At 66.9% G+C, this 57,522-nt stretch carries 52 protein-coding genes (1 of these 52 only partly in view); 30 read left to right on the top strand and 22 right to left on the bottom strand.

From position 1 onward, the window contains the following. Together EPN29_04550 and EPN29_04545 are read left to right on the top strand one after the other, a co-directional pair. Positions 1 to 1,504 carry the 3' portion of a DUF4236 domain-containing protein gene (locus EPN29_04550; protein ID TAN33907.1) on the top strand. 20 nt of this gene lie to the left of the window's left edge, so only the last 1,504 of its 1,524 coding nucleotides appear in the window; its start codon lies off the left edge, out of view; its stop codon occupies positions 1,502 to 1,504. 36 nt (positions 1,505 to 1,540) lie between these two features. After that, complete coding sequence (locus EPN29_04545; GenBank protein ID TAN33906.1) at positions 1,541 to 3,007, top strand: hypothetical protein; 1,467 nt, start codon at positions 1,541 to 1,543, stop codon at positions 3,005 to 3,007. Here EPN29_04545 and EPN29_04540 read toward each other — a convergent pair whose 3' ends face one another. Then, positions 3,008 to 3,994 carry a hypothetical protein gene (locus EPN29_04540; GenBank protein ID TAN33905.1) on the bottom strand — a complete coding sequence of 329 codons (987 nt, stop codon included), beginning with the start codon at positions 3,992 to 3,994 and terminating at the stop codon, positions 3,008 to 3,010. On the opposite strand from EPN29_04540, the gene EPN29_04535 reads away from it, so the two are divergent. Continuing rightward, positions 3,995 to 4,594 (top strand): SRPBCC family protein, encoded by a 600-nt coding sequence (locus EPN29_04535; protein ID TAN33904.1) that lies wholly within the window; start codon positions 3,995 to 3,997, stop codon positions 4,592 to 4,594. Positions 4,595 to 4,761: 167 nt separating this feature from the next. Further along, positions 4,762 to 5,739, top strand: a complete 978-nt coding sequence (locus EPN29_04530; GenBank protein ID TAN33903.1) for an NAD-dependent epimerase/dehydratase family protein — start codon at positions 4,762 to 4,764, stop codon at positions 5,737 to 5,739. Between the two features lie 288 nt (positions 5,740 to 6,027). Here the strand turns inward: EPN29_04530 and EPN29_04525 are convergent, their stop codons facing one another. The 5 genes from EPN29_04525 to EPN29_04505 form a co-directional block, all read right to left on the bottom strand. After that, complete coding sequence (locus EPN29_04525) at positions 6,028 to 7,026, bottom strand: hypothetical protein (GenBank protein ID TAN33902.1); 999 nt, start codon at positions 7,024 to 7,026, stop codon at positions 6,028 to 6,030. Positions 7,027 to 7,192: 166 nt separating this feature from the next. Then, positions 7,193 to 7,822 (bottom strand): hypothetical protein, encoded by a 630-nt coding sequence (locus EPN29_04520; GenBank protein ID TAN33901.1) that lies wholly within the window; start codon positions 7,820 to 7,822, stop codon positions 7,193 to 7,195. Further along, a complete protein-coding gene (locus tag EPN29_04515; protein ID TAN33900.1) occupies positions 7,822 to 8,910 on the bottom strand; it encodes a hypothetical protein in 1,089 nt (362 codons plus the stop codon). Before EPN29_04515 ends, EPN29_04520 begins: the two co-directional genes overlap by 1 nt. Next, positions 8,907 to 11,105, bottom strand: coding sequence for a hypothetical protein (locus tag EPN29_04510; GenBank protein TAN33899.1), 2,199 nt, complete (start codon positions 11,103 to 11,105; stop codon positions 8,907 to 8,909). The genes EPN29_04515 and EPN29_04510 overlap by 4 nt, the downstream gene beginning before the upstream one ends. After that, positions 11,098 to 12,438, bottom strand: coding sequence for a glycosyltransferase (locus EPN29_04505; protein TAN33898.1), 1,341 nt, complete (start codon positions 12,436 to 12,438; stop codon positions 11,098 to 11,100). The genes EPN29_04510 and EPN29_04505 overlap by 8 nt, the downstream gene beginning before the upstream one ends. 157 nt (positions 12,439 to 12,595) lie before the next feature. Between EPN29_04505 and EPN29_04500 the strand changes: the two genes are divergently transcribed. Further along, a complete protein-coding gene (locus EPN29_04500) occupies positions 12,596 to 13,648 on the top strand; it encodes a PilT/PilU family type 4a pilus ATPase (GenBank protein TAN33897.1) in 1,053 nt (350 codons plus the stop codon). Positions 13,649 to 13,660: 12 nt separating this feature from the next. Here EPN29_04500 and EPN29_04495 read toward each other — a convergent pair whose 3' ends face one another. The 8 genes from EPN29_04495 to EPN29_04460 all read right to left on the bottom strand — a co-directional run bounded on the left by EPN29_04495 (position 13,661) and on the right by EPN29_04460 (position 21,276). Next, complete coding sequence (locus EPN29_04495; protein ID TAN33896.1) at positions 13,661 to 14,110, bottom strand: prepilin peptidase; 450 nt, start codon at positions 14,108 to 14,110, stop codon at positions 13,661 to 13,663. A gap of 12 nt (positions 14,111 to 14,122) precedes the next feature. Beyond that, positions 14,123 to 14,536: a prepilin-type N-terminal cleavage/methylation domain-containing protein gene (locus EPN29_04490; GenBank protein ID TAN33895.1), complete on the bottom strand. Its 414-nt coding sequence runs from the start codon at positions 14,534 to 14,536 to the stop codon at positions 14,123 to 14,125. Between the two features lie 167 nt (positions 14,537 to 14,703). After that, positions 14,704 to 15,747, bottom strand: a complete 1,044-nt coding sequence (locus EPN29_04485) for a hypothetical protein (protein ID TAN33894.1) — start codon at positions 15,745 to 15,747, stop codon at positions 14,704 to 14,706. A 3-nt stretch (positions 15,748 to 15,750) separates the two neighbouring features. Continuing rightward, a complete protein-coding gene (locus tag EPN29_04480) occupies positions 15,751 to 17,391 on the bottom strand; it encodes a hypothetical protein (GenBank protein TAN33893.1) in 1,641 nt (546 codons plus the stop codon). Continuing rightward, positions 17,388 to 18,134: a type II secretion system protein gene (locus tag EPN29_04475; GenBank protein ID TAN33892.1), complete on the bottom strand. Its 747-nt coding sequence runs from the start codon at positions 18,132 to 18,134 to the stop codon at positions 17,388 to 17,390. The genes EPN29_04480 and EPN29_04475 overlap by 4 nt, the downstream gene beginning before the upstream one ends. After that, positions 17,927 to 18,370 (bottom strand): type II secretion system protein, encoded by a 444-nt coding sequence (locus EPN29_04470; protein TAN33891.1) that lies wholly within the window; start codon positions 18,368 to 18,370, stop codon positions 17,927 to 17,929. Before EPN29_04470 ends, EPN29_04475 begins: the two co-directional genes overlap by 208 nt. Then, positions 18,370 to 19,470, bottom strand: coding sequence for a type II secretion system F family protein (locus EPN29_04465; protein ID TAN33890.1), 1,101 nt, complete (start codon positions 19,468 to 19,470; stop codon positions 18,370 to 18,372). The genes EPN29_04470 and EPN29_04465 overlap by 1 nt, the downstream gene beginning before the upstream one ends. A 129-nt stretch (positions 19,471 to 19,599) precedes the next feature. After that, positions 19,600 to 21,276 (bottom strand): type II/IV secretion system protein, encoded by a 1,677-nt coding sequence (locus tag EPN29_04460; protein ID TAN33998.1) that lies wholly within the window; start codon positions 21,274 to 21,276, stop codon positions 19,600 to 19,602. 240 nt (positions 21,277 to 21,516) lie between these two features. Between EPN29_04460 and EPN29_04455 the strand changes: the two genes are divergently transcribed. The 7 genes from EPN29_04455 (at position 21,517) to EPN29_04425 (ending at position 27,942) form a co-directional block, all read left to right on the top strand. Next, a complete protein-coding gene (locus EPN29_04455; protein TAN33889.1) occupies positions 21,517 to 21,906 on the top strand; it encodes a hypothetical protein in 390 nt (129 codons plus the stop codon). 102 nt (positions 21,907 to 22,008) lie between these two features. Continuing rightward, complete coding sequence (locus EPN29_04450; GenBank protein TAN33888.1) at positions 22,009 to 22,719, top strand: response regulator transcription factor; 711 nt, start codon at positions 22,009 to 22,011, stop codon at positions 22,717 to 22,719. 190 nt (positions 22,720 to 22,909) lie between these two features. After that, positions 22,910 to 23,635 carry a sensor histidine kinase gene (locus EPN29_04445; protein ID TAN33887.1) on the top strand — a complete coding sequence of 242 codons (726 nt, stop codon included), beginning with the start codon at positions 22,910 to 22,912 and terminating at the stop codon, positions 23,633 to 23,635. Next, entirely contained in the window at positions 23,632 to 24,288 is a 657-nt protein-coding gene (locus EPN29_04440) for a response regulator transcription factor (protein TAN33886.1), read from the top strand. The genes EPN29_04445 and EPN29_04440 overlap by 4 nt, the downstream gene beginning before the upstream one ends. 95 nt (positions 24,289 to 24,383) lie before the next feature. After that, entirely contained in the window at positions 24,384 to 25,322 is a 939-nt protein-coding gene (locus tag EPN29_04435; protein ID TAN33885.1) for a LysR family transcriptional regulator, read from the top strand. A gap of 158 nt (positions 25,323 to 25,480) precedes the next feature. After that, on the top strand, positions 25,481 to 27,508 hold the full coding sequence (locus tag EPN29_04430) for a hybrid sensor histidine kinase/response regulator (GenBank protein TAN33884.1): 2,028 nt from the start codon (positions 25,481 to 25,483) through the stop codon (positions 27,506 to 27,508). Next, a complete protein-coding gene (locus EPN29_04425; GenBank protein ID TAN33883.1) occupies positions 27,505 to 27,942 on the top strand; it encodes a response regulator in 438 nt (145 codons plus the stop codon). Before EPN29_04430 ends, EPN29_04425 begins: the two co-directional genes overlap by 4 nt. On the opposite strand, the gene EPN29_04420 is transcribed toward EPN29_04425, so the two are convergent. The 4 genes from EPN29_04420 to EPN29_04405 form a co-directional block, all read right to left on the bottom strand. Beyond that, positions 27,939 to 30,095 (bottom strand): HAMP domain-containing histidine kinase, encoded by a 2,157-nt coding sequence (locus tag EPN29_04420; protein TAN33882.1) that lies wholly within the window; start codon positions 30,093 to 30,095, stop codon positions 27,939 to 27,941. The two genes, EPN29_04425 and EPN29_04420, sit on opposite strands and share 4 nt — an antisense overlap. 10 nt (positions 30,096 to 30,105) lie before the next feature. Beyond that, positions 30,106 to 32,256: a PAS domain S-box protein gene (locus EPN29_04415; protein TAN33881.1), complete on the bottom strand. Its 2,151-nt coding sequence runs from the start codon at positions 32,254 to 32,256 to the stop codon at positions 30,106 to 30,108. A gap of 71 nt (positions 32,257 to 32,327) precedes the next feature. After that, complete coding sequence (locus EPN29_04410; GenBank protein TAN33880.1) at positions 32,328 to 33,425, bottom strand: response regulator; 1,098 nt, start codon at positions 33,423 to 33,425, stop codon at positions 32,328 to 32,330. Positions 33,426 to 33,637: 212 nt separating this feature from the next. Continuing rightward, complete coding sequence (locus EPN29_04405; protein TAN33879.1) at positions 33,638 to 34,033, bottom strand: response regulator transcription factor; 396 nt, start codon at positions 34,031 to 34,033, stop codon at positions 33,638 to 33,640. Positions 34,034 to 34,140: 107 nt separating this feature from the next. On the opposite strand from EPN29_04405, the gene EPN29_04400 reads away from it, so the two are divergent. From EPN29_04400 to EPN29_04355, 10 genes are all read left to right on the top strand, one after another. Further along, positions 34,141 to 34,389 carry a hypothetical protein gene (locus EPN29_04400; GenBank protein TAN33878.1) on the top strand — a complete coding sequence of 83 codons (249 nt, stop codon included), beginning with the start codon at positions 34,141 to 34,143 and terminating at the stop codon, positions 34,387 to 34,389. 59 nt (positions 34,390 to 34,448) lie between these two features. Further along, positions 34,449 to 35,321 (top strand): DUF2236 domain-containing protein, encoded by an 873-nt coding sequence (locus EPN29_04395; protein TAN33877.1) that lies wholly within the window; start codon positions 34,449 to 34,451, stop codon positions 35,319 to 35,321. Further along, positions 35,318 to 36,727, top strand: a complete 1,410-nt coding sequence (locus tag EPN29_04390; protein TAN33876.1) for an AarF/ABC1/UbiB kinase family protein — start codon at positions 35,318 to 35,320, stop codon at positions 36,725 to 36,727. The genes EPN29_04395 and EPN29_04390 overlap by 4 nt, the downstream gene beginning before the upstream one ends. 140 nt (positions 36,728 to 36,867) lie before the next feature. Further along, entirely contained in the window at positions 36,868 to 37,962 is a 1,095-nt protein-coding gene (locus EPN29_04385; protein ID TAN33875.1) for an ABC transporter ATP-binding protein, read from the top strand. Between the two features lie 18 nt (positions 37,963 to 37,980). Then, positions 37,981 to 39,381, top strand: coding sequence for an extracellular solute-binding protein (locus tag EPN29_04380; GenBank protein ID TAN33874.1), 1,401 nt, complete (start codon positions 37,981 to 37,983; stop codon positions 39,379 to 39,381). Further along, the gene (locus EPN29_04375; GenBank protein TAN33873.1) at positions 39,335 to 40,333 is read left to right on the top strand and encodes a sugar ABC transporter permease; all 999 of its coding nucleotides are present in this window, start codon (positions 39,335 to 39,337) and stop codon (positions 40,331 to 40,333) included. The genes EPN29_04380 and EPN29_04375 overlap by 47 nt, the downstream gene beginning before the upstream one ends. After that, positions 40,333 to 41,175: a carbohydrate ABC transporter permease gene (locus EPN29_04370; protein ID TAN33872.1), complete on the top strand. Its 843-nt coding sequence runs from the start codon at positions 40,333 to 40,335 to the stop codon at positions 41,173 to 41,175. Before EPN29_04375 ends, EPN29_04370 begins: the two co-directional genes overlap by 1 nt. Before the next feature lie 13 nt (positions 41,176 to 41,188). Continuing rightward, positions 41,189 to 41,989, top strand: coding sequence for an SDR family oxidoreductase (locus EPN29_04365; protein TAN33871.1), 801 nt, complete (start codon positions 41,189 to 41,191; stop codon positions 41,987 to 41,989). Continuing rightward, positions 41,989 to 42,774 carry an N-acyl homoserine lactonase family protein gene (locus tag EPN29_04360; protein ID TAN33870.1) on the top strand — a complete coding sequence of 262 codons (786 nt, stop codon included), beginning with the start codon at positions 41,989 to 41,991 and terminating at the stop codon, positions 42,772 to 42,774. The genes EPN29_04365 and EPN29_04360 overlap by 1 nt, the downstream gene beginning before the upstream one ends. 44 nt (positions 42,775 to 42,818) lie before the next feature. Beyond that, positions 42,819 to 43,886, top strand: coding sequence for a LacI family transcriptional regulator (locus EPN29_04355; protein ID TAN33869.1), 1,068 nt, complete (start codon positions 42,819 to 42,821; stop codon positions 43,884 to 43,886). A 41-nt stretch (positions 43,887 to 43,927) separates the two neighbouring features. Here the strand turns inward: EPN29_04355 and EPN29_04350 are convergent, their stop codons facing one another. The 3 genes from EPN29_04350 to fabG are packed head-to-tail and all read right to left on the bottom strand — an operon-like array spanning position 43,928 to position 47,372. Next, positions 43,928 to 45,115: a thiolase family protein gene (locus tag EPN29_04350; GenBank protein ID TAN33868.1), complete on the bottom strand. Its 1,188-nt coding sequence runs from the start codon at positions 45,113 to 45,115 to the stop codon at positions 43,928 to 43,930. Next, complete coding sequence (locus EPN29_04345) at positions 45,112 to 46,644, bottom strand: acyl CoA:acetate/3-ketoacid CoA transferase (protein TAN33867.1); 1,533 nt, start codon at positions 46,642 to 46,644, stop codon at positions 45,112 to 45,114. Before EPN29_04345 ends, EPN29_04350 begins: the two co-directional genes overlap by 4 nt. Beyond that, positions 46,644 to 47,372 (bottom strand): 3-oxoacyl-ACP reductase FabG, encoded by a 729-nt coding sequence (gene fabG / locus EPN29_04340; GenBank protein ID TAN33866.1) that lies wholly within the window; start codon positions 47,370 to 47,372, stop codon positions 46,644 to 46,646. Before fabG ends, EPN29_04345 begins: the two co-directional genes overlap by 1 nt. Positions 47,373 to 47,638: 266 nt before the next feature. Between fabG and rbsK the strand changes: the two genes are divergently transcribed. The 3 genes from rbsK to EPN29_04325 all read left to right on the top strand — a co-directional run bounded on the left by rbsK (position 47,639) and on the right by EPN29_04325 (position 50,003). Beyond that, a complete protein-coding gene (gene rbsK / locus EPN29_04335) occupies positions 47,639 to 48,562 on the top strand; it encodes a ribokinase (protein ID TAN33865.1) in 924 nt (307 codons plus the stop codon). Between the two features lie 61 nt (positions 48,563 to 48,623). Next, the gene (locus tag EPN29_04330; GenBank protein ID TAN33864.1) at positions 48,624 to 49,436 is read left to right on the top strand and encodes an MBL fold metallo-hydrolase; all 813 of its coding nucleotides are present in this window, start codon (positions 48,624 to 48,626) and stop codon (positions 49,434 to 49,436) included. A 135-nt stretch (positions 49,437 to 49,571) separates the two neighbouring features. Next, positions 49,572 to 50,003: an OsmC family peroxiredoxin gene (locus EPN29_04325; protein ID TAN33863.1), complete on the top strand. Its 432-nt coding sequence runs from the start codon at positions 49,572 to 49,574 to the stop codon at positions 50,001 to 50,003. Positions 50,004 to 50,008: 5 nt separating this feature from the next. Here the strand turns inward: EPN29_04325 and EPN29_04320 are convergent, their stop codons facing one another. Then, positions 50,009 to 50,536 (bottom strand): hypothetical protein, encoded by a 528-nt coding sequence (locus EPN29_04320; protein TAN33862.1) that lies wholly within the window; start codon positions 50,534 to 50,536, stop codon positions 50,009 to 50,011. 148 nt (positions 50,537 to 50,684) lie between these two features. Here EPN29_04320 and msrA point away from each other — a divergent pair, with 148 nt between their 5' ends. From msrA to EPN29_04295, 5 genes are all read left to right on the top strand, one after another. After that, complete coding sequence (msrA, locus tag EPN29_04315; GenBank protein ID TAN33861.1) at positions 50,685 to 51,200, top strand: peptide-methionine (S)-S-oxide reductase; 516 nt, start codon at positions 50,685 to 50,687, stop codon at positions 51,198 to 51,200. A 75-nt stretch (positions 51,201 to 51,275) separates the two neighbouring features. Next, positions 51,276 to 52,427 carry a PrsW family intramembrane metalloprotease gene (locus EPN29_04310; GenBank protein TAN33860.1) on the top strand — a complete coding sequence of 384 codons (1,152 nt, stop codon included), beginning with the start codon at positions 51,276 to 51,278 and terminating at the stop codon, positions 52,425 to 52,427. Beyond that, entirely contained in the window at positions 52,428 to 53,315 is an 888-nt protein-coding gene (locus EPN29_04305; protein ID TAN33859.1) for a zinc-ribbon domain-containing protein, read from the top strand. A 44-nt stretch (positions 53,316 to 53,359) separates the two neighbouring features. Then, positions 53,360 to 55,630, top strand: coding sequence for an MMPL family transporter (locus tag EPN29_04300; protein TAN33858.1), 2,271 nt, complete (start codon positions 53,360 to 53,362; stop codon positions 55,628 to 55,630). Positions 55,631 to 55,764: 134 nt separating this feature from the next. Beyond that, on the top strand, positions 55,765 to 57,108 hold the full coding sequence (locus tag EPN29_04295) for a hypothetical protein (protein ID TAN33857.1): 1,344 nt from the start codon (positions 55,765 to 55,767) through the stop codon (positions 57,106 to 57,108). Positions 57,109 to 57,522 lie beyond the last annotated feature (414 nt).

Below are 57,522 nucleotides of genomic sequence, written 5' to 3'. Positions count from 1 at the left end.
CCGCCGTAAGAAGTTGGTCCCAGGGGTGACCATGAACCTATCCCTGTCCGGTCCCAGCCTCCGCTTCGGCACACGGGGGGCGGGCATAACGATCGGCGGCCGCCGCCGTCTGCGAGCCACGGTTGGAATACCCGGTACCGGCATTTACTACACGAAAACAGCCGGCGGCGGTCGCCGGATTCGGCGCCCGCCAGCCCCGCTCCACTCGACCTATTCGGCGCCCGCGACATCGGCAAGTTACAAGGGCTGCCTGTACGCGATCGGCGTCATGGTGCTGTTGATGCTGACCGTTGTCACCTACGGCCTGGTCATGATCCCCGTCGCGATGGCGGCGGGCGCATGGATTTGGCATCGGAGGCGGCAGCCTGCGTTCATAGCTTCACGGATCATCAAGCGGGCCGAGACCGCTGAACCGATCAAGACTGTCGATCTGCTCAACCAGGCGTTGGAAGTGGATCCCCATGGGCTCAAGACGTTGCGCTCGTGCGCCAGCTGGTTCTATGACCATCAGTGCTGGCAGGATTCAGCGGAAGCCTACTCCGGCATCCTCCAGGTTCAACCCGATTGGGATGCCGAGCGGAGATACGCGACCAGCCTCCTGGCCGCGGGCCGCGCGGATGATGCCATTCCGCACCTCGAACACATGCGTGCCGTCAGCTCTTCTGGGGATGGCGACGAGGCAGCCGTGCTCGGCCAGATGGCGATGGCATACTTCATGAAAGGCCAGCCCAGCCAGGCCATGGCGTTCATCGACCTCGCGCCGCTCGAGATGCGCAATCTCGATGGAGCTCTTCAACAGTGCCTTTATCTGCGAGCCGTTGGACGCTACCTGGCGGGCGATCGGAGGCATGCGATCGGCGACCTCGAGCGCCTGTACGCCATCAATCCCGCGTTCACCGATTTGATGGCAACCAAGGCTGCGATGGAGTCCGGGACTTACGGTCTCCCGCCGGCCAAGCCGTATCCGGATTGGTATCCGATGGACCACCGGGAGACCAATCTGGCTCCGGCCGAACCCGGTCGGGTTACACCCGCCACGTCTCCGGCTCCCATTGCAGCCGCAGAACCCGATTCACTGCTCGCCGCGGCGAACGTGTCGCCTGATTGGATCAAGCAGAAACTCTGGCGCGGGTGGGACTCCCCCGCCAACCTCGTCCGAGGCGAGAGCCGGCATCAAGACATCTTTCTGGCTCGGTGGTCCATCGACCCTAAGCGACAACACTGGGAGCCCGTTGCGGTCGACCTGGTCCGGGAACCGGAGAATCCGGTGGACCAAAATGCGGTCAAAGCTGAGATCTATGGCCGGCAAATTGGTTACCTCGCTCGTGAAGTGGCGGCAACCTTCTCGCCACAGCTCGACCGAGCGGCGCGAAGTCAATGCACGGTGGCGGGAGTGGTCTGCGGCGGATCCGCTGACGCTCCGAACTTCGGATTGCACCTTTGGTTGGATAAGCGGTTAACCGAAGCTCCCGCCTGGGATGGTTCCGTCGGCCGACCGACGTGACAGGGAGATCAAGAGGCGGGTAGATTTCCAACTGGCATGGCACAGCGTGTGACCGTCCGCGAGCGGATCGACCCTGCTATCACCGCCTCGCTCTTCGCCAACTACCGCTCTTCCGCCGACGCGGTCATGGAACTGGTCGACAACGCCATCGACTCGCGCCTGAAGGGCAGCCCGCTCGAAGTCGTACTTCAGGTCCATCCCTCGTACTTCGTCATCGAAACTCGGGGTGGGGAGGGGATGGGGCCGGCCGAGCTCGAGCGCAACTACCTGCGCTGGGGCGGATCGCCCAAGCGCGGCCGCAAGCTGCTCGGCCAGTACGGTCAGGGCGGCAAAGCGGCGATCGGCCACCTCGGCAGCGGCTTCACCGTCGAAGCCAGCCGGCCTGGCGATGCGAACGCGTGGCGCTTCGCCGATCCCGATTACCGCGACCGCTCCAAGCTCAAGACCTACGAGCTGAAGTTGGTGGCCAAGCGCGTGCCGGCGGAGGTGGGTTATGTCCGCATTCGCATCGACGGCGTCGACAGGCGTCTGGATCCTCGCCGTCTCGGCGCTCGACTCGGGGACACCTACCGGCCGCTGATCCTTCGCGCCGAGCTGAAGATGTCCATCAACGGCGCCCGCGTTGAACCGCCTTCGATCACCTTCCAGGAAGAGCACCGCTTTGCCGTTCACGCCGCAGGCACCACGCTCAGAGGTTGGTACGGGATCGCCGAGCCTGAAGGCCGCGGTGTCGACTATGTACCCGGATTGCGCTGCTACAAGCTTGGCCGGCTCATTTCGAGCGGCGAGTTCTTCGGCCATCCCAATGCGGTCCAGGTCTCGGGCATGGCCCGCCTCGTGGGTGAGATCGACTTGGCATGCGTCCCGCTGACCATGAACAAGAGCGACTTCGCCCGGGACGGGCCGGAGTGGGTCGCCGTGGAGCGAAGAATGCACCTCCTGCTCGCGCCGATCGCCAAGCGACTCGCCCAGGATGAGCTGGCACCGCCTCCCGCCTCTGCTCTCAAGACCGCTGAGCAGGTCCGCCGCCTCCTCAGCCAGGTGCTGAGGCTCGCCGAGCGCGAGGAGGTGTTCCCGGGCCTGGCGGCCGCCCGCGCCCAGGTTGCGGCGGGGACGCGAGCGAACGGACACGAACCCGTCAATTCCGAGAGCATTCGAGCGCCGGCCCGGTTGCCGGCGGAGAACGAGCCGAAGCGTCGTGGCTTCGGGCAAGTCGTCGTGCGCCCGCTCGACCCTTCCATCCGCAGCCAGACGGTCATCGAGCACGAGGTCACGACGGTCGTGATCAACTCGCGCCATCCGCTTTTCCTGAAGCGCGGGGGCGACATCTGGTACCAGCTCGAGACCGCAGCGCGCGAAGTCTTCAAGTCCCTTGAGGGTGCGAGCGTCGGCGACTACGAGCGGCGCGTCAATGAGGTGGTCTTGCTGGCGTTCCAACTTCGCGCCCGGCGCCGAGAGGCCCGGTCACGCAAGCCAGCAGCCCAGTTGCCGCTGATCAGCTGATCAGGCCGGGCGATCATATCCGGCTGCGGCGCAAGTTTGGACGATCAGGTTCGCCATCGCGGCCACTCGGTGTCGGTACGCATCCAAGCGCGTTCGTTCGGGGCTGGATGGATGGAAGTTGATCACCAGATCATTGCCGTCATCAACCGCGATCCGCGGTAGATCCGCGGCAGGGATGAGCAGGAGCTCATCGTCGAACCGGCCCGGTTCCTGCAGCCACGCGAGCCCTATCAGCCACGTCGACCCGGCCTGGCTCAGCGTGGCCTTTCGAATGTGGATGTGTGCCTCGCCGTAAATGGCCGCTTGTGTGGCTGTCTTCACCTGCAGCCCGGTGAAGTTGCCGGTCACATTGTCCCGCGCCAGGACTTCGACCATCTCGAGGTCGGGAAACGGACGAAACAGGTCCAGGCGCGGGCTCTCGGCCAGGCGCCGGATGACCTCGGCTTCCCCGAGAAAGCCGAGCCATGCGTTGTGACGATCGGCCGGCGGCAGCTCCAGGCGATGGCCCAATGCGCCCAGGGCTTCCGTGACCGGCACTCCGAGGATCCGTTCGGCCAGCTGCTCGCGCGGCAGGAGGTAAGGTCGCCAGTGGGTCCTGTCCGTCGGGTGCATGCTGAACGCCGCCGAGAAGACCTCGTGCCCATTCGACATGTCCCGCGCGGCCAAACCCCGGAACACGCCCTCCTCCACCACGAGATCCATCTGGCCGGGGATTGGGTCCAGCAGGGTGGCGATCAGCAGCGCGCGGTCATCGACGAGGCTGTCGCCCCGAACCACGATCTCGACCATCCCTTCTTCCATCTCCCCCCGACCTTTGACCTGGACGGGGATGTATTGCCCATCCGTCAGCCGGTGAATCACTGCATCAAGCCCGCGATCGAGAAGAGGTAGGAAGACATGCAAAGCCCCCCGCGACTGCTTGATGAGATCTGACCAGATGCTGAATTCCAGCGCCTGCCCTGGAGCGCTGGTGTCCAGGCGTTCCATATGCCTGAGCAGGTTGAGGCCGGAGCCGGCTGCGGTCAATCCTTCGGCATTGACCGGGCCTGGGGGGCCGTTGGACAGCCGCCCCATGCTTTGCTACGCTGGGCGGGCGCACACGGGATCGGTTTCGGCTGGGAGGGATTGACCATGGCCGAGATACACAACCGCGCAACCGTCGACGCGCCGATCGAGAAGGTCTTCGACTTCGTCGACGACCCGGAGAGATTCCCCACCTACGTTCCCAACGTCGACCGCGTGGCGGACCTGGTGAGGACCGAGAAGCGGCTGGGCGACTCCTTCCGCGTCATCTACAAGGTGCTCGGCATGACCTTCGACGAAAAGTTCACGGTCACCGAGTATCAGCGGCCCAACCGCCTGCGCAGCGCCTTCGCGGGCGGGATGAACGGCACCTTCGCCTGGAGCTTTGAGCGGGAGGGCGAGCAGACCCGAGTGAACGTCGACGTCGACTACCAGATGGCGGGAGGCCCGATCGGCAAGGCCGTCGACGCGCTGCTGCTGGAGCGCACGAACGAGAAGACGATCGAGCACCTGCTTCAGAACATGCAGAAGGCGCTGACGCGGGGAGCGATCTCGACCGGATAGCGCCGCGTCCTCGAGAAGGCTCTCGGCCGGTGGAGTTTTCTGCGCCCGGTGTCCCTGCGGTGGGCGGCATCTTGACCCAGGCGGTGGGTCAAATGCCATGTAGACGCCGCCTGCCGGCCCACCTAGGATCGCGTCACGATGCACCGCCAAGCTCGTGCCTCAATCCGATGCGCGCGGTAGTCACCGGAGCGGCGGGTTTCATCGGGTCGCATCTCGCCGACCGCCTGCTGGCGGACGGTCACGAGGTCGTCGGCATCGATTGCTTCAGCGACTACTACTCCCGCATGCTGAAGGAGCAGAACCTGGAGGCCGCACGCGACTTTGGCAACTTCAAGTTCCATGAGCTGGATCTCGTCGACGACGATCTCCGTGACGCGCTCGACGGCGCCGATGTCGTGTTTCACCTGGCGAGTCGCTCGGGAATTCGAGCCAGCCGCCGGAATCACTTCGACCACTACATGCGGGACAACGTGCTCGCCACCCAGCGGCTGCTTGAAGCACTGGTCGGAAGCTCGATCAGGCGCCTTGTCTACGCGGGCAGCTCGTCGGTCTACGGCGATGCGGAGAGGCTCCCCACCAAGGAATCAAGCGTTCCGCTTCCACTCTCCTCATATGGGGTGACGAAACTCGCCGGTGAGAATCTCGTCCACCTGTACGCGCGCAATTTCGGCCTGCCCGCAATGTCTCTTCGGTACTTCACCGTCTACGGCCCCCGTCAGCGACCCGACATGGCGATTGCGCGTTTCATGCGAGCGCTGACGCTGGGCGAGGAGATCGAGGTATACGGCGATGGCGAGCAGACTCGTGAATTCACATTCGTGACGGACGCGGTGGAGGCGACCACCCGGGTGATCACGGCTGACGTGGTCGGCAAGGTGCTCAACATCGGCGGTGGAAGCCGCGCGACCGTCAACGCCGTGCTGTCGGTGCTCGAGGAGATCACCGGGGCCAAGGTCCGGCTGCGCCATCTGCCGGCGGCACCGGAAGACCACCGGCATACCGGTGCCTCGATCAATCTCGCCCGGCAGCACCTGCTCTGGGAACCCAGGGTCTCGCTCCGCGAGGGGCTCGCCAAACAGTGGTTGTGGTTCCACCAGCTGTCGCGCCGGGAGCGCGAATTCCGCGCCGCCGTGGTGGCGGTCTAGCCTGGCCTATCCCCGAGTAGGCGAGACACTCGGCGGCGGAAGGACTGGGAAGAGGGCGTGCGCGTGGCGCCCGGAGGCCCACAAGCGATGTCGGTGGGCGAAGAATCCCCCCTCTCCCCTGCGGGGAGAGGGTCAGGGTGAGGGGCGCGAGCTCGCTGCCGCCGCGGGCAGAAATTTCTTGGCTGCTCGGTTTCTTCGCCGCCGGCCGAGCTTCCAGGTTGAGCGGAACGCTGCGAAGTCGAGGTGAGGTGGACCCCATCGACGGAGCCCACCTCGTTGACCTGGGCCCTAGGCCGTGACGTGGAAGGCCGCGAAGTCGAAGTGCTGGACGGTGGTCGGCGCCCACGTCGAGTCATGCCCGCCGTAGAAGGTGCTGAACATCAGGCTGTCGATGTGGGTGGCGGAGTCTGTGCGGAACGTGATGCCGGTCAGGTGTGCGACCAGGACGCCGTCGTAGGTCACGTCGATGAAACCGTCAGGCATGCCGGGCGTATTCATGCGCACGTGCTCGCTGAGGATGTGCCATTGGCCATCGGCCTGGAAATACCAGCTCCCCAGCCCGAGGTCCGAGCCGTAGCCGGTTGTGGTCGCGTCGTTGAGGAGAACTTCTCCCGCGCCCCCGGCCCGCCACATGAACCGGCCCGCCCAGCCGCCCGGGCCGTTGTTGCTCCCAGTCCAGCAGGCGCCGCCGCACAGCCCAGGGAGCTTGCCGCCCTTCACCCACTGTGTGCCGACCGGAAAACGAAGCTGGTAGGTCAGCGTGGCCTCATCAACCGGGCCGGCGGCCATCGGCAGCCTCGCCTGCGCGCCTCCGGGAACCCCGGATGAGGGAGCGCTCGATCCGGCGGGGTAAGTCGTCTCCACATAGCTTCCAATCTGGTCGATGAACTGATTGGTGAATTGACGGGTGGCTGGCCCCGTGAGATCGGGAGCGAAGTACGCCACCGGGAACGATCCGCTCACGTACGGCGTCGGAGATGACGGTAGGGGGGAGGGGGTCGGTCCATAGCTTGGCGTCGGGCTGGGCTGTGGGAGGGCTGTTGGGCTGGGCTGAGGCGTGGTCGCCGGGCTGGGCTGAGGCGTGGTCGCCGGGCTGGGCTGAGGCGTGGCCGCCGGGTCGGTGCACCAGTTGTCGACGTCGCCGGCGTACTCGACGTCGTTGTCGGTCGAGGGATCCGTACACCTGTCGGACGCGAATGCCATCGGAGCGGCGATGGCTCCGGCGAGCAGTATGGGCGCCACCATGGCGACGATGGCCATGGCAAAGCGCAAGCGGATGCTTGGCATTGTCTGGGAGCCTCCTTGATCGGCAAAAGCCGAGTGATTCGAGAAGCGAGCCCTGTATTAGCTCCCAGACGTAGAGTCGAGTGCCGGGGCTACTTCCTTTGCCCGATCATAACCAATGGCCGTACCGGGCTCCCGCGCGGCGGCCGGTCTCGGGTCCTCGAAAGCGTCAGGCTCCGTACTTGATCCACAGCGTCACCCAATCGCTCGCAATCTCTTTCTGAGCTTCCGCGAGAGGCATTTCGCCATGGCACACGAGCACATGCATGCGGATGTTGAGAATCTCCTTCTCGCGGAAGCCGAGACCGTGATCCGTCCTCGGCACGGGCCAGATGTTTGACGTCACGCTGGCGCCTCCCAGTTGCAACGGGACGAGGAAGTCGAGGCCGTATTGCATGGTCAGGCGCGGCTCGATCTTGTAGGCACTGAAGACGGCCTGCTGGATCGCCGGCGGAATCACCGTGCTGAGCGTGCCTGGTGCGAACAGGGCGTGACTCTTCTTTTCGATCCGGCACACGGACAGGACGTCCTTCACGGCGACGGCACCTGGTGTCAGATCGGGTCTCGGCCGGGCGATCGGGCCGTGGGGCAATTGCCGCGGCGGAGTGTCCTTCGCGATCTTCGAAGAGTCGATCGTATCGACCGGGACATCCGGATTGGCGACCAGCCTGGTGGTCGGGAAGTACTGGGCGGATGGATCCGCGGGACGGCTCGCGATCAGGACCACCGCCACCCCCACCAACAGACCGGCGAGGACGCTCGCCTGTCGCATGCGCCTCCGATTTCGCAGGCTCTCCATCAGGCGTTCCTGCATGGGGTGTTGGAGAGGCCGGAGGCGGCGCCCGTGGCGGTGTTGTCGCACATCACGATCGTGGCCAGCGACGCGCTCTGCACGTAGATGCCGTAGCCGGGCCCGTCGACCGCCGCTTGATTGGCTCGAAAGAGGTTGCGTTCCCCCCATCCGGCGTAGACGCGGTGAACCTGGAAGCCATCCTTCAGGCTGAGGTGGCCGACGTTCCCGACGATCGTCCATCCGTTGCCCTTGACGTTCACCCACGCCGTGGCGGCGGATCTGACCATGCCTTCGCCGGACAGGTGGTTGCCCTCGATCGTGCCCCCGGTGGTGCCTTCCTTGATGTCGATGTTCTCCGCCGTCGTGTTGGAGATGTCGTTGTTTCGGACCACGTTGCGGTCGCTCGTGTCGGGGCCGCAGCCACTGTACTTGCACCAGTTGTGGTTCGCGCTGCCCACGTAGATGCCCTCGCCGAACTTGGCCACCAGGTGTCCCGTGTTGCGAATCAACACGCCTTCGATCGTGTTGTCAGTGCTGGCCGATCTGAGGTGGATGGCCTCGTCGCCCACGTCGTGGACGTACAGGCCTGAGATCAATACGTGGTGGACATGGTCCGTCACCACGCCCTTCTGGCCGCCCTGAATCGTGAAACCGATGAGCCGCCACCAGTCAACCGAGTTCAGGTGCAACGAGTACCCGAGCTTGATGTCGCCGCCGTCGATGACGGCGTCTCTCGAGCCGCACAGTGTGATCGGAGCATCCGCCGTGCCGGTCACCGTCGCCTCGAATCGGCCGGCATACGTGCCGGCGGCCAGCACGATCACAGCTCCAGGCCTGGCGGCCTTCAAGGCTTGGGTCAGTCCCGGAGCGTCCGTGACCGCCTGCCCCGCCGGACAACCGGCGAGCGGGCTCGGCGTTGGAGAGGGCACCGCCTGCGGCGATGGGCTGGGCGATGGAGACGACGAGATCGCCTGCGTCGCGACTGGCGATGGCGAGAGGCGCCTCGCCAGGAACTCTCCTGACCCGACCCCGATCGCCAGGAGGGCCAGGCCGGCAGCGGTCAGCATCAGCCATCTCCGAACCCGAGCGCTCATGTCGGTGCTTCTTTGGCGGCTTGCCGATCCTCCTCCTGGCCGGCGGCCCAGGTGCCGGTCGCGAGCAACTTCCAGAACGGGCTCTCCGAGGGCTTGGCCGGCGCCGGTGGCGATGGCGCCGAAGCCGGGCCGCCGGCCGCTTCCACACGCGCCGCATTCTTGCGGACGCGCCCTTGCGTGCGCCTTCGAGCGCTTGGCAGGCCGTTCGCATCCTTCTCTCCGTTGGCTTGTTCGGGACGGCCGGTCTGTGCCGCCGCGCCGGCCGGCACCGCGAACGGCTGCCATAGGACCACGGGCTTGGCCGCGGCGGCCGGCTCTGCGCGCCGCACCGGTTCCCGCGCCTCTTGGGTCGCCGGACGCCATGGAGCCGGTACGTAGGCCACCGCGGCCGCGACCTCCGCCGGTTGCGGCCCGCGCGCGACCTGTGCCGACGGTTGCCAGGGGACCGCGTAGGTGTATGGGCGCGCCGGCCGGCGCCGGAAGCGGATACCCAGCGAGAAGACGACCAGCACGGCAAGGATGACCAGCCACGCCGTCAGCAGTGGGTGATAGCGCCAGGAGGCGAGGAAGTTGAGTGACGACCTGTGCTGCCAGCCGCTCAGGTTGGTGTCCGTGATCATCGGAGCGTCGGCTCCGCCCCGGGTGTCGATCGGTTGGAAGCCGCGTCCGGAGATGACGTTGTCGTTGCCGACCACCCCTTGCGACAGCCCGCGCACCGAGATCCCGAACACGCTCACGCCCGTGATCCGGTTGTCAAAAATCCGGATGCCCGGCGAATTCCGAATCAGGAGTCCGATGCGGGCGTTGCTGAGTGCATTGCCGTCCACCGTCGTCCCGGTCACCGAGGGCCCGATCGAAAGCGCCACCCGGCCGCCGCAGCGGACATCGTTCCCGACCACCCAGGTCTGAGCCGCTCCAGCTCGCACCGCGATACCGGTGACAGGACCACAGACGATGTTGTCCAGGACGATGGTCCCGTTGCCGCCTTCGACCAGGATCCCCGTGCGCGCGTTGGCCTCCGCCTCGCTGTCTTCGACCACGGTTCCCATCGACGCGACCGCCTTGCCGCCGGAGGGTGACGCACCGTTGACCAGCGGCAGGCCGTTGATCAGGAATCCATTGCCCCTGTTGTTGATCGCCAGGTCGCCCTTCAGCACGTTGCTGGTCGCCCCGCGGCTCACGACAAAGCCATTGCCGGCATTGCGTGCGGAGGCGCTGCGGCTGACCAATGAGCTGACGGTCAGGCGGTGCAACCGCAGCCCGTCCAGCTCGTTGCCCTCGAACAGGTCGTCCGTGAACTCGACGCCTCTGGCGCGTGAGACGAAGGCGCCGTACGTGTTGAACATGAATCTCGACGAGATGGCGCTTCCGGTTGAAGCCCGGCTGCTGATCCCGGTCCACGCCACTCCGCCGGTGCGGCCGCTCCAGAACCCGAGGTAGGAGGCGTGCACGTACTTCATGTCCAGGCGGCCGCCCACCGCGCGGATGTACGGCCGCCCGTAGCCGCGATCTGTGGCCGGCAGATCGGTTGTCCGGTCCCAGCCCATGATGACCAGGGGCGCCTGAGCGCTCTCGCCGGTCAGAGTCAGGGTCCCGCCCCAGGTCACGAGCGAGGTGAATCCCTGGGTCGAGCTGTCCATGAGCAGCAGTGGAACCTCCGGGCTACTCAGCTTCAGGGTTGCGCCCGAGGCGACAAGGACGCTGTCGACGAGTATGAATCCCCCCTGGCTGAGCGGGATCACAGCCCCCGTGGCCTCCAGGTCGGCGATGGTGTAGTTGGCGGGCCCGGGCAGGACCAGGGTCGGTGTCCCGGCCCTCATGACACCCGACGTCACATCGAATTGCTCGCCGACCGGCACCACGGCCGGATAGGTCTGGCGGCCGATGTGATGGAGCAGGGTGCGGAGTCGAAGGTCCTCACCCGCGACCAGGCTCGCCTGGCGCGACAGGTCGACCGTCGGGGGCGACACCGGCGGATCATCCGGCTGGATGGGCGTGGCGATTGAGGAAAGGTCCACGGGCGCCAGCGGCACGCTGGGCGGGGTGGTTGAGATGGGGACAGGGGAGGTGTGCTGAGACGACTGCACCCATGGGGGCGTGGCCTGGCCGTGGACTGCAAAGGGGAGCGCGGCGACGCCGACGATGAACAGGAACGCGAGCGCGCTCGCGAGCCGGCCGCGGCGCTGCTTAGCCAAGAGTCAGCGCCCCCTGCGCCTCGCCGCCGATCAGTTCGCTGTGCCGGGTCAGCCAGCCTTGACGGTTCATCGTCACGATGGCAAAGGTCTTCACGACCAGCGCGATGAAGATCGTCGTCAGGGCGACCAATGGCAGGACGAAGATGTCGCCCGGCCGGCGGCGAAGGTGTGACAGGCCGCGGATCGCGCGGCCGCCCAACAGCCAGCTCAGGGCGATCGTGGCGACGAACTGCTGCGGGTGGAAGATCCAATGCACCAGATAGCCCAGCGCGATGCCCATGGTCAGCGGCGTGAACATGAACTGGAGCACGGTCAGTTGCGTGATGAGCGGCTGTCTCCACAGCCAGCCCTTCCAGATCGCGGTCAAATAGCAGCGGTAGGAGTTGCGGCTCCAGCGGAGTCTCTGCTTGAGGAACGGCCATGGCCGGTCGGGGAACATCGACAGGGTGCGGGCGGTCGACTGATGCACCGTCCTGTAGCCGGCGGCGAGCATCAACCAGGTCAGGCGTCCGTCATCACCTGAGACGCACAGGCGGCCCAGAAAGAACTCGTGTTCCATGTGGCCGAGGATGGGTATGACAGCGGATCGTCTGTAGGCCGCCGTGCGGCCGGAAAGGCAGGCCACCGCGCCGGCCCGCCCTTGCGATGGCACATAGTCCAGGTAGCGGATGTCGATCATCCAGTCGGCGATGCGTCGCCAGACGCTGGTCTCCGGCATGTAGACGTTCTGCCGGGTCCCGACGCCGCCGACCTGGGGGTCCGCGAAGGGTGCCTGGATCGCATCCAGAAGGCCCCGTTCCCACTGCGTGTCGGAGTCGGTGAGGATGATCACATCCGATTTCGCCGCTCGCATACCCACACCGAGGGCTGAGCGCTTGCCCTCGTGCGCGAACGGGATCACGCGCAACCGGAGATCCGCGGACGCGACCTCTCGAAGCAGGGCGATGACGTCGGTGTCCTCGGCGTCGGGGACGACGATCACCTCGGTGGGGTCCTCCGCAAGCCATGACCGCAGGCAGCGCTCCAGGATCTCGGGATCTTCGCGGTAGGCGGGCACGACCACCGAAGTGGTCGTGTGATAGCCCGCCGGCACCGGGCGGTAGAACTTCGAGAGGGTCACGCGGATCATCCACACCGACCACGAGAGGACGCCGACGATGCCGAGCGGCAGGAGGTGCCGAACCTGGTCCAATCCGCCCAGCGGTCCAGCGACGCGCGCCGCTTCGTGAGGGAAGAGGACGATGAAGGCGAGGATCAATTCCACGGGCACGAGAAACAGGAGGATCCACAGCCTCCGGCGGCGCCGCGGGGCTTGTCCGAAGTGTTCGGCCATCGGCTCGACCCATCGTATGAGCGGCCTTCCGATGTCGCATGAGGCGCACGTCCTGATTCCGCTGGGACAAACCGTGCGGCGCGCATGGGGCTGTTGACCGTCAGGTCCAGGAGCGGCCTATAGAGTCGCCGGCGGTCTGCGCATACCTTTGGTTGGAGTGGAAACCGTCGAAGGTGCCATCGAACGCCTTCTGCAGTTGCAGGCATCAGACCTGCTCCTCAGCTGTGGGAGCCCGCCGAGGATCCGTAAGGACGGCGAGCTCGAGCTCTTCGAACCTGACGCCGCCCCTCTCGTCCCGTCGGAGGTCGCGCGACTGCTGCGGGGGATCCTGCAGCCGGCCGATTGGCGGACGCTCCAAAAGCGGCGTCAGGTCGATTTCGCGTTCACGTGGCGAGACCAGGCCCGCGTCCGCGCCAACGCGTACTTCCAGCGGGACTCTTTAGCCGCGGCGTTCCGATTGCTTCCGCTGCAGATCCCCAGCTTCGAGCTGCTGGGAATGCCCGAGTCAGTCCACCGCCTGCTCGAGCGGCGGCAGGGCCTGATCCTCGTCACCGGTCCCACCGGCGCCGGCAAGTCGACCACCCAGGCCGCGATCCTGGACCATCTCAACAAGACTCGCCCGTACCACATCATCACCTTCGAGGATCCGATCGAGTACATCCACAAACACCGCCTCTCGATCATCGATCAGAGACAGGTGGGGGATGACGCGCTCTCCTTTGCCGAAGGATTGCGGGGGGTTTTTCGCGAGGACCCCGACGTCGTTTTGATCGGCGAGATGCGAGATCTCGACACCATTTCCGCCGCCCTGACGATCGCTGAGACCGGCCATCTCGTCCTCGCCACGCTGCACACCAACGACGCACCCCAGGCGATCAATCGCATCGTCGACAGCTACGTCGGCGCTCAGCAGCAGCAGGTCCGGGTCCAGCTCGCCGGTTGTCTGGCCGGTGTCATCTACCAGCAGCTGGTCAGGGTGCTGGGGGGGGGCCGCGTCGCTGCCTTTGAGATCCTGGTCGCCAACCTGGCGGTTCGCTCGATGATCAAAGAGGGCAAGATCGACCAGATCCGCAGCGTGCTCCAGACCGGCCTGCGCGACGGCTCCCAGACGCTGGAGCGGTCGTTGAACCAGTTGATTCGAGCTGGTGTCATCACCGAGCGCGACGCGCGCACCCACTCGCTCTACCCGGCCGAGATCCGCGCCTCATAGCCGGTGCAGCGTTCAGGGCGTGCCGCCGGCGGCACGCCTCCGCAGCGCCAGGGCCGTGACCACCGAGCCCCACACCGCGACGAGTACCAGTCCGGCGACGGCCCCCGGCCACAGGCCCCGCCAGGCGATGGCGGCCAGCATGCAGGCTCCGGACACGATCTCGACGACCGGCGCCCAAACGCCTATGGGAGCCCTGCACGTGGCGCAGCGCCCACCCCGGATCAGGTAGCCGATCACCGGCAACAGGTCGACGGCGTTCAGCCGGCGGCCGCAGGCGCGGCAGTGCGACCGCGGTCCCACGATCGATTCCCCCCTGGGCACCCGGTCGGCGGCCAGGTTGATGAAGCTGCCCAGGACCAGCCCCACGAGGATCAGGTAGGCGCTCAGAAACGGGGCGGCGTCCGCCACGTCAACGGTGCTTTCTTCATGAGGTGAAAGGGCGCCGCCTCGAGGCGACGCCATCCGCTCCGACCCTTACAGAGGAGTGCACCCACTGGGGCCGGATATCCCTGTGATCTTGCCGTGGGTGTCCCAGGTGTAAGCGAACTGAGTCGTGCCGTTGCGCGTGTAGTTCGGCGAGGTGGACGAGGGGTTGGCATTGAAGAGCGGAACCGGCTGGGTCATGTCTTTGGTGCCGGTCGCCGCGGGAACGGTGTCCAGGTTGTTGTTGGCCATGTAGGCGTCCAGCGCGGCCTGCACCGTCTTGTACTCGGCCCTGCAGGACTGAACGTTGGCGTTGGTCGTCAGGCCGACCAGGCTGAGGGTGACGATGGCGGCCAGGATGCCGAGGATCGTGACCACGACCAGAAGCTCGATGAGCGTGAAACCCTGCTGGCCCTTGCGTCCGCGCAGGTTCCTGCTCAACCACCCATGACGACCCGCACGCATTGGCTTCGCTCCTTCCCGCGCCGCATGACGCCGCGCGGTGCGATGGCGATTCGTATTGCGTCCGCGCTTGGAAATCTAGGAGGGGCGCACGCAAACTTGAATAGAGGGAATGGCCCACGGCGCTGGGCGCGGGTCCCTGCCGGCTGGGTACCGGGGGCGAGACGGTTCTAGTGGAGTCCCGCCCAGAGGGCGATCGTGACGGCCAGCGTCGCCGCCAGCAGCCCGAACAGATGTGAGCAGCCCCGGCGTGCCATCACCGGCCGGGATCGGCTCTCGGTGAGCAGATTGATCTCGGCGAGGGGTCGCCGGCGTTCCGTCCGCTCCGCGCGCCTCGGCTTCTCCGCGGCTGTGCTCTGGGACCTCCTCATCAGCAGCCCGAGGCACGTGAGGTAGGTGCCATACCGGATGTCAGGCACTCGGGCGGGCGCGCGCAGCGGTTCCACCGGGTGTTCCAGGAGCTGGGACAAGCCGGTCAGCACCTGTGAAGACGGCATCTGCTCGCCTGAGATCAGGATTGGCGAGCGCGGTCCGAATTCGGTGTCGCGCCGGCGGCTGTTGAACCGGATCACGGTGCGCAGCTGGGGGGCCAGTGCCGGTGCGACGTCCTCGCCGATCGGCACGGTCAGTTCGAATGAATGCCAGACCCGGGGTATGTGACCGTCGATCAAGAAGATCTCAACCGGATCCGAGGACATGTCCACCACGATGCAAGAGGGTTCCGCCACCGCCCTGGCGATGCAGGCTGACTTGAGGTCCACGGTGACTGATTCCAGCCCCGCTGCCTTGATGACGCCGGTGACGTTCTTGATCAGCGGGCGGTCCCACGCCGTCGCATAGATGACGCGACGCTCAGCGTTGCTGTGGACGTCGACCCACTTGGTGCCCATGCGCTCGGGGTCGAGGGGAAACTCCCTCGCGACCACGGAGTCGACGCCCGAATCGGTGGTCGTCGCCGGGACCATGAGGACCCTGAACGTGGCCAGGGCATCGCTGATCGCAACCATCGCCCGCCCCTCCCGGATCTCGGTTCGGGCGAGAAGTTGCCTCAGGGCACCAGCGACACCGGCGACATCGACGATCTTGCCCCCGACCACCGAAGCCGCCGGCGTGCCGCCGGAACCGCATCGCATGGGGCCGCCGAGCGCCCCGTCGACGATTCGGATCAGGCCACCGGAGAGGTCTATCGCCAGGTGGGGCACAGGTGCCGGCACGGGTCAGGGCGAATAGTACGACCAGCCCGTCACGTGGACGGTTCGCGGGCTGCCCATGACGCCGACCTGGACATGGGCCCAGAGCCGGGGGTTGGCGCCGGAGCAAGCGGGAGGCGCCGCGCTCAGGCAGGCCGTCACCGCTGCGTCTCGAGCGTCCAGCGGGATGAGGTAGGCAGTGCCAAAGCGCGTGGCGAGGTAGATGCAGATCCCCGCCGGACAGCCTCCGACCACCGGCGAGCTGCCGACCCTGGCGCCCAAATTGCCGAATCTGGCCGCCAGGATCATCACCGCCTGGCCGGCCGGTCTCTGAACCTCGTACACGTTGCCGTCGTCTGCGCCGAAGAACCAGTCTCCGGCCGAATCGGCGCCAGGCGCCGTGTTGATGGCGGTGCCGGTCGCGGGATACGTCCCGTAGGCATTGAGTCCGGTGTCGAAGACGTACAGGCCGTTGTTGCCGCCGACCCCGATCAGGTCGGCTCCGGGGCAGTGACACCAATACGGTGCGCCGGCGATGCTCGACGGCACGCTCTGGGTGGCGGCGACCGACATGCTGAAGTCGGCGTTGACCTGGACTTCGACGATCCGGCCGCCGGCGAAGGTGACCGCAAGCCGGGCCGGCACAGAGCCGCGTTCGCTTGCCATGCCGACCGCGTTGAGGCCGGGGAGGGGCAGGCTCGAAGCCAGGGTCAGGCCGGCCCCATTCTTGCCCGGTCCGTACGTGAAGTGAAGCAGCCGGCTCGAACTCCCGTCAGAGGCCACGGCATAGATCTCGTCACTGGCTGATTTCTTGCCGTTGGGCCCCGCCAACACCACTGGGCCGGCGACGATCGGCGGCCCCAAAGGCCCGTAGCTGTCCTGGAGGGCGCAATCGTTGGGTGCGTAGGCGAACAGCGTCCCGCCGGCGTCGCCGAAGAAGGCAAGGCCCGGAAAGCTGATACCGGCGGCCGGCCTGCCCACCACCCTCGCATTGGAGGCCATGGAGCATTGCGGCTGTGGAGCCGAGCCTGGGCTTTCCGCCAGCACCGCGACGCAGAACCCCTGCGGCCCACAGCCGGGGCCAGCATCCCCGTCCGAGGAATCGATGGTCGGCACCAGGTCCAGAATGCCGGGCGGGTTGTAGACGTCGAGCATCGCCGCCGGCGGCCCCGAGAGGGTGCCTTCGACCTGAATCGCCCAGCCCGGCACGGAGCGACCGAAGCTGTATTCGTAGACCGTTGCATTGCTGTCGGCGACAAGGTACTCGGGCCGGCCGTTCAGCGAGACGTAGGTCCCGTCGATGGTGAACGGACTCGAACTGGCGATCCGGATGAACTGCGGTGATCTGGAGTCGACGACCAGCGCACAGCTGAGGTACGCGGCCGCGGCGGTGCGGCCGTTCAGGCTGACGGGACTCAGCGCCGGGCATGGGCTTCCCAGCGGGGCGTTCTGGAGCTGGTCGAACGCCAGCTCGACCGCCGAGTTCACGGTCGCCTCGGTGGCGAGGCGGTTCACAAGCGTCCGCGAGATCAGGAAATTCGTGGTCAGCTCGGTCATCAGGGCTCCCGCGAGGATCGACAGGAAAGCGACGATGATGAGAACCCCGCTCAGCACGCTGCCTCGCTGTGAGCGCCGCCGGTCTCGCAACACGGCCGGCACCGCCTTCATGGGTTCACCCGCGGATAAAAACGCATGGTCTGCGACTCGCCGTAACCCTGGACGGTCACGGTCAGGTTGATGACGACGGTCTGGTTGGGCGCGGTGCCGTCCAGGTACCAGGAGAACGCGGTCACGTCGGTCGCCAGGTGGACCGGAGGGTTGCCGCCGACCTGGCGGTCGAGAAACCCGGCGCCGTCCCACCGGTAGGTCACCTGATAAGGGGAAGGAGCGGGTGGGCCCGAGTTGCTGACCTGCCAGCCGATCAGCACGATCGGCGAGGTCGTGCACGCATTCGCGCGCTGATCGCCGCAGCCGCTCAGCCCGGGAATGCCGCTGCGCGCGAAGTCGTCATAGGCGCGGTATTCGAGGTTGCGGATCTCGCTGCTGGCCTCGACCCGCCCGACGGCCGTCTGTGTCCCTCGCCACGTCGTCAAGACCACGGACGTCAGGGCGGTCATAACGACCAAACCGAGCGCCGAGGCGATGATGACCTCGACCAACGTGTAGCCGTCCTGGTTGCGCCAGGAATGCCGATGGAGCTGCCTCACCGGTTCACCTTGACCACGGAGATGCTGGAGCCCACCTGTCCCTGGCTCGGCCACGCGGCGACGGCAACCGTCCACACCTGGATGCTGGCGGACGACCCCTGGGACCAGGCGACATCCGCGCGCAGCGCAAACGTGCTGTCTGGGCATGACCCCTGGTAGCTGGCCAGCGGTTGCGGTGCGTTCGTGTTCTCGGTCGCAAAGCATTCCGAATACGGCGGCGCGGAAGGGTTGAACGGGCTGGCGCTGATCTTGTCCATCTCGTACTGCTGGACGGCGTCGACCGCCGTGTTGCGCTTGACCAGGGTCGCGTCGAGGAGCCCGGTGCTGAACGTCCCGATGACCAGGACCAGGGCCAGGCCGATGATCGTCAGGCTGACCAGCAGCTCGATGAGAGTCGTGCCCGCCTGCGCGTGCCGGCGGTCCTTGAAGAACCGACCCATCAGTGGACGGCCTTGAGCAGCCCGTACATCGGGAGGATCACGGAAACGGCGACGAAGCCGACGGCCGCCCCGACGGAGATGATCAGGGCGGGCTCGATCAGCGAGATCATGTTGCGCACCTTGTAGTCCATCTCTTCGCTGAGGAACTCGGCGATCTGTTCCAGGCTCGAGTCGAGGGTTCCGGTTTCCTCGCCGACGCGGATCATCCGGATCACCATCGGGGCGAAGAGGCCGGTCGCCTCAAGCGGCACCGAGAAACCGTCGCCGGTGACCATGCGCTGCTTGACGGCATCAAGACCCCGGCGGAAGCGGATGTTTCCGGCCGCCGCCGTGGCGACGTCGAAGGTCTGGCTGATCGGGATGCCCGCCCGAAGCATCGTCGCCAGCGTTCGTGTGAAGCGCTCGATGATGCTGTAGGTCACGATGCTGCCGATCACCGGCAGGCGAAGCAGGGCGTGGTCCCAGAAAACGTGGCCCGGGCGGCTGCTCATGAAGGCGGTGCATGAGGCGATGAGGAGAAACAAGCCGACCAGGATCTCGATGCGCCAGGTTCCGGCGAAGACCCCGACCGCCAGCGTGATACGGGTGGGAAGAGGGAGTTGGGCGTGGAACTCGTTGAAGATCTGGACGAAGTTGGGGAGGACGAAGACGACCAGGATGGTGCAGACGACCATCGCCAGCAGGAGGATGACAACCGGATAGATGAGGGCGCTTCGCAGCTTCTTGACGGCCGAGTCCTGCCTCTGGAGGTACGCCGCCACCTGGGCGAGAACGCGGTCGAGGGTACCGCTGTACTCCGCGGCGCGCACCATGTCGATGTAGAGCTGGTTGAACACGTTGGGGTGATGGGCGATCGCGGTCGACAGCGACTCCCCGGCGTCCAGGTCGTCAGCGATGTCTTCGAGCGCGGCCCGGAACGCGCCCGAGCCGGACGAGCTCTGCAGCAGCTTGAGGGCATCGGTGATCGGGACACCGACCCGGATGAAGGTTGCAAGCTGGCGCGAGAACAGGACGAGGTCGGAGGTCCGTACGCGAAAGAAGGTGGGCAGCGATCGGTACAGCCAGCGCCGGCGGCTCGTCGCCGGCCGCACTGAAACCACCCGGAAGCCGCGGTTGCTCAGGCCGCGATTGACGCTTGCGGCCGTGTCGCCGGTCGCGACTTTCTCTTCGAGGGTGCCGCGCGGGGAATATGCGCGGTATGCGAACCTGGCGATGGTCCTCTCCTCCGTCTAGATGATGTAAACGCTGCGCAGGACTTCCGACAGGGTCGTCACTCCACCGGCGACTTTCATCCAGGCGTCAGCGCGGAGCGGGACCATGCCGCCGGCGATCGCGGCCTCGAAGATCTCCTTGTGGCTTGCCTTGGCCATCACCAGACGCTTGAGCTCATCGGACATGGAGAGCACCTCGAAGACCCCGATCCGGTCGTAGTAGCCGGTGCCATTGCAACGACCGCAACCCTGACCGCGATACAGCGTGTCGCGTGCCGCAAGTCCGGCAGACGCGGCGAACTCCAGCTCCTCTCTGGTCGCCGGATAAGCGACCCTGCAGCCATCGCAGATCTTGCGCACCAGGCGCTGCGCGACGATGGCGATCACCGAGGATGCGATGAGGAAGCCCTCGATCCCCATGTCGGTGAATCGCAGCAGGGCGCCGACCGCGTCGGTGGCGTGAAGCGATGACAGCACGAGGTGGCCGGTCAGCGCGGATTGAACCGCGATCTCGGCGGTCTCCCGGTCGCGAATCTCACCCACCAGGATGATGTCGGGATCCTGGCGGAGGATGGCTCTCAGGCCGTTGGCAAAGCTGATGTCCGCCAGCTTGTTGATCTGGCTCTGATTGATGTTGTCGAACATGTACTCGACCGGGTCCTCGATGGTCATGATGTTTCGGACCTGCTGGTCGAGCTCGTGTATCGAGGCGTACAGCGTCGTGGTCTTGCCGCTGCCGGTGGGCCCGGAGACGATCATCATCCCGTAAGGCGAATGGAGCATCCGGTGGTACTCCGCGTATGCCTGCTGTGAGAAGCCGAGTTGGGGAAGCGCGATCAGGGAGCGCCCTCGGTCGAGCAACCGCATCACCAGCTTCTCGCCCCAAACCGTCTCGATGGTGGCGACTCTCACGTCGAGCTCCCTGCCGTCCACGTTGACGCTGATCTGTCCGTCCTGGGCGCGCCGGCGCTCGACGATGTTCATGCCGGCCATGATCTTGACCCTGGATGCGAGCGCCGCCCCGGTGGCGCTCGGCAGGTGGGCCATGTCCTGGAGGACTCCGTCGATCCGGAACCTGATTCGCAGGTAGTCCTTCTGGGGCTCGATGTGGATGTCCGACGCTCGGTCGCGCAGGCCCTGAGTGATCAGGAGGTTGACGATCTCGACCGCCGGTGAGGCAGACGTGACGTTGCCGAGCTCGAGCGTCATCACGCGATCGACGTCAAGTTGTGGTCGCGACTCTTCAAGCGTCCGCGCGGCCTCGTTGAGGCGTGGATGCATGCTGTGAACACGGGTGAGGTTGGCCAGGATGTCCGACCGCCCGGCGATGTAGGGGGCGACGGGATAGCCGGTGAGGAGCCGGAGATCGTTGAGCAGGAGGAGGTTGCCCGGGTCGCTCATGGCGACCGCGATATGGCCGTTGTCGCGGCGCACCGGCAGCACATGATTGCGGCGTGCGAAGTCGTGTGGCACGAGCCGGGCAAGCTCCTGGTCGACCTCACCGTTCTTGAGGTCAACGATGGGCACGTTGAGGTGATCGCTGAGGACCGCGGTCAGCCGGTCTTCGGGAATGGCGCCCTGGTTGACCAGCACGCTTCCCAAGGGTGCCGGCACCGCCCTCTGCGCATCGAGGGCGCGCGCGAGCTGCTGCTCGTCGATGAGGCCTTCCTCGAGCAGGAGCTGCCCGAGGCGCATCTCTGAAGGGGCCTTGCCGGGGCGGTCCGCGATGCCGGTGCCGGTATTCGTGGCCACGGCAAAGATCTTCGTCGGCACGGGCGCGCTTGGTAATGGGAGTTACCCGACCACCTGGGTCGTTTGTCCCGGTCTCGCCCGGGCCCGAATCCTGAGGCCCGTTTCACCTCAAGTGATGGGCATCCCACCGGTGGGACATTCGTCTCATTTGTAAACGTCTCGCCGCGTGTCACTCTCGGTGCGATGGCACGCCCAGGGCGGCCCGCGGGCCGCTTGCCGCCCACGTCCCGCAAGCGTTCGGAGCGACTCTTCTACGGCGTTTTCATACCGCTTGGAGTGCTGGCCAACCTCGGTCTCGGCGTCATGATCCTGACCGGACTGAAGCCCGACAGCTGGTCCGGCTGGCTGCAGGTCGGGACGGGAGCCTTGTGCTGCCTCATCTCCGGTTGGCTCGCCGCCGCCGCCTGGTCCAAGTCTTACTGGAACAATTGCATGGCCCGCCAGATAGCCGTGTGGCGGCGGATCGCCGACGCCTTCTTTGCCTGGCTCGAAGAGGCGCCCCTGCCGGCCGAGGCGTTGTATCGGCTGAAGTCGTCTCTGGACGAGGTCGTACCGAGCTCCAAGCAAAGGTAAGACCGGGGCTCGCGAATCCATCCGGGATCACGATGCGTTGGTCGATTCCAGGTGAAGCAAGGATGCGATTTGCGGACGCGCCTCTGAGCGCGATTCGGGTGTATGTTGCGACTCGGTACCCGGAGGTTGGGGCCCGCGATGAACCGGAGGCTGATCCGTCTCGGTATCGTCGACGATCATCCAGTCTTCCGACTGGGACTGATGCGCACGTTCGAGCGCGAATACGACCTGACCGTGCTGTGGGAATTGGGCTCGGCAACCGAGCTGCTCCAGATGCTCGAAGCCTGTCCAGTGGACGTCATCCTGATGGACCTCAACCTGGGCCCCGACCAGGACGCCCTGGCGGCCACCAAGGCGGTGAGGGCAAGGTATGACTCGGTCAAGGTGATCGTGATTTCGGCTTCGGTCGACGGGGAGGTGGCGACGGCTGTACGGGCTGCCGGCGCGAGCGGCTACCTCCCCAAGGATCTTGCGGTCGCCGACATGGTGGCTGTGATTCGCGGCCTGGCATCACCCAACTTGGGCACGTTGGCTTTCACCAACATGCTTGGATCAAGGCAGGACGCCAACGGCACGCTGATCTCTTCGCGACGCGGATTGACCAGGCGAGAGCGGGAGGTGCTGGCCGAGCTGCGCAGGGGGCGCACCAACAAAGAAATCGCGGCGCGGCTGGGGGTTTCGCTAACGACCGTCAACAAGCACGTCCAGCAGGTCCTCAAAAAGCTGGATGTCCGCACCCGGGCTCAGGCGGTGGCGGTGGTCAACGCGGAAACGTCGGGTCGCCCGTTCGGGGTCGGCGGGTCGCTGCGTTAATTGGGTGAGGATCATTTCCTCTTAATTAACGGAAATGGTCATTTCTGCCCATTGACCAGTTGCGATTGGGTCGTTAGCCTCAGGGGCAATATCCCAGCGCGTCCTATTGAGCGGCGGAAGTCCCCGCCGGACTCCGCTTTAACAAACCGGATTCATGGTTCGGTCTACACGTGGTAGGAGAGCATGAGAGATGGCCACGCCGTATTTGACGGCCCATCGCCGGTCGAAGACTTCGAGTCGAAAGGCGATCATCGAGCAGGACGTCAGGCGTTTGGTGGCCCGCGAGCTGCACGACCGAGTCGCCCAGACGCTGACTGGAATGCTCGTCGACGTGGAGAACTTCAGGTCGGTGCAGGTCGAATGGGAAGACGTGCTGCGAGAGCTGGACATGGTCCAGAACTCGACGCGGCAGGTCCTGGCAAGCCTTCGACAGCTGCTTCATGATCTCAGGGGCGAGGACCAGGTCGGGGACAGCTTTGTCGACGCGCTGGCCGCATTGATCGAGCGGTTCGAATCCAAGACTCGGATCACCGCCGAGCTCGATGTCAAGCCGGGCTGGCCTGAGACCCTGACACCGCCCGCCTCCCTGAATCTCTACCGCATCGTCGAAGAGGCTCTCGCCAATGTGCGGATGCACAGTGGCGCGCGAACCGTGCACATCGTGCTCGAGCCGCATTCGGACAACGAGCTGGCCCTGGTCGTGGGCGACGACGGCCGCGGCCTTGACACCGACCTGTCCCGGCCGGTGGGCCTGGGGACGGTCGGCATGAAAGAGCGAGCGCTGTTTTTGGGCGGCCGGCTGCAGATTGACAGCGACGCCGGGGGCGGGACGACGGTGCACGCCGTGTTTCCGAAAGGACAGATCATTCCCCAGGGTTCGTCGGGCTCGGGACACTTCATGGTCGCCTCCGCATGACGGTCAGCGCCACGGCCGCGCGCGTGCTCGTCGTTGACGATCAGACACTGTTCCGGACCGGTCTCACCAGCCTTCTCGCCGAAGACGAGCGGGTGGAGGTCGTGGGCCAGGCGGTCGACGGTGCGGATGCGGTCAAGCAGGCGGCCAAGCTCAAGCCCGACGTCGTCCTCATGGACGTCAAGATGCCCAACGTCGACGGGATCGAGGCGACCCGGCAGATCATTGAGACGGTGCCCGGAGTCAGGGTCCTGGTCCTGACCACGTTCGAAACCGACAGCCAGGTCATCCAGGCGCTGAAGGCCGGCGCGAGTGGATATGTGCTCAAAGACTCATCGGCGGCGGCGATCATCAGCAGCATCGTTGCGGTCATGTCGGGCGAGCGCGTGATGGCGAGCGCCGTCGCCAACCGGGTGCTCGAGATGCTGACCGGCACGACCACTCCCAAAGAGTTCTACGACGGCCTGACCAACCGCGAGATCGAGATCCTTAAGCTACTCGCCAACGGCATGGCCAACAAGCAGATCGCCTACCGCCTCAAGATCAGCGAGAAGACGGTTCGCAACCACGTCAGCAACACGTACGAGAAGCTCGGCATCTCCGACCGGTCCCAGGCCGTGCTCTACGCCGTCAAGAAGGGGCTGGTCGAGGTCTAGAACGCAGCCGCGACGCGGGGCCGCGGCGGCAAAACAAATCCACTTAACTCATTCGTGCCGACCGCAAAGCGGTACGCTAACGCTGGGTTTAGCCCGTGGACGGATCCAGCCTGGAGCTCCGCCAGCTGAGGACCTTCTTGATGGTCGCCAAGGAGGGGCACTTCGGCCGGGCCGCGACCAGGCTGAACATGACCCAACCGGCCGTCTCGCAGAGGATCCAGGCCCTGGAGCGCGAGGTGGGTGCGGAGCTGCTGGTGCGCAGCGCCAGAGACGTCCAGCTGACCGCGACCGGCGAGTTCCTCCTGCCCTACGCCAGACGCCTGGTCCAGATCGCGGATGAAGCGGTTCGGGACGTGAAGACGAGGGCGGCCACCGGAGCGGGGAAGCTGCGCATCGCTTACGTGGCGCACATCGACGTGGCGATTCCCGCCACGATCGTCACGGAGTTCCGGCGTCGCCATCCGCATGTGGAGCTTGAAACCTCGTTCGCCTACTCGCGCTTGAACATCGAGCGGGTCGTGGACGGCGAGCTGGACCTGGCCTTCATCGCCACCGCGGGCGACTTCCCAGATGGGATCGCCTACCGGCCGGTGGGCCGCGGCGAGATGGTCGCGGTGTTGCCTGTCGGGCACCGGCTCGCGGGACTCGACCCGATACCCGCCGGCGACCTCCGCGGAGAGGAACTGATTCTGTTTCCCCCCCGTTTGAACCCGGGGCTGGCCGCCAGCCTCAGGTCGTGGTTCACCCGCAACACGGCGACTCAGCCCAAAGTCGTCGCCTACGAGCCCGGCGACCAGGCCGTTGAGCTGGTGCTCCGGTCCGGGTCCGCGATCACCCTGACCTCCCGAAATTACGCCTCAAATGTCGGCACCCCGGGCATCCTCTACCGGCGGCTTGCCCCGGCGCCCCTTTTCGAATTGGGTGTGGTCTGCCGCCAGGACGACCCGTCGCCGGCGCTGGCCAGGCTTCTCCAGGTGGTCGACGAGGTGGGCCTGCGCGAGGACGCGCGGGCGGACGGGGAGCTGATCACTTGAGCAGCGATAAGTTGCCTTAATCGGCCCATTAAATAAAACTTGGCCACGGGCCCGGCGCGGGGGCCCGACAGCACTTAACGCCGAGTACAGTCAACCAGCAGATGGAGTCCCTGACCGGCCGTGTTCGCGCAGATCGTGGACGGTGCGCCGGAGGCTGAATGGCCACGGTCATCGTCGTTGATGACAACGAAGCCGACCGCCGCCTGATGGCCGTTCTGCTGGAGCAAGCGGGCCACCGCGTCGTGCTCGCCGGCGACGGCCAGGTCGCCCTGGAGCTCGTGCGCAAGGAAAGACCTCACCTTTTGATCAGCGATTTGATACTGCCTTCGCTGGACGGCTACGAGCTGGTCGACGCCATCCGCCGCGATGCCTCTGTGGCAGCGACACCGATCGTGCTGCAGACCGCGCATTTCCTGGACGGCGAAGTGCGTCGAGTCGCGGGCTCCATGGGTGTACGCCACGTCCTGATCAAGCCCACGGAGCCGCAGGCGTTCCTCGATGCCGTCAAGGACGCCCTCGCCGTGGGTCAGGAAGCGCCGCCTGTGAATGGGGCCAAGGTCCAGGCCCAAAACTTCTACACCGAGCACCTGCGGCTGCTGTCGGCGAAGTTATACGAAGAGGTGCAAAAGCTGGAGGCCGCGCGCGAGGAGCTGCGCCTTGCGGAGCACAACTACAGGCTTCTGTTCGACAACCACCCTGAGCCGATGTGGGTCTACGACGAGGAGACCTTGTTGTTCGTCGAGGCCAACGAAGCGGCGGTGCGGCGTTACGGGTACTCGCGAGCCGAGTTCCAGGGGATGAGCCTCGAGAGGGTGATCGCGCCTGACTCGCTACCCGCCCCCGAGGCGACCATGTCAAGGACCGACGCTCTGCGCCGGTCCGGCCCGTGGGTGCATCTCGCCAAGGACGGCACGAAAATCGAGGTCGAGGTCATCTCCCACGCCGTCACGTTCAACAACCGCGCGGCTCGACTCGTGATGGCACAGGACGTGACCGAGAAGCGGCGCCTTGAAGAGCTGCTCAGGCAATCGCAGCGTCTCGACGCCGTGGGGCAGCTGGCGGGCGGTGTGGCCCACGACTTCAACAACCTTCTGGGTGTGATTCTCAATTTCGCCCTCTTCGTCAAAGAAAAAGTCGAGGCGGAGGCCCACCAGGCGGATGGAGAGCGCTGGCAACCGGTCTTGAAAGACGTTGAACGCATTGAACGCGCGGGCCAGAGCGCCGCTCGTCTGACGCACCAGCTGCTTGCCTTTGCTCGCCGAGACGTCGTTCAGCCCCGCGCGCTCAACATCAATTCCGTGGTGAGCGAGCTGGAACCGCTTTTGCGACGCACGCTGGGCGAGCACGTCGAGTTCGTGACGAATTTGGGCACGGATCTGTGGCCGGTCCTGATCGACCCGGGCCAGCTCGAGCAGGTGTTGACCAACCTGGCCGTCAATGCGCGAGATGCCATGGGCCAGGGGGGAAGGCTCACGGTCGATACCCAGAACACGGTGGTGGACGAGACGTATGCGGCGGGCCGGCCCGGACTCAAGCCGGGCCGCTACGTCCGGCTCGGGGTCAGCGATTCCGGCACCGGGATGGACGCCGAGACATTGCGCCGTGCATTCGAGCCTTTCTTCACGACCAAGCCGAAGGGCGAAAGCGCCGGCCTCGGACTCTCGAACCTGTACGGGATCGTGACCCAGGCCGGCGGGCATGTGGCCATCAATTCGGAGCCGGGCATCGGAACGCGGGTGATCACTCTTCTTCCGGCCACGAACCAAGTCCCTCCGCCACCGCCGCAGGCCGGCCCGGCGGAGGGCACGGCCGCCGGCGGAACCATCCTTGTGGTGGAGGATGCCGACGATGTCCGCGAGGTGGTGGAGCGAATACTCACCCGCAACGGATACCAGGTCATGGTCGCCCCCAACGGCCGTGAGGCCCTGGAAGCCGTTCGGCGCCACGCCGGCGACATCGATCTCGTATTGACCGATGTCGTCATGCCTTTCATGCAGGGCAAGGAGCTTGCGGAACGTATCGTCGCCTTGCGGCCCGGCATCCGCGTTCTCTTCATGTCCGGTTATGCGCAGCCCGCGTTCGGCGCCTCAGGCACTCTGGAACCCGGGGTGGTGTTGCTCGAGAAGCCTTTCACCGAGCCGGCCTTGCTGGCGAGGGTCCGGCAGGTGCTGGAGGCCCGAGAGTGAGCGCTCGGGTACTGATCATCGATGACAATCCTGATGACGTCGTCACCCTCGAGAGGTTCCTGGCGAAGGAGGCCACGCAAATCCGCGGGCTCAGCGACTCGAAGCAGGCGGAACGCGCGTTTGAAGAGTTCGAGCCCGACCTAGTCCTGCTCGACCTGCACATGCCGGACCCCGATGGCTTTGAGCTCCTGCGCCGCCTGCGGGCGCGGCGCAGCCGCCTCGGCTTCCTGCCGGTGATCGTGCTCACCGGCGACACCGGCAAGACGGCCCGCGACAGCGCCCTGGTCCTCGGCGCGAACGACTTCCTCACCAAGCCGCTCGACCGGATGGAGGTGTTGCTGCGAGCCCGCAACCTGCTTCGGACGCGCCAGCTCTACGCTGAGCTCGCCAACGCACACGAGACCCTGCAGCGCCGTCTGGGCAAGGGGCCCTAAGCCGTCAGCCTTTCGGACTTCCTCCTGTGGGCAGGCCGCTCGAGATCTCGCCCGCGGCTTGCCTCGGCCTTCCGCGTGGGAATCTCGAAGTGGAATTCCGAGCCCTCCCCGACGGTGCTCACCGCCCAGATCCGGCCCTTGTGCATCTCGATCACCTGCCGGCAGATGGCCAGGCCCAAACCGGTGCCGATCACTTTCGACTTCGAGTCGCCCTCGTAACGCTCGTAGCGGCTGAACAGCCGGCCGATGAAGTCGGCCGGGATCCCCCGGCCGTGGTCTCGAACGCTGACCCGGACGCGGTCTTCGTGGACTTGGCTCGTGACGAGAATCTCACCTCCAGGCGAGTACTTCACGGCATTGCTCAAGAGGTTGGTGAGGACCTCGAACAGCCTGTCCTCGTCGCCGGTGACCAGCGGTAGCTCGGCCTCGAGCTCGGTGTTGATTCGGTGCATGGAGCTCAGGACGGCGCCGCGCTGGACGGCTTGCAGAATTGTCTGGTTGAGGTTGACGGCGTCGAGGCGAAGGGTTGTGCGGCCGGACTCCAGGCGATCGAGGTCCAGCATCTCGGTGATCATGCGGTTCAATCTCTCGGCGTCGGTGTTGATGTCGCCGGCGATCTCCTTCACCTCATCCGTGGTGACAGCCTGGTCTCGCATGACCTCGCTGAACCCCTGGATGCCGGTGAGGGCGGTCCGCATCTCGTGGCTGACCATGGAGACGAACTCGCTCTTCAGCCGGTTGAGGCGTTCCAGGCCTTCCAGGTTGGCCATCGCCGCCTGGTCGGCCCGGTGCCTGTCGTCAACGTCCAGGAGCATGGCCAGGAAGTAGTCCGTTTCGCCGCTCGGCTTCTTGACAGCGGCCGCGATCAGATGCGTCCACACGCGGCTGCCGTCATGGCGCACCAGGTTGGGCTCCGCTTCGACCGTCTCGGCCTCGCCGGTCATCAGAGCCCGCAGCTGGGCGAACACTTGCAGCTGCTCTTCCCGAGCCACGTAGCGGGCGATCGCGGACCCGATGATCGACTCCGGCGCCTCATGGAGAAGGGATCCCAGCCCTCGGTTGGCGTCGATGATCTTGAAGGCCGTGCTGGCCCGCGCAATGCCGATGGGCGCGTGGCTGATGACCTGATTGAGCAGCGTGGTTCGTTCCCGCAGGACGGACTCCGCGTGCTTGGTCTGGCGCAGCAACGCACTCGAGTCCAGATACCAGATCGTCTGGCCCGCGAGCAGGGAGACGCCCACGGCGGTCCCGATGACGGCAAGGGGGACATCTGGGGGTTGGCCGCGCGCGGTCAAGACGATGGCGGTCACGCCGACCGCCGCCAGGCAGGCCCAAGTCACCACCATCTGCCAGGCCGCGATGGCGCCCTCCTCCTGGACCGGCGCGCTCGAGCGGACGGGCGATAACGGAGCCAGCGCGATCAGCAGGTAGCCGAGGACCCAGCCGGTGTCGACAAGGTTGGTCAGTCTGTAAGCCCCGGTCGCATTCAGGTAGGCAAAGGCGCCGTCGGCGGTCAGGAACGCGGCGAATCCACCGAGCAGCAGGAGGAACGTGCCCCGATTGATGCGCGGGGTCCGGAGCACCGCCAGGATCAACAGGGTGGCGGTGACGATATCCCCGGCGGGGTAGGCCAGGGTGAGCGCGTCAGCCGTCGGCGTCAATCGCGAGCCCTGATAGACGGAAGCCCAGGCGATGAACAGGACCGATAGGGCGATGGTGGCGCCGTCGGCGGCGGCGCGGCCGCGGGTGGTCACCCGCGTGGTTGAGGTGAGGAAGGCGCCGACCGCGGCGATCTCCAGCGGTATCGCGAGCAGGAAGCCGGCGTCGGCGGGGGACGGAAACGGCAGCACGATTCCAAACCCGACTTCGTAGATCGACCAGACGACCTCACCGAGGCCCCAGCTCAACGCTGAGGCGGCGATCAAGCCCCAGGCGATGCGATGCCGCCCCGACAGCCGCCGGGCGGCGAGCCCACAGGTCACCACCGCCAGCAGTGGAGGTACCGCCTCGCCGATATCGTCGACCGCGGTGGTGACGAACTCGCCACCGAATGCGAAGATCATCCAGGTCGCGAAGGCGAGGGCGGCGAGCGCGCATGCCGCCGCCTCCGGGGCGAACGTGCCCCAACGGTGTTGCGATGCGCCGGCAGCCACCAGCGCCGCCCTACCCGACCCTCCCGCCGGCGCCCAGCGGCGTCTCGACCTTGACGCTGGGCGAATGAACCGGCAGGGTGAAGTGGAAATCCGAACCCACACCGTCGTTCCGATCGACCCAGATCCTGCCGCCGTGCAGCTCGACGACCTGGCGCGCGATCGCCAGGCCCAGGCCCGTACCGACAACCTTGCGGATCGGGCTGTTCGCGTAGAGGTCGTCTTGTCCGAACAGGCGGTTGTCGAAGTCGGCCCGCGGTCCCATGCCCTGATCCTTGACGGTGACCAGCGCTTCACGGTCCTTGAGCCGGCTCGAGATCAGGATTCGCTCGCCCTCGGGCGAGTACTTGATCGCGTTGCCCAGCAAAGTTTGCAGCACCTCGCTGACCTTCTCCGCGTCGCCCAACACCGCCGGCAAGTTGGGGTCGAGATCGATGTCGATGATCGGTCTTTCCACGGCGGTGCGAATCCTGGCGACCACCTCACCTACGGCAGCGTTGAGGTCCATCGGTCCGATGTGAAGGATCGCGCCGCTCGTTTCAGCGCGATCCAGCTCGAGCATCTCGTTGATCATCTGGTCGAGATCGCGCGCCCCCGTATAGATGTCGGCGGCGAATTCCTTGACCTCATCGACGTTCAGATGCTCGACGTCGCGGATCAACTCGCTGAATCCCTGGATGCCGACCAGGGCGGAGCGGAACTCGTGCCTGGTGGTTTCCAGGAATTCGGTCTTGACCTGGTTGAGCCGCTCGAGAGTGGTGAGGTTGGCAGCGGCCGCAGCCTCCGCCCTGTGCCTGGCCGTGGTGTCGTCGAACATCGCGATGAAGTAGTCGGTCCCGCCACCGGCCTTGCGGACCGCGGTCGCGCTCCAGTGCAGCCAGACCCTGGTCCCATCTTGCCTCACGGCTTCGCTGTCCCCCTCCACGGCCTCCTCGGCGCCACTGGACAGCGATTGGAACTTCGCCTTCACGGCGGCGGCCTCGTCGCCAGAGAAGTGATCCGCCAGGGACACGCCTGCCTGGGCGGCGCCGGCGTTACCCAGAAAGGCCCCAAAGCGCGGGTTGGCGCCGATGATCCGCATATCGGGGCCGACCCGAACCACGCCGACAGGGGCGTGGCTGATGACCTCGGCGAGCGTTGACTCGGACAGCCGGCTCTTGATGAGCATCGAGAGCGAATCCTTGTGCGCCAGGACCTGGCTGATCATCAGCACGACCGCCAGGATGCCGGCGAGCACGCTGAGAAATGCATCGAAGGGACGGCCGCTCAGGGCCATGATCATCGCGGAGAGGCCCGCGGCGAGGACCGCCATCCAGGGCAGCGCGAGCTGCCAGAGGTCGATGGGGGCCCTCTCGGTGACGTCAACCCTGCCGGAAGGCCACAGCGCGGCCAGGGCGATCATCAGGTAGCCGATCACCCAACCCGCGTCGAGGACGCTTCCGATCGCGCCATAGTTCCCGGTGGCGGTCAGGTACGCGAACGCGCTGTCGGCCAGAGAGTTGGCCGCCAGGCCCCCCAGCAGCAGCAGCATGCGGCCCTGCTGCTGATTGCTGGCCCGGCGGATGGCCAGAATCAGAACCGTCCCGATGAGGATGTCCCCAACCGGATACGCGAGGTCGATGACGCGCTCGACGAATGGATCCTCCGTGTCGGCATAGACCTGGTTGAGGCCGAGCGCCCAGCCGACGAAGAGCAACGACACGGCGATGATGGTCCCGTCCAGCCAGACCCTCCAGCTGGTCGACGTCCCTCTGGGCGCGGTGGAGAACGCCAGCACGCCGGCGACGGCGATCGGCACGGCGGCCAGGAAGCCGGCATCGGCGACCGAGGGATAGGGCAGAGCGACGCCCAGACCGACTTCGTTCACAGACCAGACGACCTCGCCCGCGCCCCAGCTGGCCGCTGACGCCGCGAGTAGGGTCCACGCCAGGCGGAGCCGTCCGGCGGACCGCCTGGCGGCGAGTCCGCAGGCGAGCGCAGCGACGAGCGCGGCGACCGCCTCTCCGATGTCGTCGACCGCGATCGTGGTGGTGTCGCCGCCAATCCGAAAGACGAGCCAGAGCACGAACGCGACCGCGGCCACGGCGGCGAGGGGAGCCGCGACGCCGAAAGCCCTCCAGCTTGGGGGCGGCCACCGAGTCTCCAGGGCCTGGCTACGAACCATGTCCCGCGTCCCTCCGGCGGCTCGCCGTCATCGGGCTCACGCCGACCGGACCGTCCCGCGGCGCGGCCTGCTCAGTCCTCGTATCTCTGCCTCAGGACCTCCACCTCTTCCATGGCTCGCAAAAAGACGTTGACGATGTGTGGATCGAACTGGCGGCCGCGCTCGTCGCCGATCATGCGGACCGCCACGCCCGGAGGAAACGCCGACCTGTAGCCCCGCCGGCTCGTCAGAGCGTCGAAAACGTCGGCGACGGCGGCGATGCGACCTTCGAGCGGTATGTCGCCCTCCGACAGGTTCCTCGGGTAGCCGCTCCCGTCCCAGCGCTCGTGGTGGGTGCGAGCGATCGTGGCGCCGACCTGGATCACCTCCGACTCGGAGTTGGCGAGCATGCGGTAGCCCGCCTCGGCATGGCCCTTCATGACCTCGAACTCAGCGGGAGCGAGCTTTCCAGGCTTGAACAGGATCCCGTCCGGGACGCTCACCTTGCCGACGTCGTGCAGCTGGCTGGCGAGCTGAATCACGGCGCAGCGGCTCTCCGGCAGACCGAGTTTCCGGGCCAGGAGGCGTGAGTAATGGCTCATCCGCTCGACATGACGCCCGGTCTCCTCGTCGCGAAACTCCACCAACTTGGCCAGCCTGAGGATCGTTTCGCTTTGCGACTGCTTCAGATCGTCCAGGGCGCCGACCAGGTCTTTGGTGCGCGCCCGGACGGTGGCTTCCAGCCGCTGCATCGCGGCCATCTTCTCGGCGTCGACGCTGCGCCGAAAAAGCGCGTTGGCGACATTGATCATCAGCTCGCTGGATCGCACCGGCTTGACCATGTAGCCGTAGGCGCCCATCTCGATCGCCTTCATCGCCTGGGCCGGGTCGTCGACCCCCGTCACCATCACCACCGCCACGTCCGGCCAGTCGGTCCGGATGTGTGTCAGCAGGTCCAGGCCGGATTCGCCCGGCATGTTGATGTCCAGAATCACCAGCAGGTAGGCGGACCGCTGGAGCATGGCCCGGGCCTCCGAGGCGTTCGCCGCTTCCGCGCAGGTGTAGCCGCTCGCGCTGAGCGTGCGGTCGTAGGCGACACGGTTGGCCTCTTCGTCGTCCACCAGCAGGATGTCTGGTGAATTCGGGGCCAGCCGAGTGTTCACGGCGAAGTCGACCGAGATCGTAGACATCGCGGGTCCCCCAATTATGCCCCGCCTGAAGTGTGAATTAACGCTCTTGAGGCGCTTGGATTAACAACGCCGTTATCGGTCGATAAGAATGCGTTGGGGGGCGCCACGCGCCGCGCTCTCAGCCCGTATGCGGGTGCCGCTCCAGCCGGTACCCATGGCCGGGTACGGCCGAGCTCAATGTGGGACTCGCCAAGTCGTCCTCGAGCTTGGCTCTAGGGAGGCGCCCGCAAAGCTGCGGTGCGCTTGACGTGCGCCTCCAGGCGGGCGATGAACTCCCCGCCGCGGATGGGCTTGCCGACGTAGTCATCCGCGCCCGCGTCGAGGCCCCGGGCGACGCTGGCCTCGTCGTCGCGGCCGCTGGCGAAGATGATGGGCACCACCTGGTCCAGGGAGCGCATCTGGCGGCAGACCTCGGTCCCCGGCGCGTCGGGCAGGGTCCAGTCCAGAATCACGGCGACCGGCCTGGCCCGGCCGAACGCCGCCAGCGCCTCCGCGGCCGTGCCGCACACCACCGGCTGAAAGCCTTCCCTCTCGACCAGGATCGCGAAGAGCTCAGCGGATTCGGGCGTGTCCTCGACGATGAGAACGTCGCCCCGTGAACCGGCCACCCTCCAATCCTAGTTTGGCGACCGCGACCCGACGCGACGATTTGAAACTGCCGAGCCCATGCCCCGCTCGGCGGCGCCGGAACGAAACGATCTAACCTGAAAAGCAGATGAGCAACGGATTCACGGATACCGACTTCAGTCCCCGTTTAAGCGAGCAGTCCACGACCGGCAGGAGCCACCTGGTTCTCGACCAAGATCGCGATCAGGTCGCCCGCCCGCTCGAGCGCCAGGCCGGCGCCCTGGCCGGCATTTGCGAGGATTGCAACCAGGAGATCGGCGCTGAGCGTCATGCCGCGCTGCCCGGCGCCACCCGATGCGTCCGCTGTCAGGTGGCCTGGGAGCAGTTCGCGCGCTGAGCCTGGGCGGCCCTTTCCTGTGAAGGGCCTTCGGCGCCGGCGCTTGTATCGTGAGGAGCATGGGCTCTGGGGCCGCCCGTGATCTCAACGTGCTGGAACCGCTGGCGCGCGCGTTCGAGCGCTCGGTCCCGGAGCGGCCGGCGGATCACGGGCTGTTCGGGCCCCGCAGTCTGGTGTGGCGGGTGCACCGCGACCGCACGTTTCCACTCGCCGGCGTGCGCTCGCTGATGATCCAAGCGCTCCATCCGCTGGCCATGGCCGGCGTCGTTCAGCACAGCGACTGGAGGCGCGACCCGTATGGGCGCCTGGCGGCCACGAGCGGCTACCTGCTCACGGTCACCTACGGGGCGACCGCCGACGCTCAGGCCGCCGCTGCTCGGGTGCGCGCCGTGCACACGCACGTGCGGGGCGTGGACGAGGTGACCGGCCGTGCGTACAGCGCGGACGACCCGGCCCTCCTGCTCTGGATACACGCCGCACTGGTCGATTCGATCCTGTCCGTCGTGCAGCGGTACGGCCGTGCCCTGGATGCGGCCGGCGCGGACCGCTACGTCGCCGAGATGGTGCGCTTCGCGGAGATCGTGGGCGTCCCGGCCGGGATGGTCCCGGACAGCGTCGCAGCGCTGCGCGGATACATCGAATCGGTGGACCTGCTGCAGGCGGCCCCCGCGGCCCGCGATGCGATTGCCGTCGTCCTGGATCCACCCGGGCTCGATGAGGAGCTTCGCGAACTCTGGCGCGACTTCGGGCAGGTGGCGGTCGGCACCTTGCCGGCGTGGGCCCGCGCCATGTATGGCTTCGACCTGCCGCCTGGCGAGCTGCTGGAGCGGGAGCCCGTCCGCCAGCTGATCGGCGCGCTCGACTTCGCGTTCGAATCTCTACCGGGCGTCCTCGAGGCCCGCCGGCGCATCGAGCTCCGCATGCGCGCATGACCGGCGGCGCCATGCCGCAGTCGCGGCTGGGCCGTGGCGCGGCGCTTGCCCGCCTGGCGTTGCGCGTCGGCGGCCGCTACGCGGCGCGGTCGCCATGGCTGATCTTCGCGTCGGTGGATCGTCGACGCGAGCTGCGCCACGACCTGGCCCTGCGCACGGCAGAGGAGGTCGCGGAGGAACTCGGCTCGATGAAGGGCGCCTTGATGAAGCTCGGCCAGATGGCCAGCTACGTCGACGACGGCATGCCGGAGACCTTCCGCACCACCATGTCGCGTCTCCAGCACCGGGCACCGCCGATGAGCCCCGAGCTGGCCGCCTCGGCGGTCGCCGAAGAGCTGGGAGCCGCCCCGAGCCGGGTCTTCGCCCGATGGGATCCCGTGCCGTTCGCCGCCGCCTCGATCGGGCAGGTGCATCGAGCCATCACTCGCGACGGCCGGGCCGTCGCGGTCAAGGTGCAGTACCCGGGAATCGCCCGCAGCATCGCCTCCGATCTGCGCAACGCCACCCTGCTGCGGCGCCTCGGCGCGGCGGCCTTTCCGGGCCTCGACACGCGGTCTCTGATCGACGAGCTGGGCGCGCGGTTGCGGGAGGAGGTCGACTACCGCCTGGAGGCCCAGAGCCAGGAGCTCTTCGCCCGCTACTACGAAGCCCACCCCGTCATCCACGTGCCCCACGTCGTGAGCGGGCTGAGCACGGCGCGTGTCCTGACCAGCGAGCTCGTGTCCGGAGCGGGCTTCGACGAGCTGATGCGCTGGGGCCAGCACGAGCGGGACCTGGCAGCGGAGACGATCTACCGTTTCGTTTTTCGCAGTCTGTACCGCCTTCACGCGTTCAACGGCGATCCCCATCCCGGCAACTATCTGTTTCACGGCGGGGGTCGGGTCAGCTTCCTTGATTTCGGGCTCACCAAGCGCTTCACCGACGCCGACCTCGCCCCGCTCGTGGACGCGGTGCGCCTTTTGGTCATCGAGCGCGACGGCGAAGGCTTTCGCGCCGCGATGGAGCGCGCCGGCTTCCTGCAGCCGGGGGCGCCTGTGGCCACGGAGGTGGTGGTCGACCGGTTCGGGCACTTCTACGGGACGGTGCTGCGCGACGCCCCGATGACGATCACGCCGGCTTACGCTTCGGCCCTCGTCCGGCGGTTCTTCGACGCCCGCGGCCCGCTGGCGCCGTACACCGACATCCCCCGACCCTACGTGGTCATGCAGCGCATCAACCTGGGTCTTTACGCCGTGCTCGGCAGCCTCAACGCCGGCGCCAACTGGCGCCGGATCGCCGAGGAGATCTGGCCCTTCCGATCGGCCCCGCCCTCGACGCCGATCGGGGAGGCCGAGGCGCGTTGGGAGCGGCAGCGCCGCGAGCCGGCAGCGCCGCGACTCGGCGCCGGTGTCTGGCCGGCGGAATAAGCAGCTCCGCGACACCGGCGCAAGCCACCCGGCCATGTGAGCTCCCGCGCCCCCCCGCTAACCGGCGGGAGTTGCTGAATCGTTTAAGTTTGTGTTATAGCTTTCCCGCCCGCAATGGTGAATGCATCCCCGAGGATCGAGTGGCAGCGATAGAGCTGCGGCATCTGTCGCGTGCGTTCGGGCCTATCACGGCCGTCAAAGATCTTTCCATCCAGGTCGCCGACGCAACCTTGCTCTGCCTGCTCGGACCATCCGGCAGCGGGAAGACGACGACCATGCGAATGATCGCCGGCCTCGAGACGCCCGACCGGGGCGAGATCCGGCTGGGGGATCGAAACATCACCCGTCTCGAGCCCCGCGACCGGCGCATCGGCATGATGTTCCAGGGCTACGCGCTCTACCCCCACATGTCGGTGCGGGACAACATCGCGTATCCCCTTCGGGTGCGTGGCACCGGGCGGGACGAGCGCAACCGGCGCGTCCAGGAGGTGGCCGCCATGCTGGGCATCGAGCATCTGCTCGACCGCGCCGTTGCTCAGACCTCGGGCGGCCAGCAGCAGCGCGCCGCGCTGGCGCGCGCCATCGTCCAACGGCCCGAGCTGTACCTCTTGGACGAGCCCATCTCGGCACTCGACGCGGTGCTGCGAACCACCATGCGGGGCGAGATCAAGCGGCTTCAGAGGATGCTTGCCACGACCACCATCGTGGTTACCCACGACCAGCTCGATGCGCTTTCGATGGCCGACGTCATCGCCGTCCTGAAAGACGGCGACCTGCAGCAGCTGGGGACCCCCGAGGAGGTCTTCGAGCGGCCGGCCAACACCTTCGTCGCCCGATTCCTCGGCGAACCTCAAATGAACCTTCTACACGGCCGTCTCGAAGCGGCCGGAGATCACCTGACCGTGACGGTCCTGGATCAGCCGCTGGAAGTGACCCCCGCGGCCGCTGCCAGCCTGCGTGCCGGAGGCGACCGGCATGTGCTGGTCGGGATCCGTCCGCGCGCGGTGCGAGTCCACCGGACGCCCGCCGCCGGCCTGATGCCGGCGACCGTCTACGTGGCTGCCCCCGAAGGCTCCCGCGTGATCTATGAGTTCCAACTCGGCGAGCACCTGTTCAAGGTGGAGGCCGACCCAGAGCTGCGACTGGATATGGAGGACCGCGTCTTTCTCGAGCTGCGGCCGGAGACGCTCCACTTCTTCGCAGCGGAGGACGACATCGGCCGCCGCATCGCCTAATTCCGAGGAGGAAACAGCATGGGAACTCCGACCGTCAGTCGCCGGCAATTCATGTCCGGCAGCGCCAAGGTGGGCGCCGCGATCGCTGTGGGCAGCGCTTCGCTCGCCGCGTTTCTCGAGGCTTGCCAGAGCGGTAGCGGTGGTGGCGCCGAGGCCTCGACGATAGCCGTCGAGGTCGATGAAGGCCAGAACGCCAACCCCTTCACGTGGCTCAACGCCACCATGGGCTCCAAGTTCAGCGTTCAAACCAAGACGGTTGGACTGCCGTTCGTCGGCCAGTACGAAAAGATCGTCTCCGAGATGATCACCCGCAGCAACGTCTACGACGTCCTGGTCTTCCCGCCCCAGATGCTCGGGGACTTTGCGGCCAAGGGTTTCCTGGCGCCCCTCGGTGACCTCCTCAACGAGTCGGACCTGAAGTTGGACGACATTCTGCCGGCATATCGCGAACCGGGCATGAAGCGAAACGGCAAGCTCTATGCCGCCCCCTACGACGGCGACCTGCTCCAGGTCGCCTACCGGAAGGACCTCTTCGACAAAGCCGGCATCAAGCAGGCGCCGGCCACGTGGGATGACTTCCTCGGCATCGCCAGGGAGCTGCACAACCCCCCGACCCAGTTCGGCAATGCTTTCTACGGCCAGCGCGGCTTCTGCTACGCCTGGTTCATCAACATCTTCGCGGCCAACGGCGGCCAGTGGTTCGATGCGGACATGAAGCCGGGGATCGCGGGCGACGCCGGGGTGAAGGCGCTGGAGATGATGCTCGAGCTGAAGCGGTACTCGCCTCCGAACATCCTCCAGATCGGGTACCCGGAGTTGAACGAGGTCTATCTCGGCGGTTCGACGGCCATGGTCGTCCAGTGGGACGACCTGGCGTTGAAAGCTGAGGATGCGACCAAGAGCAAGGTCGTGGGCATGAACGCTTACGCAGCGTGCCCGGTGCGCAGCTACATGCCGTACTCACGGGTGATGGCGGTTTCGGCTTTCTCCCAGAACCCGCACAACTCGGCCAAGGTCATCCAGTACATGAACTCGTCCGAGGCTCAGGTCCAGTTCGACTACGACCCGAACTGCGGCGAGGATCCCTGCCGGCTCTCGGTTCTCGACCCCGCACTGGTCAAGGACCACACCGGCAAGCCGACGATGCCGGCGGCGCAGGCCACCAGCTACGTCAACGCCATCAAGGACGGCCTCAAGGCCGGTTACCCGGAGCTCTCCATCACGGGCGGGCCGCGCTACCTGGACATCCTCGATCTCAAGATCAACGAGGCCCTGGCCGGCAACTCGAGCCCGGCCGACGCGCTCAAGGCGTGCGCCGGCGAGTGGGACAGCATCACCACGTCCCTCGGCAAGGACAACCAGGTCAAGGCCTATGCCGACTGGATCCAGGCGTTCCACACCGCAGGCGTCCAGTACTGAGACCCGCATCTTGGTGACGACCAAGCGCTTGCGGCTGCGACGGTTGCGGGCCGGCGGGAAGTGGTCGGGAGGGCGGTTGTTCGCCCTCCTGACCGCGACCCCCGCCACTGTGCTGCTCGTCGCGCTGAGCGTCTTTCCGTTGCTCTACTCGCTGTGGCTTTCGCTCACCGATTCGTCCCTGCTTTCGACCCAGGCCCCTCGGTTCACGGGTGTGGCGAACTACGTCACCATCCTGGGCGATCATCTCTTCTGGACCAGTCTCGGGGTGACGGCGGTATTCGCGCTCTCGGTCGTGACGGTCCAGCTGGCGGTCGGCATCGGGCTGGCGATGGCGCTCCACCGGCTCAAACGCGCTCAGCAGGTCCTGGCCACCGTGCTGCTGATGCCCAGCATCCTTTCTCCCTCGGTGGCCTCTTTCCAATGGCGGCAGCTCTTCAACTACAACTCGGGCGTGCTCAACTACGCCCTCCAAAAGCTTGGCCTGCCGCTCCAGGGCTGGACGGCCGATCCACACCTGGCTCTGCCGTCGCTTGTCGTCGTCGACTTCTGGGAGTGGACGCCATTCATGATGCTGCTCCTGTTCGCGGGGCTGCAGTCGATTCCGCCCCAGGTGTTCGAGGCGGCACGTGTCGACGGTTCCACCGGCTGGCAGATCTTTCGCTTCCAGATCCTGCCCCTGCTGCGGCGTGTGATCGCGATCGCGGTCATCCTCCGCCTGATCGCGGCCTTCAAGGTCTTCGACGTCATCTACGTGCTCACCCAGGGCGGTCCTGGGTCGATCACGGAGAGCCTGGCCTACTACACCTACGTTCAGGGATTCAGGTATTTCACCGTCGGCTACAGCGCCGCGCTCTCCTTTGTCAGCCTGGTCCTGGTGCTGGTGCTGGCCAAGCTGATCCTGGGGTACATGGAGAGGCCCGCGGTGCGGACCAGCTTCCGGGCGGCGCGCTGATGGCGGGCGGCGCGACGGAGCGGCCCGGCGCGTCGCTGTGGATCTCCCGGTTCGGGTTGGCGCTCGGGCTGGTCTTCTTCCTGTTTCCCATCTACTGGATGCTCGTGACCTCGGTCAAGCCTCCCAGCGAGTGGTTGACCAACCCGCCTCTGTTTGCTCCCTCCCGCCTCTATTGGGCCAACTACACGGATGCGCTCTTCGACCAGGGCGGCCTGAAGGGGCTGATGGACAGCGCCGTGGTGTCGATCAGCGCCACCGCGATCGGGATGCTCGTGGGGACGCTGGCTGCATACAGCCTCGCCCGCTACCGCACAGGGGGCGGCAATCTCTCCTTCTTCATCCTGAGCGTGCTCTTCATGCCGCCCGTGGCCATCGGCATCCCGATGTTCCTGTTCTGGTCCACCCTGGGGCTCGTCGACACCTACGCCGCCCTCGTGGTGCAGTACCTGCTCTTCACCGTGCCGTTCACCACCTGGGTCATGAAGGGCTTCTTCGAGGACCTTCCACCGGAATTGGAGGAGTCGGCTCTGGTCAACGGCGCCGGCCGGCTGCGTGCCTTTTTCGAGATCGCGCTGCCCAACGTCCGGCCCGCCCTCGTCGCCACCACACTTTTCGCGTTCATCTTCAGCTGGAACGAATTCACCTTCGCGGTGCTGCTCTCGCGAGGCCGCGTCACGACCCTTCCCTTCATCTTGCCGACACTCATGGAGTCGCACTACGTGCTCTGGGGAGACATCGCGGCGATCGCCAGCGTCGGCGCCCTGCCGGTGATCGTCATCGCCTTTGCCCTACGGCGGTACCTGGTCCGTGGGCTTTCGTTCGGAGCTATCAGATCTCGCTAGGAGGACGCCCGACATGAAGCTTGAGAAAAAGGTCGCGATAGTCACAGGCGGAGGGTCCGGCATCGGCCGCGCGACCTGCCTGCGCTTCTCCGAGGAGGGGGCGTCGCTGGTCGTGGTCGATCAGAACGCCGGGGCGGCGGAGAAGGTGGTGGGGGAGATCCGAGCCGCCGGCGGCGCGGCGCACGCGTTGGGCGGCGACGTCTCCGCCCCCGAAACCAACCGGCGCATGGTCGCCGAGGCGGTGAGCAGGTTCGGTGGCCTTGACATTCTCGTCAACAATGCGGCGGCCGTGCTGCAACGCGAGGTGGTCGACATGTCCGACGAGGAGTGGGACCGCATGATCCGCGTCGACCTGTATGGGCCCTTCTACGGTTCGCGCGAGGCAGCTCGGCAGATGGTCAGTCAGGGCCGGGGCGGCCGCATACTGCACACCTCCTCGCTGCTCGCGCTGCAGAGCCGCAGCCTCCAGGCGGCCTACTCCGCCGCCAAAGCCGGACTGATCGGTTTCACGCGCTCACTGGCGATCGAATTGGGCCGCCACGCGATCACCGTCAACTGCGTCCTGCCAGGCCACATTCGCACGCCGCTCACCGAGCCGATGTTCACCCCGCCGATCCAGAAGGCCTTCGAAGACCGGATCCCGCTCGGACAGCTGGGCCGGCCGGAATGGATCGCGGGGGTGTTCACCTTTCTGGCCTCCGATGACGGCCGTTACGTCACCGGCGAGGCGATAACGGCCGATGGCGGATTCACCATCTCCGGCGAGCTCCCCGGCGTCGAATTCGGACCCACCAGCCAGGAGGTCAGCAAATAATGGGCCTCAGACCTGGGACCTGGCGCATCAAGGCCGTCGACACGGGGTCGTCGGTGATCGAGAACTCGATCATCACCTACCTTCGTAACTTCGGTAAGGCGATCAAGATCCCGCGGGTGATGTGGATCATCGAGGGCGAGAGCACGATCGTTGTCGACGCCAGCGTCCGGCGGGGTGGCACCTCACACGAGTTCATCGGCGAGCAGTTCGAACGTTCTCCCCAGCAGGAGCCTGAGGCCGCTCTGCGCCTGGCGGGTGTCGATCTCAAAGACGTCGAGCACGTGATCCTCACGCATCTCCACTGGGACCACGCCGGCAACTGCGACCTCTTCCCGGAGGCCCGTCTTTGGGCCCAGGCGGAAGAATTCCGTTACGCGCTGGCGCCCGGCCGTTTCTTCCGCAAGTCGTTCCTCGCCCCGCTGTCGGGCTGGGAGTACCCGCCGCCATTCCTGCTGCCCAACCTCGATTTCGTCGAGGGAGAGACCGAGCTGCTGCCCGGCATCCGGCTGCTTCCCGTGCCCGGCCATACGCCCGGCTCGCAGGCCGTCCTGGTCGACACCGAGGACGGCATCTACGCCATCGCCGGCGACGCCGTGATGTGCTACGAGAACCTCGAGCTGGACGTTCCTCCGGGCTTCCACGTGCAGGTCGACCACTCGATGGAATCGATGGACCTCCTTCGGCGCCGGGCGGCCAGGGTGCTGCCCTCGCATGACTACAGGGTGTTCAACGGCGGGCCGGTGGCCGAGTTCCCAGGTCCGGCCGGCAGCGTTGGACGCACGTAGCCAACTCCGAGCCCTTCGCGCAGACCAACATAGAATCCGGCCGTATGGATGGGGGAGGAGCTTACAGACGTCCGACCATCACCGACGTCGCGCGCCGCGCCCGCGTGTCGGCGGCGACGGTGTCCTATGTCCTGAACGACCGGCCGGGCGTCGGTGAGGCGTCCAGGCGGCGGGTGCTCGCGGCGGCGGAGGTCCTCGGGTATCGCCGTAACCGTCTGGCACGAGGATTGCGCGACGGCCGAAGCCACGTCCTGGGCCTGCTGCTGGCCAACATCGCCAACCCCTTTTACCCCGAGATCGCAGCCGGCGTCATCGCCGTCGCCGCCGACTCCGGCTACCAGGTGTTCGTGAGCCATACCGGTGAGGACCAGGCCCAGCAACGGCGCGAGGTGGAGGCGCTCAGCGACCACGGGTGTGACGGTCTGATCTTCACGTCGGTGATCGAGGCCGACCGTGAGTTGCTGCGCCACCTGATGCAGGCCGGTCCGCCCTTCGTGCAGGCGGTGCGGCGGGTCCGCGGGATCCGGGCCGACTACGTGGGCATCGACAACCGGGCCGCCGGCCGCGATGTCATCCTCCACCTGGCCGCCATGGGCCACACCGACATCGCTTTGATCGCCGGCCCGCCGGCCTCATCCGCCAGTCGCGGGCGATACGAAGGCATGCGGGAAGCCCTCAAGGAATCCGGCCTGGCCCTGCCCGCGGGCAGATTCACCGAGAGCGCCCTCACCCGTGAGGCCGGCTACCAGGCGGCGACCTCGCTACTGCAAAGCCGCAAGCGTCCCACGGCGATCGCATGCGGCAACGACATGATCGCCCTGGGCGCCATCGATGCGGCGATCGAGGCCGGCGTTCGCATGCCGGCCGAGATGGCCGTCACCGGGTTCGACGACATGTCGTTCGCGTCGTCTCGGATGGTGAACCTGACCACCATCTCCCAGCCGCTCCGGGAGATCGGGGCCACCGCGGTCGAGCTGTTGCGCGGTCGCCTTCGCGACCCGTCCCGACCTCCGCAGGAGGTGATCCTGCCCCACCAGCTCATCGTCCGGGGCAGCAGCTCGACGTCGCCTGCCGGCGCTCGCCCGGCGGTGAGGCGCCAGCGCCGGGGCTGACCCTCACCGGCCGGGTTCGACTCCGGCTCGGCGTGCTTCGACTACGCGACCAGCTGGAAGACGGCGGCCACCGCCTGGCCGCCGCCGATGCACATCGTCACCAGGCCCCATTCGGACTGGCGCCGTCGCATCTCATGGAGCAGCTTGAGGGTGAGGATCGCCCCGGTGGCGCCGATCGGGTGGCCCAGGGCGATCGCTCCGCCGTTGGGATTGACGCGGTCGGGGTCGAGCTCCGAGTCGCGAATCACGGCCAGCGCCTGGGCGGCGAAGGCCTCGTTCAGCTCGACGACGCCCAGCTCGCCGACCCCGATCCCGGCCTGACGGAGCACCTTTTCGATGGCGAACGTCGGGGCGTAACCCATGATCTCGGGCTCGATCGCCGATTTGGCAAAGGCGATCAGCCGCCCCATCGGCCGCAGGCCGCGCCGGGCGGCCTCCGAGGATCGCATGAGGACGAGCGCGGCGCCGGCGTCATTGATCCCTGACGAGTTGCCCGCGGTCACCGTCCCGCCATCGCGGAAGGCGGGCTTGAGCTTCGCCAGCTTGGCCAGGGTGGAGTCGGGTCGGGGGTGCTCGTCACGGGCGAAGGAGCGCTCCTCGCGACCCTCGCGAACCACGACCGGAACGATCTCGGCATCGAACAATCCCGATTCCACCGCCCGCGCCGCGAGCTGCTGGCTCCGAAGGGCGAACGCATCCTGGTCGTCGCGGCCGACGTGGAACTTGTCCGCGACCTTTTCCGCGGTCACGCCCATCGGGTAGTCACCCCAGGGATCGGTCACGAGCGAAAGCGTCCCGTCGACGAGACTGCGGTGAGCCAGCCGGTAGCCGTCGCGAGCCGCGTAATCCAGGAAGGGCTGCCTGGTCATGTTCTCGTTTCCGCCCGCCACCACGACCCGTGCCTGCCCGGTCAGGATCTCGCTCGCTCCCGACCAGACCGCCTGCAGGCCGCTGCCGCACAGGCGGTTGACGTTGAAGGCCGGGGTCGACACCGGCAACCCGGCGGCAAGCATCGCCCGTCGCGCGTTGAAGGCGTCGGGGCCCACCTGGCCGACGCATCCCATGACCACTTCGTCGACCTCACCGGGTTCGACCCCGGCACGGCTCGCCGCCTCGCGGATCGCGGCGGCGCCCAGCTCATGGCAGGGCGTGTCCTTGAAAGAGCGGCCGTAGGAACCGATCGCGGTCCGGGCACCATTGACGACGACGACTGGGTCCTGCTGGCTCATGGGATCGAACCTCCTGGCGTTTCAAGGCTGAAGGACTGCACTTGCGGTTCAAAGATGTCGGCCGGCAACCGCCTCAGGGGCGCCTCCACCTTCACGGCAAACGGGATGGCGGAGACGATCGCGGCCGGGTCGATCCCCGGCGCCACCTCCACCAGGTGGAGGCCATCGGGATGAAGCTCGAAAACGGCCTGCTCACTGACGTAGACGACCTGCTGCCCGTTCTTCAGCGCCTGCGCGGCACTGAAGGTGAGATGACCCACGTCGGTCACGAACTTGGGGTGCCGGCCCTCGAAGCTGAAGCAGAAGATGACGCGCTTGGCGGTCTGCGTGATGTCGATGAAGCCCCCGCATCCGATCACACGGTCACCGAGGCGGCTCACGTTCACGTTCCCGAAGCGATCGATCTCGCCGGCGCCCATGAAGGTCGCGTCCAGGCCGCCGCCGTTGTAGAAGTCGAACTGCGAAGGGTGGGGGATGATCGCGTCCGGGAAGGCGGCGATGCCGAAGTCGACGCCGCCGGCGGGGACGCCGCCATAGACGCCGGACTCGACGGTCAGCGTCACCATGCTCAGCTGGCCGCCCTCGTCGAGGGCCGGCCCGACCGTGTCGCCCGGGATCCCGGTGCCGATGTTGACGACGTCGCCGGCATGCAGGAAACGCACCGCCCTGCGGCCGATCACGAGCCGGTTGGAGAAGGGCGCCGGGGGCAGGCGTCGATCCGGCCCCGGCGGTGACGCCGAGGTGTAGCTGGGGTCGAAGGCGACCCGGTCGGTCTGGCGGTGCTGGCGATCGGGATCCGGGGCGATGACGACCAGATCTATCAGGGATCCGGGGATGGTGACTTCCTTCGGCCGGATGGAGCCCCGGGGCACGCGCCGCTTGGCCTGGCAGATCACGAGGCCGCCCGAGTTCCGGGCCGCCTGGGCGATGCCGATGGCATCCAGGGTGACCGCTTCCTCCTCGTGGGAAGCGTTGCCGCTCTCGTCCACCGAGGTGGCGCGGATCACGCCCACGTGGATCGGGAAGCTGTGGTAGAGGAGGTGATCCTCCCCGCGCACCTTGAGCAATTCCACGTAGTCCGGGGCGCTCTCGCGAGCCGAGCGATTGATCTTCCCGCCCTCGATCCGAGGGTCGACAAAGGTGCCCAGGCCGACCCGGCTCAGATTGCCCGGCTGGCCGGCTGCGATGGCGCGATACAGGTGCGAGAGCTGCCCCTGCGGGAGGCAGACGGCCTGGCTTCGGTCAGCGGCCAGAAACGATGACATCCGCGGCATCAGTCCCCAATGCGAGCCGATGACCCGGGTGGCGAGTCCCTCGTGGGCGAAGTGCTCGAATCCCTGCTTCCGGTTGGACTGGCCGGCGGCGTGGACCAGGACCAGGTCGCGGGGATGGCCGCCGGCCAGGAAGGAGCGTTCGATCTCTTCCGCGACGGCCTCGGCGACCCCCATCATCGTGAATCCGTCGAGGGCCACGGTCGCCCCGTCCGGGATGGCGGCGACCGCCTCCTTCACGCTGACGAATCGGGCCATCAGATGATGTAGCCGCCTCCGACGTTGATCACCTCGCCCGTGACGTACGCGGCTTCGTCGGAAGCCAGGAACGCCACCAGGTTGGCGACGTCGGACGGCTGACCGGCACGACCCAACGGGATCTTGGCCAGCTGCTGCTCGCGGACCGCCTCAGGGATGCCACGAGTCATCGTGGTGTCGATGAAGCCCGGGCAAATCGCATTCACGGTCACCTGGGTCCGGGCCAGTTCCCTGGCGGCGGTCTTGGAGAGGCCGACCACGCCCGCCTTGGCGGCGGCGTAATTGGCCTGCCCGATGTTGCCGAGCCAGCTCGCGGACGAGATGTTGATGATCCGTCCCTGGCGTGCTTCGCGCATCACGCGACCCGCGGCTCGCGTCATGTAGAACACGCCGCTCAGGTCGACGTCGAGCACCTGGAGCCATTGCTCGTCGCTCATCTTGTGGAGCATCGCGTCGCGGTTGATGCCGGCGTTGTTGACCAGGATGTCGAGGCGTCCTTGCTTCTGGACGACCTCGGCCACCAGAGCGTCGCAGCTGGACGAGGAGGTGACCTGCAGCAATGCCGCCCAGGCGCCACCGCCGCAGCCGTCAGCAACCTTTCGCGCGTCCTCCAGGTTGACGTCCGCACAGATGACGACGGCGCCTTCCGCCGCCAGCTTGGCGGCGATGCCAGCGCCGATCCCGCGACCGGCGCCGGTGACGATCGCGGTTTTTCCCTCGAGTCTCATCAAGCTCTCCTCAATCAGGCCGGCAGGTCGGTGGCCGGGCTCACGCAGGCCACAGATCGGGTCAAGGTTAATCGATTCAGCTCCTTCCGGTCTCGCCGGCCGTCATCCGCGACGCCGATCTCGTTGGGCTGCTCCTGACGCCTGTTTGCCATCATTTGCCGGATGCGCCCTGAAGGCCGCGGCGGTTGGTCCATGAGCGCGCCGGACATGCTGGCAACAAGTCCGCCGCTCGTCGCGCGGTCACGCTGAATCGCTTGCGCACTTAGGTGGGGCGGATCGTCGTTATCGGCAGCCTGAATGTCGACCTGGTTGTCCAGGTCCCGCGGCTCCCGGTGCCCGGCCAGACGGTCACCGGCGACCGTCTGCGGACCTTCAGCGGCGGCAAGGGCGCGAACCAGGCGGTCGCGGCGGCACGCCTTGGAGGAGATGTCAGCATGGTCGGCCGGGTGGGGGGCGAACCTTTCGGAGCGATGCTTCTCAGCGGGCTTCAGGAAAACGGCGTCGACACGGGCGCGGTGTCTCGCGACCCGGACGAGCCCAGCGGCACCGCGCTCATTCTCGTCGAGGCGGGAGGCCAAAACACGATCGCCCTCGCTCCCGGCGCCAACAACGCCGTGGGCGATGCCGATATCGCGCTGGCTTTGAATCGCCTCGACCGGGGCGATTTTCTCGTCCTCCAGCTCGAGATCCCACTCGCGACGGTGCGGCGGGCGATCATCGGAGCGCGGAGGCGCGGAGCGCGCGCCGTGCTCAACGCAGCGCCTGCTGCGCGCATCGAACCCGACATCCTGAAAGGACTCGACGTCCTGGTCGTGAACGAGTCCGAGGCAACCGCGATATTTGGAATCGCGGTCCAGGATCTCCCAACCGCGCACCAGGCCGTCCGAGCCGCGGCCGCCGCCGGCGTCCGCCTCGCGGTCGTCACCGTCGGAGCGTCGGGAGCGGTATTCAGCCGGGGAGGTGATTCACGGCAGGTGTCGGCGTTCGACATTGAGGCGGTTGATGCCACCGCGGCGGGCGACGCGTTCGTCGGCGCCTTGGTGGTCGCCCTCGACCACGGCCTGGACGCAGAGGAAGCCGTTCGATTCGCCAATGCCGCAGGTGCGGCCACGGCCGCCGGCCATGGTGCACAGAGCTCGCTGCCGACCAGGGATGACCTGCGACGCCTTTTCCAGGTCGAGCTGCCTTGAGGCCGAGCCGGCGTACCGCGCTGGAGGAGCGTCCGGGTGAAGGATCGAGGAGGATGCAAGGATGAGCCACTTCATCTGCGTGACCTGCGGGACGCAATACGAGGACAGCGACGACACGCCGCCCGACCATTGCCTCATCTGCGACGACGAGCGCCAATACGTCCCCCCCGAGGGGCAGCGGTGGACCACCTCGGACAAGCTGCGCGAGGAGCACCACAACGAGTTCCGGCGCGGCGAGGAACGGCTGGTCGGAGTCGGGACCTCACCCTCTTTCGCCATCGGTCAGCGGGCCCTGCTCGTGCAGTCACCTGGTGGCAACATCCTGTGGGACTGCCTCAGCCTGCTCGACGAGTTCACGGAACGGACCGTGCGCGACCTGGGCGGAATCGCCGCCATCGCGATCTCGCATCCGCACTACTACTCGTGCCTCGCCGATTGGGCCGCGGCCTTCGACGCGCCCGTCTACCTGCACACCGCCGACCGGCGATGGGTGATGCGGCCATCGCCCGCGATCGTCCATTGGGAGGGCGGCGAGTTGAAGCTGCACGACGGGATGCGGCTCATCAACGCCGGTGGCCATTTCGACGGCGGCACGATGCTGCACGTGCCGTTCCTGGCCGGCGGACGTGGAGCGCTGCTCTCGGGCGACATCATCCAGGTCATCCCCGACCGGCGCTTTGTCGGCTTCATGTACAGCTATCCGAACCTCATCCCGCTGCCGGCGGACGGCGTCAAGCGAATCGCATCGAGCGTCGCCGGGCTCCAGTTCGACCGCATCTACGGGGCGTGGTGGGATCGAGTCATCGCGAGCGGCGGCAAGGAGGCGGTGGCGAGGTCGGCTGAGCGCTACATGAGAGCGGTCGGCGGCAGCTGACGCGGTGATGATCCCGCGGACGTGCGGGAATCGCGCGCATTCGCGCCGCCGGCGCTGGCGCCGTCTTCCTGGCGGAGCCGCACCCGAGGCGCGCTAGACTGGCCGTCCTAGCGGTTCAGTCACGGGAGGGTATCGATGGCGGCCATAAGTCGGGCAGACGCAGTTTGGGAAGGCGACCTCACCAGCGGCAGCGGCCGCGTCAAGATCACCAGCGGGGCGTTCGACGAGTTTCCGGTCTCCTGGGCGAGCCGCGCCGAGCGCCAGCAGGGCAAGACCAGCCCTGAGGAGCTTCTCGCCGCGGCCCACGCCGCCTGTTACTCAATGGCTTTCTCCAACGGCCTGGCCAAGGCCGGTCACCAAGTGGAGAAGCTCAGCACCGCCGCCGAGGTGGAGTTCGTCCCGGGCACCGGCATCACCAGCGTCATGATCAGCGTGAGGGGTCGTGTCGCCGGCATCGACGCCGCCGAGTTCCAAAAGCTGGCTGAGGCCGCGAAAGACGGGTGCCCGGTCTCCAAAGCGCTCCACGGCAACGTCACGCTGAATCTGGACGCGCGACTGGAGAAGTAACCAGCCTAGCTCCTGGCCGGGCCGGTCAAGCCGGGAAACTCGACCACGCCCTGGAGGCGAAGCTCGCGCAGCTGACCCGCCAGCCATTTCCGCGGGTTGCCGACTGGCTTGTTCACGTCCATGCAGTCCCAGCACCTGCCGCCCACGTCGCGAACGACCATCAAAAGGCAGCGAGGCTGGCTCGCTCTCTGCCATGCCTTCATCACGGGTTGGAGCACGATTCGGCGTGGCGGAGCTTTCTCGGGTAGCGTCAGCTCACCGGCGTACAGGTCGTCGCCGCTCTGCACGATGACGCCACCGGCGGTGAGCGTGCCGCCGAGGTTCTCCACCTCCACCTCGATCGCCTGCCCGGGCGCCGGCTGGCCGGTGAAAGTGAGGTGGGGGGCAGGCCGGGTGATCGCCTCCCAGCGGCTGTCCGCGAGCTTCATCGCACGCCGCGAAGCCCGGTCGGCCCGGGTCGCAAAGACCGCCGCCCAGAGCGCCAAAAGCGTCGCGGCCGACCCCAGTCCGAGCAGGAGCTGTTGCGAGTCCATCGTCTCCCCACGGATGACGCGCGGGAAAGGGCGATCCGGCGCCCTCGAGCCCGATGAGCGTAACTCGCCTCGAGGCGCCATGGGTTCCCAGCCTGAAGCCAACGACACAGCGAGGCGAAGTCATATGCGGGCGTATCCTGGGGCCGAGATGGCAAAGGCGATTTTCGCGGGCGGCTGTTTCTGGGGCGTCGAGCACCTCTTCAACCAGGTCCCAGGCGTCGTCGAGGCGGTCTCCGGGTACACCGGCGGGACTCGCGACCAGCCGACGTACGAGCAGGTGTGCTCCGGGCGGACGGGTCACGCGGAGGCGGTGGAGGTCACTTACGACCCAGCCAAGCTCACCTACGAAGAGCTGCTGAACGCTTTCTGGAACATGCATGACCCGACCACGCTCAACCGGCAGGGGCCGGACCACGGTCACCAGTACCGATCCGCCATCTACTTTGACAACCCCGAGCAGGAGAAGGCGGCGCGGAAGTCGGCCGCGGATGCGCAGCGTCACTTCGACCGCCCGATCGTGACCGAGATCGTGCCCGCCTCACGTTTCTGGCCGGCCGAGGATTACCACCAGCGGTATTTCGACCAGCACCCGGGTCACGGTTCGTGCCACTGGATGCGCGGCTGGGTGCCAGTCGAATCCGCGGAGACGGAAACCGCCCGGTAAGCAGAGCCGAAAAGGCGGCGGCGACCTATATCCTTACGCCCCAGCGATTCCCTGGCGTGGCCGAGGAGGTAGCCGGTGCGGTGTGACCACTGCGTGCAGGACGTCCCGGACGGTGTCTTCTGCACGCGCTGCGGAGCGCATCAGGGCACCACCGACGAGTTCGGCAACGCCAAGACCCGCCGCCACCGATACGCCGCCCATCCGGGAGAGCACGTGGTTCAGCCATCGGTCTTCACGACCCTGTTTCCGCACCTCGGCCACCATAAGATCCACGAGTTCCGCTGGGCCTTCATGGCCGGGCTGGCGGGCGTCCTGGTGCTCTATCTCGCCGGCCTGATCACCGCCGCGATCCTGGTCTCCGCCTTCCTCGTCCCCGTCCTCTACCTCATCTATCTATATGAGGCACAGGTTTATCGCGACGAGCCGGCCATCGTGCTGGGTTTCACCATGGGCGGCGGGATCATCGTCGGCATCGTCGTCACGATCTTCGAACGGGCCATCTACAACCCGTTCCAGTACAGCGTCAACCCGCTGGCCAGCACCGGGATCAACATCGGCGGACTGCTCATCGTGGGCTTGCTCCTGCCGGTGGTGCAGGAGGTCCTGAAGCCCCTGCCCGCCTTCTTCCTGCCGAAACGCGCCGACTTTCCGGAAACCGTGGACGGACTTGTTTTCGGCGTCGCGGCGGGCCTGGGCTTCAGCCTCGCGGAGGCGCTCATCGGGTTCTCCAGCGTCGTCACGAGCCTGCCTCCTCACGTGGCGCCGGGCAACTGGATTTACGACCTCACCACCCTGGCGGTGTTCCAGCCGCTTCTCCAGGGCAGCGCGACCGGCATGGTCGTGGCGACGATCTGGCGTTACCGTCGCGGGCGTTTGGCTTCTCGAGAGATCGGCGGCGTGGCCATGGCGGTGATCGCGCATGTCGCGTTCTCGGCCGGCACGCAGCTGATGAGGGGCGCGTCCGTCAACGCCCTGCTCATCCTCATCTGGCAGGCGGTGGTCGTCGGCGCGCTGCTCATCTACATCCGCTACCTGCTGCACCACGCCCTGCTCGAAGAGGCGGCGCACATGGGCTACGCGGAGACGGTCTGCCCGAGCTGCCACATGCACATCGTCGCGTCCGGCTTCTGCCCGAACTGCGGCATGGCGCTGACCGCAGCCCCCAACTCCGTGAAGCGCGGACGCCGGCCTCGGAAAGAGCCGGCGACGAAGGCCCAGGGGGAGTAGATGGCGATCACCTGCGCCCGATGTGGGACCCCGAACCCAGACGGCAATCAGTTCTGCCAGGCCTGCGGGACGCCGTTGACGGCAGGAGCCGCGAGCGCCGCGCCGGCGGCGCCGCCGCAGCCGCCGCCCGCCGCGCCGCCCGGCCCGCCGGTCGCATTCGCCTCGCCGCCGCCGACCCCGTTCCCGTATCAGAGTCCCTACTACTCGCCGAGCGCTGGGGCCGTGCAGCCGCCGGTCCACCACACACCGTGGGTCCTGATCCTCAGCGCGGTGGTGGCCCTGGTCGTGGTCATGGCCGGATGCGGGACCGCGCTCGCGCTCCTCGGGGGTGGCAAGGTCACCGTCAGCGGCGGCATCTCCTCTCAGCTGCCCAGCCCGACTCCGGCCGGCTCACCGAGCCCGATCGCCTCTCCGACCTCACCGGCAAGCGGCACGACGACCGCGTCGAACAGCGGCGAGACCATCCCGGTACCGGCAGGCTGGGCGGTGGCGAACAAGGCCAGTGAATCCATCACCCTCGTCAACCCGAGCGGTGATGGATCGGTCACGGTGGCGAGCGGCGCGTCCAACCCGAAGCAGACCGCCCAGCAGAACAAGGACACCGCCGACAAGTACTTCCTGAACCAGTACCCCGACACCAAGGACTGCCCCAACAGCAAGACCACCACGGGCACCCTCGCCGGGGCGTCCGGGATTTTCTGGGAGCTGTGCTTCACCCTGACGGCCAGCGGTCACTCCCTCAGCGCGGCGGCGCCGATGTTCGCCGGCGCCAACGCGGATGGGAGCGTGTACTACCTGGTCATCCTGCTGACCGGAAGCGACAACATGACCAACCTCGTCAACGAGTCGAGGCCCATCCTCCAGGGCATCCAGTGGAAGCTGCAGTAGCGCAGAGCCTCAGCCGATAACCTCGGCTTGTATCTTGGGTGGTCATGTTCGCCCGCTGGGGCCGGATTGTCTACCGTTTTCGCTGGGCCACCCTGGCCGTCTCGGCCGTGCTCTTGGGGCTGTCGGTAGCCGGCATCCTGACCGGTGGGACGCTGGCCGGCAACGGCGGTTTTGGGGCGAACCTGCTGGCGGGGGAAGCGGCCAAGCTCGTCAACTCCGAGATACGGGCGCAGCACGCCGCGTCGGGGTCCAGCATGACCCTCATCTTCAGCAGCGCCGACCTGTCGGCGACCGACCCGGCTTTTCAGTCCGCGCTGCAGGAGGCGCTCGCGCCATTGACCGGCGATTCACGCGTGAGCGATGTCAAGACCCCCTACACGGTGCCCGCCATCCAGCGGTCGAGCTTGATCTCCAGGGATGCGCACAAGGCGCTGGTGATCGTGGATCTCAAGGACGACCTGCAGAAAGCGCAGGGCTATGCCCCGCAACTGCTGCGTGAGATTCACCCAGGTTCGCTCAGCATGGTGGCGACCGGGCAGGTGCCCATCAACCTTGCGTTCAACACCACGCTCGAGTCTGACCTGCAGCGGGCCGAATACGTCGCCCTGCCCATCACTCTTTTGCTTCTGGCCCTGATCTTCGCCTCCATCGTCGCCGCGCTCCTGCCCCTTGGCGTCGGCGTGCTCGCCATCGTGGGCGGGGTCGGTGGCACCGTGTTCCTGGCTCGTTTCACCGACGTCACCCAGTACGCGATCAACGTCGTCACCCTCATCGGCCTGGGCGTCGCCATCGACTACTCGCTGTTCATCGTCACCCGGTTCCGCGACGAGCTGGCGGCCGGCGCCTCACGCGAGGATGCCATCGCGACCTCGATGTCGACCGCGGGGCGCGCGATCACGTTCTCTGGCGTCACGGTCGCGATCGGACTGTCCGCCATGCTGTTCTTTCAGGGCACCTTCCTGGCGTCGATGGGGGCGGCGGGCGCGATCGTGGTCGCGATCGCGGTGTTCTACGGACTCACCTTCCTGCCCGCGCTGCTGTCCGTGCTCGGCGGCCGGGTGGACCGGCTGCGACTGCCCTTCCTCGGCGCGCAACCGCCGGCCGGCGCCGGAGCCTGGCACTCGATGGCTCTGTGGGTGATGAGGCGGCCGTTCCTCGTCCTCGTCCCTGCTCTGGCCGTGCTCCTGCTCGCGGGGACTCCCTTCACGCAGCTTCGTCTGGCGAACGGCGACGTCGACCAGCTGCCACCATCGAACCAGGCCCGCCAGGGCTACGACGAACTGGTCAAGGAGTTCCCCGGACAGGACCAGACCTCGATCCAAGCGGTGGTCGATTACCCGACGTCAACGCCGCTGACCGCCGGCCATGTCGGCGACGTCTACGACCTGAGCCGGCGGTTGGCGGCCCTGCCCAACGTGCTTCGGGTCGAAAGCATCGTCGACCTGGATCCCAGTCTCACGAAGGCCGATTACCAGAGCCTGTACTCAGGCCCGCGCGACTCGCTGCCGCCGGCCATGCAGCAGGCGCTCACCATCGGGGCCGGTCAGCACATCGTCTTGCTGAACGTCGTCACCAACAAGCAGTACACGAGCGACGACGCGCGGGCCATCGTCACGGCCGTGCGCGCGGAGCACGTGCCTGACGGCCGGGTGCTCGCGACCGGAGGGACCGCCTTCGACCTCGACATCGTGCACTTCATCATGGAGCGGACCCCGATCGCCGTCGGCTCGGTGATCCTCGTCACCTACATCGTGCTGTTCCTGCTCACCGGTTCGGTGGTCCTGCCGCTGAAGGCGGTGATCACCAACCTGTTCTCCATCTCGGCCTCGTTCGGCGCGATGGTGTGGATATTCCAGGAAGGCCACCTGAGCCAGCAGCTCGGCTTCACCGCCCAATCGATCGACCCCAGCATCCCGGTGATCCTGTTCAGCATCGTGTTCGGCATGTCGATGGACTACGAGGTGCTGTTGATCAGCCGGATCCAGGAGGAGTACAGGCGCACCGGCGACAACCAGGCGGGAGTCGCGATGGGGCTCGAGAAGAGTGGGCGCCTGATCACGGGCGCCGCCGCGATCATGTGCGCGGTGTTCCTGGCCTTCGGCCTCGCCGACGTGGTGATCATCAAGGCCATCGGCATCGGGCTGGCGATCGCCATCGCCATCGACGCCACGATCGTTCGAATCCTCATCGTGCCGTCGGTCATGCGCCTCCTGGGCCGCGCCAACTGGTGGGCGCCGCGGCCGCTCGCCCTGCTGCACGGCAGGATCGGGGCGGGTGAGTCCCATGCGGTTGCCCCGGTGCCGGCCAGGGGATAGAAGAGGCGCCTCCCCGCGAGTAAGGGGCGCTGGGGACGCCCCCTACCGCATAGGGGAGGGCCGGCGAGTCACGCTTCAGGCGATCCCGCCGGGGGGACGGGGCCAACGATCGCACCCGATCCTGAAGGCGGCCTGTGAGAAACCTTGGAACTGCCTCACAGACGCCCACCGCCCAGGCCGCTACCGTTCGATGCATCGACGCCCGCAAGCTCGCCGCCGCCGGGTCGGTGATCGGCCTCCTGGCCGGCTGTTCCACGGGCGCTTCCTCCACCGGCCAACCCACGCCGTCACCGATCGAGAGCTGGACGATGTTCCGTGGAGACCTGTCTCGGGACGGTCACCCCTCGACCGCGACCCTTGACTCCGGCGCGGCGGCACGACTGGCGGTGGCCTGGCGAGCCGGGATGGCCGGAGCGGTGGACGGCTCGCCGGCGGTGTCAGAAGGAAGGGTGGTGGCGGGCAGCCAGGGCGGCCGGCTCGCCGCATACGACGCCTCGACCGGATCGCGATTGTGGGAGGTCGTCGGACTCGGTCCGATTGCCGGCTCGCCGTCGATCGCGGGTCACCGCGTCTTCGCGGGTTCGCTCAGCGGTCATGTCCGAGCGTTCGGCCTTGCTCGCGGCGAGCGGTTGTGGGACTGGAAGGCGCCCGGCGTTGCGCCCGCGATCTGGTCGTCGCCGGCGGTTTACGGTTCGCTGTTGCTGGTCGGCGTCGGATCGCAATTCGGCGACACGCCGCTCGAGGTCGGGCGGATGATCGCGCTGGATGTCGCCACCGGCCGCGAGGCCTGGGCGACGTGCGCCATGGCCGGATGCGATCCCGGCGGCGGGATTTGGTCGACGCCGGCGGTCGATGCCGCCGGCCGGGCATTCGTCGGCGTCGGCAACCCCGTCGACGGGATCCTCGCGTTCAGCGCCTCGAGCGGGAGCCGCCTGTGGACCTACAGCTTTTACGCCGACGCCGCACGAGACCTCGACGTGGGTGCGAGCCCGGTTCTGCTCGACGTGGCCGGGCGGGAGGCGGTCGGGGTGGGTTCGGTCGCCGGCGTCTTCAAGCTGCTCGACGCCTCGAGCGGAGCGGTGATCTGGTCGGACGAGCTCGTGTCCGGCAGCCCGGTGCACGGGCTGATCGCGTCGCCGGGTTTCGACGGTACGAACCTTTACGTTGGGTCCGCCAGTGCGCCGACCGGCATGTTCGCGCTGAACCCGAAGGGTGGAGGGGTGATCTGGCGCCGCCAAACCGACCAGGCCGTGTACTCGTCACCGGCGGTCGGGAGCGGCGCGCTGGTCTTCGGTACCGGTGTGGTGTTTGGGGACCTCCGCTCCGGCTCCATCATCGCCCTGGCGAGCCGTGACGGTCATGTGTTGTGGAGCTTCGATGCCCACTCGGCCGTGCACAGCTCGCCCGCGATTGCCGGGAACCTGGTGGTGGTCGGTGACTCGAACGGCGACCTATTCGCGTTCAGGCCGAAGTCCTAGCCCGTCCTGTCCCGAGTACGGGGGAAGGACTGGGAAGAGGGCGTGCGCGTGGCGCTCGGAGGCGTCAGGCAGGGCCGGTGGGGGAAGAACCCCCCTCTCCCCTGCGGGGAGAGGGCGAGGGTGAGGGGCGCGAGCTCGGTGGGGGAAGGACTGGGAAGAGGGCGTGCGCGTGGAGCTCGGAGGCCGCCACGCGATGTCGGTGGGGGAAGAATCCCCCCTCTCCCCTGCGGGGAGAGGGCGAGGGTGAGGGGCGCGGGCCCGGTACCGCTGTGGAGCGAGAGCTTTTTCGTGATCTACAGCCTTCTTTTGCTTGACGCCCGAACGGATGTTTGGTAGCATGGTCGCATGTTGGGGGTTGGGGCACAAGGCTCTCCGATCTGGAAGCGGCGCTCAGGCAGTTCCAGCAGCGCGATC

It is taken from the genome of bacterium (assembly GCA_004299235.1).
Classification (GTDB): domain Bacteria; phylum Chloroflexota; class Dormibacteria; order Dormibacterales; family Dormibacteraceae; genus SCQL01.
This window is presented reverse-complemented; position numbering and strand designations above follow the sequence as displayed.

Excerpts from the sequence above, each read along its gene's own strand:
- EPN29_04545 (TAN33906.1), top strand. The coding sequence starts at position 1,541 with ATGGCACAGCGTGTGACCGTCCGCGAGCGGATCGACCCTGCTATCACC.
- EPN29_04540 (TAN33905.1), bottom strand. The coding sequence starts at position 3,994 with ATGGAACGCCTGGACACCAGCGCTCCAGGGCAGGCGCTGGAATTCAGC.
- EPN29_04535 (TAN33904.1), top strand. The coding sequence starts at position 3,995 with ATGCCTGAGCAGGTTGAGGCCGGAGCCGGCTGCGGTCAATCCTTCGGC.
- EPN29_04530 (TAN33903.1), top strand. The coding sequence starts at position 4,762 with ATGCGCGCGGTAGTCACCGGAGCGGCGGGTTTCATCGGGTCGCATCTC.
- EPN29_04525 (TAN33902.1), bottom strand. The coding sequence starts at position 7,026 with ATGCCAAGCATCCGCTTGCGCTTTGCCATGGCCATCGTCGCCATGGTG.
- EPN29_04520 (TAN33901.1), bottom strand. The coding sequence starts at position 7,822 with ATGGAGAGCCTGCGAAATCGGAGGCGCATGCGACAGGCGAGCGTCCTC.
- EPN29_04515 (TAN33900.1), bottom strand. The coding sequence starts at position 8,910 with ATGAGCGCTCGGGTTCGGAGATGGCTGATGCTGACCGCTGCCGGCCTG.
- EPN29_04505 (TAN33898.1), bottom strand. The coding sequence starts at position 12,438 with ATGGCCGAACACTTCGGACAAGCCCCGCGGCGCCGCCGGAGGCTGTGG.
- EPN29_04495 (TAN33896.1), bottom strand. The coding sequence starts at position 14,110 with ATGGCGTCGCCTCGAGGCGGCGCCCTTTCACCTCATGAAGAAAGCACC.
- EPN29_04490 (TAN33895.1), bottom strand. The coding sequence starts at position 14,536 with ATGCGTGCGGGTCGTCATGGGTGGTTGAGCAGGAACCTGCGCGGACGC.
- EPN29_04480 (TAN33893.1), bottom strand. The coding sequence starts at position 17,391 with ATGAAGGCGGTGCCGGCCGTGTTGCGAGACCGGCGGCGCTCACAGCGA.
- EPN29_04475 (TAN33892.1), bottom strand. The coding sequence starts at position 18,134 with ATGCTTTGCGACCGAGAACACGAACGCACCGCAACCGCTGGCCAGCTA.
- EPN29_04470 (TAN33891.1), bottom strand. The coding sequence starts at position 18,370 with ATGGGTCGGTTCTTCAAGGACCGCCGGCACGCGCAGGCGGGCACGACT.
- EPN29_04460 (TAN33998.1), bottom strand. The coding sequence starts at position 21,276 with ATGCGCCTCGGGCAGCTCCTGCTCGAGGAAGGCCTCATCGACGAGCAG.
- EPN29_04455 (TAN33889.1), top strand. The coding sequence starts at position 21,517 with ATGGCACGCCCAGGGCGGCCCGCGGGCCGCTTGCCGCCCACGTCCCGC.
- EPN29_04450 (TAN33888.1), top strand. The coding sequence starts at position 22,009 with ATGTTGCGACTCGGTACCCGGAGGTTGGGGCCCGCGATGAACCGGAGG.
- EPN29_04445 (TAN33887.1), top strand. The coding sequence starts at position 22,910 with ATGGCCACGCCGTATTTGACGGCCCATCGCCGGTCGAAGACTTCGAGT.
- EPN29_04440 (TAN33886.1), top strand. The coding sequence starts at position 23,632 with ATGACGGTCAGCGCCACGGCCGCGCGCGTGCTCGTCGTTGACGATCAG.
- EPN29_04430 (TAN33884.1), top strand. The coding sequence starts at position 25,481 with ATGGCCACGGTCATCGTCGTTGATGACAACGAAGCCGACCGCCGCCTG.
- EPN29_04415 (TAN33881.1), bottom strand. The coding sequence starts at position 32,256 with ATGGTTCGTAGCCAGGCCCTGGAGACTCGGTGGCCGCCCCCAAGCTGG.
- EPN29_04410 (TAN33880.1), bottom strand. The coding sequence starts at position 33,425 with ATGTCTACGATCTCGGTCGACTTCGCCGTGAACACTCGGCTGGCCCCG.
- EPN29_04400 (TAN33878.1), top strand. The coding sequence starts at position 34,141 with ATGAGCAACGGATTCACGGATACCGACTTCAGTCCCCGTTTAAGCGAG.
- EPN29_04395 (TAN33877.1), top strand. The coding sequence starts at position 34,449 with ATGGGCTCTGGGGCCGCCCGTGATCTCAACGTGCTGGAACCGCTGGCG.
- EPN29_04390 (TAN33876.1), top strand. The coding sequence starts at position 35,318 with ATGACCGGCGGCGCCATGCCGCAGTCGCGGCTGGGCCGTGGCGCGGCG.
- EPN29_04380 (TAN33874.1), top strand. The coding sequence starts at position 37,981 with ATGGGAACTCCGACCGTCAGTCGCCGGCAATTCATGTCCGGCAGCGCC.
- EPN29_04375 (TAN33873.1), top strand. The coding sequence starts at position 39,335 with ATGCCGACTGGATCCAGGCGTTCCACACCGCAGGCGTCCAGTACTGAG.
- EPN29_04370 (TAN33872.1), top strand. The coding sequence starts at position 40,333 with ATGGCGGGCGGCGCGACGGAGCGGCCCGGCGCGTCGCTGTGGATCTCC.
- EPN29_04365 (TAN33871.1), top strand. The coding sequence starts at position 41,189 with ATGAAGCTTGAGAAAAAGGTCGCGATAGTCACAGGCGGAGGGTCCGGC.
- EPN29_04360 (TAN33870.1), top strand. The coding sequence starts at position 41,989 with ATGGGCCTCAGACCTGGGACCTGGCGCATCAAGGCCGTCGACACGGGG.
- EPN29_04355 (TAN33869.1), top strand. The coding sequence starts at position 42,819 with ATGGATGGGGGAGGAGCTTACAGACGTCCGACCATCACCGACGTCGCG.
- EPN29_04350 (TAN33868.1), bottom strand. The coding sequence starts at position 45,115 with ATGAGCCAGCAGGACCCAGTCGTCGTCGTCAATGGTGCCCGGACCGCG.
- EPN29_04345 (TAN33867.1), bottom strand. The coding sequence starts at position 46,644 with ATGGCCCGATTCGTCAGCGTGAAGGAGGCGGTCGCCGCCATCCCGGAC.
- fabG (TAN33866.1), bottom strand. The coding sequence starts at position 47,372 with ATGAGACTCGAGGGAAAAACCGCGATCGTCACCGGCGCCGGTCGCGGG.
- EPN29_04330 (TAN33864.1), top strand. The coding sequence starts at position 48,624 with ATGAGCCACTTCATCTGCGTGACCTGCGGGACGCAATACGAGGACAGC.
- EPN29_04325 (TAN33863.1), top strand. The coding sequence starts at position 49,572 with ATGGCGGCCATAAGTCGGGCAGACGCAGTTTGGGAAGGCGACCTCACC.
- EPN29_04320 (TAN33862.1), bottom strand. The coding sequence starts at position 50,536 with ATGGACTCGCAACAGCTCCTGCTCGGACTGGGGTCGGCCGCGACGCTT.
- msrA (TAN33861.1), top strand. The coding sequence starts at position 50,685 with ATGGCAAAGGCGATTTTCGCGGGCGGCTGTTTCTGGGGCGTCGAGCAC.
- EPN29_04305 (TAN33859.1), top strand. The coding sequence starts at position 52,428 with ATGGCGATCACCTGCGCCCGATGTGGGACCCCGAACCCAGACGGCAAT.
- EPN29_04300 (TAN33858.1), top strand. The coding sequence starts at position 53,360 with ATGTTCGCCCGCTGGGGCCGGATTGTCTACCGTTTTCGCTGGGCCACC.